Source organism: Pseudacidovorax sp. 1753 (genome assembly GCF_040544975.1).
Taxonomy (GTDB): Bacteria; Pseudomonadota; Gammaproteobacteria; order Burkholderiales; family Burkholderiaceae_C; genus Xenophilus.
In genome coordinates, this window is record NZ_JBEPKY010000005.1 from 109387 (window position 1) to 165596 (window position 56210).

Here is a 56210-nt window from a genome sequence, read left to right on the forward strand (position 1 = left end):
TGGCCGCCCGCGCCGCAGGCATCGCCTTCGAGGACCGGCTGCATCCGCTGACCGAGCTCGTCGCCGGCCGGCTGGTGCGTGGCCCGTCCGACATCGTGCTCTACAAGTCCGTCGGCTCGGCGCTGCAGGACGTGGTGGTGGCCGAGATGCTGTTCGAACGCGCCCGGGCCAGCGACCGGGGCGAGGCGCTGGCGCGGTCCATCGTGCCCGTGGCCAAGTGAGCCCTTCCCCTTCATTCCCTCGGAGTACCCCCATGCCCTCCTATGCCCGCAAAGACGCCCGCGCCTGGGCGCGCGAACACCTGACCGGCTGCTCGGCCGTCACCATTCCCAGCTACTCGGCCGACCTCCAGCGGCTGAACGAAGGCGGCATCCGCCATGACGTGGCCCTGGCGCGCGAGCTGGGCTACCGCTACACCCTGCTGTGCAGCGAGGTGGCCATCACGCCGGAGGAGAACGCCCAGTTCACCGCCTGGGCCCGCGACACCGTGGGCCAGGACATGGGCCTGTTCTTCCATGCCGCCTTCGGCACGCTGGCGGAGAACATCGAGGCCGTACAGCTGGCGCAGAAGGCCGGCGCCGACATCGTGCTGCTGTCGTACCCGCCGCAGTTCTGGCCCACGACCGAGCAGGAGATCTACGACTACACCCGCGCCTTCTGCGAGGCGACCGACCTGGCGGTGATGCTCTTCCCCATTCCGCTGTGGGGTTTCGAGCGGGTGCACCCTGCCGGCATGTCGGTGGCCCTGGTGCGCCGGCTGCTCGACGACTGCCCCAACATCGTGGCGATCAAGTCCGAGCAGGGCTTTCCGCTCATCGCCGGGCTGTGCGAGATGTACCGCCACTTCCGCGACGAGGTGGTGATCAGCTGCCCCATCGAGGGCGACGCCATTCCCATGATGAGCCTGATGCAGCTGCAGTTCTCGGGCACCAGCAACACGCAGTGGATGAGCCACTACTACCCGCGCGCCTTCGATCTGGCCCGTCGCGGCGAATGGGACGCCGCCATGGAGGCCTACTGGCGCGTGGGGCCGGCGCGAAACGCCAACGGCGCCGCGGCCCAGTCCTACGCCGGCGGCACCGGCGTGCTCAACCGCACGATGTGGAAGTACCAGGACTGGCTGGCCGGCTTCAACGGTGGGCCGCTGCGCGGGCCCGCCATGCGGGTGCCCGACCGGCTGATGAAGATGCTGCGCCAGGGCCTGGTGGCCTCGGGCCTGCCGGTCACGGCCGATGCCGACAGCGCCTTCATGACGGGGCGCCATCCATGCTGAGCGCATCACCCGTCGCATCGCTGCTCCAGGACGCCAGCCTCCTGCGAAGTGCGGCCTTCGTCGATGGCCGATGGATCGACGAGACGCCCCATGGCCGCTCGGCCGTGCACAACCCCGCCGACGACACGCTGCTCGCCGAGCTGCCGCGGCTGCGCGAGGCCGAGACCGAGGCCGCGATCGAGGCCGCCCAGCGCGCCTTCCTGCGCTGGCGAGCGACCACGGCCCGCGAACGGGCCGACGTGCTGCGGCGCTGGTACGACGGCATGGTGACGCACCGTGAAGACCTCGCGACGCTGATCACGCTCGAAGGCGGCAAGCCGCTGGCCGAGGCGCGCACCGAGGTGGACTATGCGGCCTCCTTCCTGCGCTGGTTCTCCGAAGAGGCGACCCGCGTGGCCGGCGAGGTGCTGGCCGGGCCGCGCACCACGGCGCGCATCGTCACGCTGCGCGAGCCCATCGGTGTGTGCGCGGCGATCACGCCCTGGAACTTCCCCGCGGCCATGATCACCCGCAAGGCCGGACCGGGGCTGGCGGCCGGCTGCACCATGGTGGTCAAGCCCGCGAGCCAGACGCCGCTGACCGCGCTGGCGCTGGCCGAACTGGGCCGGCGCGCCGGCGTGCCCGATGGCGTCTTCAACGTGCTCACCGGCCACGACACGCGCGCCATCGGCGGCGTGCTGTGCACCCATCCGCTGGTACGCAAGATCACCTTCACCGGCTCCACCGAGGTGGGCCGGCTGTTGCTGGCGCAGGCCGCCGGCACCGTCAAGAAATGCTCGATGGAGCTGGGCGGCAACGCGCCCTTCCTGGTCTTCGACGACGCGGACATCGATGCAGCCGTGGAAGGCGCCGTGGCCGCCAAGTTCCGCAACACCGGACAGGCCTGCATCAGTGCCAACCGCCTGCTGGTGCAGTCGGGCGTGCACGATGCCTTCGTGGAGCGCCTGGTGCGGCGCGTGGCGCAGCTGCGCGTGGGCCATGGGCTGGAAGCCGGCTCGCAGCTCGGTCCGCTGATCGACGATGCGGCCGTGGCCAAGGTCGAGGCCCACATCGCCGATGCCTGCGCGCACGGCGCCCGCGTGGCCCACGGCGGCGGGCGGCATGCGCTGGGCGGTCGCTTCTTCCAGCCCACGGTGCTGGTCGGCGCCACGCCGGCGATGGCCGTGGCGCGGGAGGAGACCTTCGGGCCGCTGGCGCCGGTGTTCCGATTCGACGCCGAGGCCGAGGCGCTGCAGATGGCCAATGCCACCGAGTTCGGTCTGGCGGCCTACCTCTACAGTCGCGACGCCGCGCGCCTCTGGCGCGTGTCGGCCGGACTGGAGTCGGGCATGGTGGGCATCAACTGCGGCCTCATCTCCAACGAGGTGGCGCCCTTCGGCGGCGTCAAGCAGAGCGGCCTGGGCCGCGAGGGCTCGCGCCATGGCATCGACGAATTCATGGAGATCAAGTACCTCTGCTGGGACGGGCTCGTGCCCGCGGGCGGCTGAGGGCACAGCCCCACCACGACAACGACCGACAACGACGGAGACATACCATGACAGCCCACCCTTCCCTGCTTCGCCGCTCGCTGCTGCTGCTGGGGCTCGGTGCCCTCGCCTGTGGGCCGGCGCTGGCCCAGTCGCAGGCCATCAAGATCGTCGTGCCCTTCCCGCCGGGCGGCGTGACCGACGTGGCCGCCCGCGCGCTGGCCGAGCGCATGTCACGTCTGCTGGGCGAGACGATGATCGTGGAGAACCGCCCCGGCGCCGGCTCGCGCATCGGCATCGACGCCGTGGCACGGGCGGCGCCGGACGGACGCACGCTGTTGTTCACCAACACCAGCTACAGCATCCTGCCCATCGTCGATCCGACGGCGCGCTACGACCCGACGCGGCTGCTGGCGCCCCTGGCCATGGCCGGCACCTACGGCCTGCCGGTGGTGGTGAGCAACAAGCTGCCGGTGATCGACCTGCAGGGCCTGATCGACTATGCCCGCAGCCATCCGGGCAAGCTCAGCTACGGCAGCGCCGGCCAGGGCAGCGGTACCCACTTCGGCGGCGAGTACTTCAAGCTCCTCACAGGAACGAACATGGTCCACGTGCCCTACAAGTCCACCGCGGCCGCGGCGGCCGACGTGGCAGCGGGCTTGCTGGACCTGACCTTCGATGCGGCCTCCAAGGCCTATGCGGACGCGGGCAAGGTGCGCATCATCGCGGTGACCGGTTCGCGCCGCGACCCGCGGCTGCCCAACGTGCCCACGGTGGCCGAGGCCGGGCTGCCCAAATTCACGCTCGACTCCTGGGTTGGCCTGCTGGCCCCGCAGGGCCTGCCGCAGCCACTGATGGAGAAGCTGCAGCGCGCCGCAGCGACGGCCCTGGCTGACCCGGGCCTGCGCCGGACACTGGAAGACCTGGGCCTCAATGCAGCCAGTGGCGAGCCGGGCCAACTGGGCCGCGCCATTGCGGAGGACATGACGCTCTACCGGCGCATCGTGGCCGAGGCCAACATCCGGATCGAATGAGCGATGCGCAGGCTGCCCGGGCCCGGTCCTGCGCGCCGCCGCGCTCGGGGGGCTGACCGCTCATTCGGCCGTGATGTGGTTGTCCTTGACCACCTTGGCCCAGGCGCGGGCGTCCTCGTCCAGGAACTTGCGGAAGGCCTCGGGGCCTTCGCCCACGGGCGTGAGGCCGTAGTCGAGCAGCTTGGCGCGGAAGGCCGGGTCGGCCATCACCTTCTGCGAGGTGGCCAGCAACGCCGCCTGCACGGCGTCGGGCGTGCCCTTGGGCACGAAGATGCCGTGCCAGGAGTCGCCGACGAAGCCGGGGTACAGCTCCGCGATGGCGGGCACGTCGGGCAGGCCTGCGATGCGCTGTGCGCTGGTCACGCCCAGGGCCCGTACCTTGCCGGCACGCACCTGCGGAATGGCGCCGGTGCTGGCGTCCAGCGCCACGTCGATGCGGCCGGCGATCACGTCGGGCACGAACTGGTCCTTGTAGGGCACATGGGTCATCTTCAGGCCGGCCTGGTTCAGCCACCGTGCCAGGGCGACGTGCGTGCCCTGGCCGATGCCCGCGCTGGCGTAGCTGAGCGCATCGGGCCGGGCCTTGGCCTCGCGCACCAGGTCCTGCAGCGTGCGGTACTTCGAATCCACCGAGGTCACGAGCACATAGGGCACCGACAGGATGCGCGTGACGGGCACGAAGTCCTCGGCCTTGTACGGCAGCTTCTTGTAGACGTAGGGGTTGATCGAGAAGGTGTTGTTGACCGTCCAGAGCAGCGTGTAGCCGTCGGCCGGCGCATTGGCCACGGCCTGCGCGCCGATGATCGTGCTGGCACCCGGCCGGTTCTCGACCACCACCGGCTGGCCCGTGAGGCGGGTGAAGCCCTCGCCCCAGAGGCGGGCGATCACATCGGGCGACACGCCCGGTGGAAAGGGCACCACCAGCTTGACGGCCTTGGCGGGATAGGCGGACTGGGCCAGCGCCATGCCGCCCGGCAGGCCGGCGACCAGGAGCGAAGCAACGGCCACGCTGCACAGATGGCGTCGCGAGAGAGAGGAGAAGCGCATGTCGTTTGTCTCGTGATGTTCAAGGAATGGGCACGCCGGCCGCTGGCGGGCCGGGCGTGGCCGCGGTGCGGCGACCGGGCGAGGAGGCGATCAGGCCTTCAGGTCGAGCCGGCGCACCAGCGGGGGAAAGTCGGTCATGTCCTGCCGGATCAGCGCCTCCAGGGGCGCGGGGCCGCCGCCGGCCAGCTCCCAGCCGTTGACCTGGGCGCGGGCCTTCATCTGGGTGTCGGCCAGGGCGGTGTCGAGGGCCTTCGACAGCCGGGCGATCACGGCAGCCGGCGTGCCCTGCGGCACGGCCAGGCCGATCCAGAACGAGGCATCGAAGCGCGGGAATCCCTCTTCGGTGAGCGTAGGCACCTCGGCCATGGAGCTCAGGCGCCGCAGGCCGGTCTGCGCCAGCGGCACGATGCTGCCGCCCTTGAGCGCGGGCTGGGCCGACGAGAAATCCAGCAGCGCCAGTTGCACCTCGCCCGCCATCAGGCCGGTGATGAGCGGGCCCGAGCCCTTGTAGGGCACATGCACAAGCTCGATGCCTGCCAGCGTCTTGAACTGCTCCAGGGCGATGTGGTTGGTGGCGCCGATGCCGGCACTGCCGTAGAAGAGCTTGCCCGGCTGGGCCTTGGCGGTGGCGACCAGCTCGCGCAGGCTGCGCCAGGGCGAACGCGCGGGCGTCGCCAGGATGCCCACCGCCCGCAGCGCCAAGCCTACCGGCATCAGGTCGCGTGTCGGCTGTACCGTGGCACCTTGCTGTACCAGCGGCGCGATGATGTGGTTGGAGCGCGAGGTGACCAGCACCGTGTAGCCGTCGGCCGGCGCCGCCGCGGCGGCGGCGGTACCGATCAGGCCTGCGGCACCGGGCCGGTTGTCGATCACCAGGGGCTGGCCCAGGCTGGCGCGCATGCTCTCGGCCAGGAAGCGCGCCACGATGTCCGAGGGGCCGCCGGGCGGCTGGGGCACCACGAGCTTGATGGAACGCTGCGGGTAGGCGCCCTCTTCCGCCGCGAAGGCGGACGTCGGAATGGCCAGCGGCAACGCGAGCGGCGCGATGCCGGCGAGGAAATGGCGGCGAGTGGATGCCATGGTCATGTCTCCTTGTGGTTCTGCGCTCAGCGGGCGGCGGTGATGCGTCCGCCCAGCGTCTCGGCCACCCAGTCGGCGATGTAGGCGCCGGCGTTGGCCGAGTTGTCGAAGCTGGAGTGCTGCGCGCCGCCTTCGCGGTCGGTGAAGATCTTCAGCTCGCGCTTCGGGCTGTTCACCAGTTGCTCGTAGGTGCGCTCGGCCCACTTGAGCGGGATCTGCGAATCCTTCTGCCCATGCGTGACCAGGAAGGGCACGCGGATCTTCTCGACCACGCCGTCCAGGTGCACCTGTTCGGCGATGCGCATGAAGTCGTCCATGTCCTTGGCGCCCCAGACCCAGCGCACATGCTCCCAGTAGTGCGGCACGGGAAAGCTGCCTTCCTTCTCCAGCCGGCGCTTCTGCACGTCGCGCCAGTCGTGGTTGGCCCCCCAGACCACGCCGCAGGCGAAGCGCGGCTCGAAGGCGACGGCGCGCGGGCAGTAGTAGCCACCCAGCGAGACGCCTTCGCAGCCGATGCGCTGCGGGTCGATGTCTTCGCGTGCCTCCAACCAGTCGACCACGCGGCTGGCCCAGTGCTCGGCGTCGAAGCGGGCCGTCATGCCATGCAGGCGCAGCGCCTCGCCGGTGCCGGGCTGGTCGAGCACCAGCGACGAAATGCCGCGCTGCGCCAGCCAGTGCGGCAGCCCGACGCGGTACTTCATCTCCTTGGTCGAATCCAGGCCGTTGAGCTGCAGCAGCAGCGGCGCGCGGCCCTGCACGCCCTGGGCGCGCACATAGAGGCCGGCCAGCACGCCGCCCTCGTAGGGAATCTCCACCCGCTCGCAGTTCTCGCCCGCCAGCGTGATGCCGCGCGCGAAGGTGTCGAGAAAGCGCCGGTACAGCGCCTCGCGGCCCGCTGCGCCGTGGCTCTGCATGCGCTCGGCCGTGATCAGGTAGGTGGCGGCACGGCCCAGCTTGTCGCCGGCCGAGATCAGCCGGCCGCGGGCCTCGTCCTCGGCCGCGAGTTCGCACAGCTGGTCGGCCATGCGCTCCCAGCTCTGCCGGAAGGCCAGCGACGCGGCCGCATCGGGCTGGTGCGCGGCCTCCTTGAGCGGCGCGCACATGGCCTCGATCTCGCCGATGCGGGCGCCCATCTCGATGGCCAGATCGACCGAGAGGTTCCAGACGTAGTTGGTGGGGAAGTACTTGAACATGCTTACTGTCTCCTTGCCCTTCGTCGGGCTGGTTGTCGGGGGCGGACGCGCGCCGCTCAGCTGCCGTCCGAGATCACGGTGCCGCCGTCCACCACCAGCGTCTGCCCGGTGATGAAGCCGCCGGCCGCCGAGGCCAGCATCACGGCGACGCCGGCCACCTCGTGCGGTTCGCCCACGCGGCGCAGCGGGGTGGCCGCCAGCCGGCGGGCCATGAAGGCCTCGTTGGCCATCAGGCCTTCGGCCAGCGGAGTACGGATCAGGCCCGGGGCGATGGCGTTGACGCACACGCCGCGCGGGCCCCACTCCACCGCCAGGTTGCGCGCCATCTGCGCCAGCGCTGCCTTGCTGAGGCCGTACAGGCCGATGGCGCCGTTGCCGCGCAGGGCGGCGATGCTGGCCATCAGGACCACGCGGCCGTGGCCGCGCTCGCCCATGGCCGGCACCAGCGCGGCGCACAGGGCATGGGCGCTGGCCAGGTTGACCTGGAACACGCGCGCCCAGTCTTCGGCCGGCGCCTCCAGCAGCGGCCCCGCCGGGCCCTGCATGCCGGCATTGCAGACCAGCAGGTCGATGCGCCCGAAGGCGGTGCGGGCCTGTTCGGCCAGCGCCTGCACCTGGGCGGGCACCGATAGATCGGCCACCACGGTCCGGACGGCGCCGCCGAGCGACGCGCAACGGGCCGCGATGTCGCGCAGCGCAGCGTCGTCGCGGTCCGACAGCACCAGGCTTGCTCCGTGCTGCGCATAGGCCAGGGCGATGGCCTGGCCGAGGCCGCCGGTGGCACCGGTGACCAGGGCCACCTGCCCCGCCAGCGAGAAGAGACCGGGGGCCCTGGTCGCCTCACTCAAGCTTCACCCCCACCTGGTGGATCACCTGGCCCCAGCGCGTGGTCTCGGTGCGGATCAGCTCGGCGAACTCGGCGCGGGAGCTGGGCGCCACGATCAGACCCAGGTCGGTGTAGCGCTGCACCACGTCAGGCGCAGTGACGGCCTTGACCAGTTCGTCGTGCAGCCGGTTGGCAATGGGCTCCGGCGTGCCGGCGCGCACCACCATCCCGGTCCAGCCCGGGATGTTGAGCGCGGGCATGCCCAGCTCCGCAATGGTGGGCACCTGCGGCAGCTGGGGCAGGCGCTTGTCGCTGCCCACCACGGCCAGGGCGCGGGCCTTGTTCTCGCGCACCAGCGGGATGGCACTGGGCGCCACGTCCAGCATGGCGTCGATGTGGCCGGCCATCAGGTCCTGCACCGCGGGCGCGCCGCCCTTATAGGCCACATGCGTGAGGTTGCCCTTGATCTGCCGGCGCAGCATCTCCATCCAGATGTGCGGCTGGCTGCCCATGCCGTAGGAGCCGTAGTTCAGGCCCTTGCCGCCGGCCTGCGCCGCCTTGACGAACTCCTGGAAGGTCTGGAACGGGCTCGACGCCGGCACCAGCAACAGCGTGGGCGAGACCAGCAGCCGCGTCAGCGGCATGAAGTCCTTGAGGGTGTCGTAGCTCAGCTTGGGATACAGGCCGGCGTTCATCGAGAACGGGCCGAGGTCGCCGTAGAACAGCGTGTGGCCGTCGGCCGGCTGCTGCTTGACGAAGTTGGCGCCGATCTGGCCACCGGCGCCGGGCCGGTTGTCGATGACCACCGGCTGGCCCAGGCTGGCCGAGAGCTTCTGCGCCAGCATGCGCGACAGCGCGTCGCCGAAGCCGCCGGCCGGATAGGGCACCACCCAGGTGATGGGGCGTGAGGGAAAGCCGGCCTGGGCACGGGCGGCGGTGCCCGCCAGGCCCAGTGGCGCGGCGGCCAGGGCGGCGGCGCGACGCAGCAGCGTGCGGCGGGTGGGATGGACGAAGGACGAGGCGGAATCGGTCATCGAAGAAGGTCTCCTGAATGGGTGAAGTCAAAAATCATCGGCCTCGCCGGCCGGTGCGAGCGCCCGGCACACCAGCGCACGCGCGTCGCCGTCGTCGCGCAGGCCCAGTGCGCGGGGAATGCGGTCGTCCAGTGGCGGATAGCGGCCGAACACGGCCTCCACGGCCGGCTGCGGCGCATGGCGTACCAGGGCCTGGCCGTCCACGCCGAACTCGGCCGACAGCGCCTGCACGATGTCGTCCATCGACAGGTGCAGCACGGGCAGCGGCCAGGCGCGTGCCGGGTCGTTATCGACCGGCATGGTGGCGGCATGCACCAGGTTCCAGGCGCAGCGTCGCGCCGACATCCACCAGGCCGTGGCCTGCGGCCCCACGGGCAGCGTGACGGGCTCGCCCGCGGCCAGCGCATGAAGCAGCTCGCTCATGAAGGCCGACACCAGGCCGGAAGGCGCGCGCGGCCGGGCCACGATGCCGGGCAGGCGCAGCGCGCGGCCATCGAGCCGGCCGCGGCGCGAGAAGTCCGCCAGCAGCACCTCGCAGCCCAGCTTGTGGGCGCCGTAGATCAGCGGCGGCCGCAGCGGCGTGTGCGGCGTCACCACCTCGGGCAGCGCGCTGCCGTAGACGGCGATGGTGCTGGCGTAGACGACGACCGGCGGCGCCGCGCCGGTGCCGGCCGCGGCCAGCGTGTCGAACAGGTCCAGCGTGGTGTCGAGGTTGACGCGGCGGCTCAGCGCCGGGTCGGCCTCGGCCGCCCCGCCGGGCACGGCCGCCAGATGGAAGCACACGTCGGGCGCGAGGGCGGCGATGCGCGCCAGCACCTCGTCGCTGCCCAGGTCGCCTTCCAGCCCGAGCACCCCGTCCGGCAGCATGCCCAGCCGCTGGTCTGCGGCGGCCAGGGTGCCGATGCGCTGGCCGCCTATCTGGCCCTGGCGGTGCAGCAGCGCGAGCACATGCGCGCCGATGAAGCCACCGGCGCCGGTCACGAGCACTCTCACGCTCAGTCCTCGAAGATCGCCACGGCCCGCGTCCAGCCCGCCGAGGCGCCGCGGATCTTGTGCGGGAAGCAGCAGATCGTGAAGCCATCGCCCGGCAGCGACTCCAGGTTGTGCAGCTTCTCCAGGTGGCAGTAGCCGATGTCGCGGCCGGCCTTGTGGCCTTCCCAGATCAACGCGGTGTCGCCGGTCTCGGCGATGCGCTGCGCGGTGTACGAGAAGGGCGCGTCCCAGCTCCAGGCGTCGGTGCCGGTCAGGCGCACGCCGCGCTCCAACAGGTACATGGTGGCCTCATAGCCCATGCCGCAGCCGGTGTTGACGTAGTCGGGCTGGCCATAGCGGCTGCCGGCGCGGGTGTTGACCACCACGATGTCCAGCGGCTGCAGCACGTGGCCGATGCGGGCGAGCTCCGCCTCCACCTCGGCCGCACTCACCACATGGCCGTCGGGCAGGTGGCGGAAGTCCAGCTTCACGCCGGGCCGGAAGCACCAGTCCAGCGGAATCTCGTCGATGGTCATCGACGGCCGCGCGCCGCCGGCCTTGGCGTCCTGCGTGGCATGGAAGTGCCAGGGCGCGTCCAGGTGCGTGCCGCTGTGGGTGGTCAGCGTCACCCATTCGGCGGCGGCGGCCTGGCCTTCGGGGTAGTCCTCGGCCCGCGTGCCGGGAATCAGCTGCAGGAACTCGGGCAGCGTGTCCTGGTGGGTCTGGTAGGTGATCTTCGGCGCCAGCGGCGGCGGGTCGGAGAGCACATCGTTTTCGAGATAGATCGACAGGTCGACGAAGCGGGGCATGCGGACGTGCTCCTTCAGGCGGTGGGCGGCAGGGCCTGCACCACGCGCTGGTCGATGGCGCCGAAGACCGGTGCGCCCTGCCATTGCGATTCCATGCGCACCCGTTCGCCGAAGTGCAGGAAGGGCGTTCGGCTGGCGCCGTGTTCGATCAGCTCCATGGCGCGCCGCTCGGCGATGCAGGCCGAGCCGCGCTGGCCGCCCGCGTTGGAGACGGTGCCCGAGCCCACGATGGTTCCCGCCGTCAGGCGGCGCGTGAAGGCCGCATGCGCGATCAGCTGGTCGAAGCCGAAGCTCATCTCGCCACCATTGGGATGGCCGAATCGCTCGTCGCCGCGCATCACCGTCAGGTCCAGGTGCACCCGGCCATCTCGCCAGGCCTCGCCGATCTCGTCGGGCGTGACGGCGACCGGCGCGAAGCTGGACGAAGGCTTGGCCTGGAAGAAGCCGAAGCCGGTGCGCATCTCGCGCGGGCCGAAGCCGCGCAGGCTCACGTCGTTGATCTGCACCAGCAGGCGCACGTGGCGCAGTGCCAGCGCGGCGGGACAGCCCAGCGGCACGTCGCCGACGATCACGCCGAACTCGCCCTCGAAGTCGATGCCGTGGGCCTCGTCGGGCAGCGGCAGGTCATCGTGCGGGCCCAGCAGGTCGTCGGAGCCGCCCTGGTACATCAGCGGGATGCGGTCCGAATCCGGCGCGGGCTCGATGTTGAAGGCCTTCTCCATCAGCCGGCCGTGGTTGAGGAAAGCCGAGCCATCGCACCACTGCGGCGCGCGCGGCAGCGGCGCGGCGGCCTGCGTCGGGTCGAAGGCGAAGGCCCCCTGCGCATCACCGGCGTTGAGCCTGGCGTACAGCGCCTGCAGCAGCGCCTCGGTCTGCGTCCAGCGTTCGATGGCATCGAGCATCGTGGGCGCGATGGCGTCGGCATCGACCGCCTGGCGAAGGTCGCGCGAGACGACGACGAGGCGGCCGTCCTTGCGGCCGTTCTTGAGGGTGGCGAGTTTCATGCGGGGAAGTCCTCGTTCCAGTGGATGGGGGCCTGTCCGGCCACCGGGGCGCGGAAGCTGGGCAGGGTGGTGCCACGCAGGCTTCCGAGGTAGACGGTCTGCAGATCGGGGCCGCCGAAGCTCAGGCTGGCCATCCACGGCGCCAGCGTGCCGTGGGCGGCGGCCATGATTTCGGGCGTGAGCGTGCGGGCCTCGTAGTGCGCATCGAGCGCCTGCGTGGCGGCGGGGTTGCTGTCGTCCAGCAGGGTGAGCAGCTCGCCGTCGGGCGTGATGGCGACCAGGCGGTCGGTCATGATCAGCGTGACCCACAGGTTGCCGAAGACATCGAAGGCGAAGCCGTCGGGAAAGCCGGGCAGCCGGGCCGGGCCGTACACCTCACGCTCGCCCAGCGTGCCGTCGGGCCGTACGCGCAGGCGCGAGATGCGGCGGGCGTTGCTCTCGACCACGTACATCCATTCGCCGGCGTCGTCCAGGCGGATCTCGTTCGTGCCCTCGAAGCCGTCGGCCACGATACGGGCCTGGCCCTGCGCGTCGAAGAGGGCGATGTAGCCGTCGGTGGCGCGGGCATTGATGGATTCGGTCCAGGGCTGCATGCGCGTGGTCACCGTGAGGTAGAGCCGGCCCTGCCGGTCGCGCAGCGGGAAGTTGGCCTTGCCCAGCGGCTGGCCGTCGATGCGGTCGAAGAGGCGGCGAACGCGGCCCTGGCGGTCCATCACCTCGACGGCGTCGGTGCCCCAGTTGGCGATCAGCAGGTCGCCGTTGGCCAGGAAGGTCATGCCGTTGGGCAGCGAGCCTTCGCTGCGCACATAGCGCTGGTCGAAGTCCACGGCCTCGTCGCTGGCCGGGGGCGCGGCAGGCACCACCAGCTGCTGGCTGCCATCGGGCGCGATGCGCATGGCGCCGCCGCGGGCATCGGCGGCCCAGACGGTGCCGTCGCGCTGGCACAGGATGCATTCGGGGCGCTGCAGGTCGCGGCCGACGTGGCGGATGGCGGCGCGGTCGACCTGCCAGCCGCGCAGGGGGTTGTCTCTTGTCATTGGCGGAATCTCGAAGCGGGCCGCAGTGTGGTCCGTCCGCGCCGCGAAGACCAACAGATTCGGCCGATGCGAGCCATCGGCCGGCGCGATGCCTGGGCGCGGCAGGCATGCGTGTCGCTTATCGCGCGCACCGCGGCGGCGCGTCCTTATGATCTGCGCCCCACCTGGAGACGACCTGCATGCGCTACCAACGCATCGACCTCAACCTGCTCGCCGCGCTCGACGCCCTGCTGGCCGAGCGCAACGTGACCCGTGCGGCCGAGCGCCTGCACATGACGCAGTCGGCCATGAGTGGCGTGCTGGCCCGCCTGCGGGACTACTTCGGCGACGCACTGCTCGTGCCCGTCGGGCGCACGCTGCAGCTCACGCCGCGGGCCGAGGCGCTGATCGCGCCGGTGCGCCAGATCATCCTGCAGGTGGATGCCACCTTGGGCGTGCAGCCCGAGTTCGAGCCGGCCACGGCGCGCCGGCATTTCACCGTGATCGCCTCGGACTATGTGGTGCAGGTGCTGATGGCGGAGGCGCTGCGGCGCATCGCGCAGATGGCGCCGGGCCTGAGCTTCGATGTGCGGCCCACCCATGCCGCCATGGCGCAGGACCTGGACCAGGGCCGCATCGACCTGCTGGTCACGCCGGCGCACCTGACGCTGGCCGACCATCCGCAGCAGCAGCTGTTCGAGGACACCTACCACGTCGTCGCCTGCGCACAGAACGCTGCGCTGGCGGGCGGCATCACGCCCGCGCAGTACGTGGAACTCGGCCATGTGGTCTACCAGGCCGACCTGGGCGCCAACCCCTGGTTCGAGCAGTGGTATGCCAACCAGCATGGCGCCAATCGGCGGGTGGAGGTGGTGGCGCATGGCTTCCTGCTGATGCCGCGCTTCATCGTGGGCACGAAGCGCATCGCCACCGTCCAGACCCGGTTGGCCCAGCAGTTCGTGCAGGCCATGCCGCTGCGGCTGCTCGCGCCGCCCATGCCCACGCCGCGGCTGACCGAGGTGCTGCAGTGGCACCGCCTGCGCGACGACGATCCCGGCGTGCGCTGGGTGCGAGAGGAGATCGCGGCCGTCGCGCAGCAGATGCCGCCGGTCGCCTGAACGCAGGCTGACGATCCACACCCGCGGGAGTGCGGTCGGCGCGGCGGATGACGTGGGCCGGCTGTTCGCCTACGCGGGCGGCGCGCCCGGGCCGACCCCGCAATATGCCTCGCGGCCCGACCCTCGCGGGATGACCCGAGGCTCCACCGATTCCCAAGAACCCATGGCCGCCGGCGGCTGGCAGTCGCTCAAGGCCGTGGCCCGCTACACGCTGGAGGAAGGCAATGTCGCGCAGATCACGCGCGCCCTGCTCCAGCAGAACAAGACCGACGGCTTCGCCTGCGTCAGCTGCGCCTGGGCCAAACCGGCCGAACCCCGGGTGGCCGAGTTCTGCGAGAACGGCGCCAAGGCCACGGCGTGGGAACTGACCGCGCGCCGCCTGTCGCCCGACTTCTTCGACGCCCATCCGGTGAGCGCGCTGCGCGGCTGGTCGGACCATGAGCTCGAAGCCGGTGGCCGGCTCACGGCGCCAATTCGTTACGACCGTGCGACCGACCGCTATGTCGAGGTGAGCTGGGACGAGGCCATCGCGGACATCGCGGCCCGCCTGCGCAGCCTGCGGGCCGAGGACCCGAAGTCCGCCGTCTTCTACGCGTCGGGCCGCGCCTCGCTGGAGACCAGCTACGCTTGGCAGCTGTTCGCACGGGTCTATGGCAACAACAACCTGCCCGACAGTTCGAACATGTGCCACGAGAGCACCTCGGTCGCGTTGCCGCAGAGCATCGGCGTGCCCATCGGCACGGTCCACCTGGAGGATTTCGCGCAGGCGGACTGCTTGCTCTTCGTGGGCCAGAACCCGGGCGTCAACAGCCCGCGCATGCTGCATCCGATCAAGGAGGCGCGCGACCGCGGGGTGCCGATCATCAGCTTCAACCCGCTGCGCGAATCGGGGCTGGTGCGCTTCATCGATCCGCAGTCGCCGGTGCAGATGCTCACGCCGGCCTCGACCACCGTTTCGACCCAGTACCTGCAGGTGAAGGTGGGCGGTGACCTGGCTGCCCTGACCGGCGTGGCCAAGGCGCTGCTGGCGGCCGCGGCGGCCGGCGGGCAGGGCCTGGACCGGGAATTCATCGCCGAGCACACGAGGGGTTTCGATGAGTTCGCGGCCTGGGTGACGCAGCAGTCGTGGGAAGACATCGAGCGCGAATCGGGCCTGGCTCGCGCGGCACTTGAGCGCGTGGCGGCCGTGGTGGGCGGCGCCAAGTCGGTGATCGCGGTCTACGGCATGGGCCTGACGCAGCACCGCCTGGGCGTGAAGAACGTGCAGATGCTGTGCAACCTGCTGCTGATGGGTGGCCACATCGGCCGGCCGGGCGCGGGCATCTGCCCGGTGCGCGGCCACTCCAACGTGCAGGGCCAGCGCACCGTGGGCATCACCGAGAAGCCCGAGCTGGCGCCGCTGGACCAGCTGGCCCGGCAGTACGCCTTCGAGCCGCCACGCGACAAGGGCCTGGACACGGTGGGCGCCTGCCAGGGGGTGCTGGACGGCAGCGTGCGCGCCATGCTCAGCCTGGGCGGAAACCTGCTGCGCTCGGTGCCCGACAACACTCGGCTGGAACCCGCTTGGTCGCGGCTGGCGCTGACCGTGCATGTGGCGACCAAGCTCAACCACACGCACCTGGTACCCGGCGAGGCCAGCTACCTGCTGCCCTGCATCGGCCGCATCGAGATCGACCGGCAGGCGGGCCGCGAGCAGCGCGTGTCGATGGAGGACTCGACTGGCTTCATCCATGCCTCCCAAGGCGTGGCCGAGCCGGCCGATGAGCGCCTGCGTTCGGAACTGGCCATCGTCAGCGCGCTGGCGCAGGCCGCCGTGGGCGATGTCGCCCAGGTGCCCTGGGCCGAGTGGCGCGAGGACTACGCCCGGGTGCGCGCCGCCATCGAGGCCACCTATCCGCAGATCTTCCATGGTTTCGAGAGCCGTTTCGTGCAGCCCGGCGGCTTTCCCAAGCCCAATGCGGCGCGTCAGAGGGAATGGAAAACGTCCACCGGCAAGGCCAACTTCATCGTGCCGGGCTCGCTGGTGGCCGACCCCGATGCACCGGGCCACCCGCCGCAGACGCTGCGCCTGATGACGATGCGCAGCGACGACCAGTTCAACACCACCATCTACAGCCTGGACGACCGCTTTCGCGATGTGAGCGGCACGCGCGATGTGCTCTTCATGAACGAGGCCGACATCGCCCGCCGCGGCCTGCAGCCCGGCCAGCGCATCGACGTGCGCACGGCCGCAGACGACGGCGTGGTGCGCGAGGTTCGCGGCCTGACCGTGCGCGCCTACGACATTCCCGAAGGCTGCGTGGCCGGCTACTACCCCGAATGCAACCCGCTGGTGCCGCTGTGGCACCACGCAGAAGGCAGCCATGTGCCGGCCTACAAGTCGGTGCCCATCCTTGTCCAACCCGAGAACGCCATCCCATGACCCCACCCTCCCCCGCTGCCGTCGCGCCCCTGGCCTACCGGCCCGAGTTCGAGCACACCGAGGACGACGAGCTGCAGACCGCACGCGAGCTGGGCGAAACCATGATCGCGATCGCGCAGAAGGTGCATCGCGACGAAGGTCACGCCTACCGGAGCGTGCACGCCAAGTCGCACGGGCTTCTTCGTGCCGAGGTCGAGGTGCTGTCGGGCCTGCCGCCCGGGTACGCCCAGGGCCTGTTCGCCACGCCGGCGCGCTATCCGGCCGTGATGCGCCTGTCCACGCCGCCGGGCGACCTGCTGAGCGACAAGGTGTCGACGCCCCGCGGCGTGGCGCTGAAGCTGGTGGGCGTGCCGGGCGAGCGCATGGAAGGCTCCGAGGGGGAGGTGACGCAGGACTTCGTCATGGTCAACGGGCCCGTGTTCCGCACGCCCAATGCGAAGAAATTCCTGGGCAACCTCAAGCTGCTGGCCGCCACCACCGACCGTGCGCCCAAGGCGAAGGAGCTGCTCTCGGCGGCCCTGCGCGGCGTGGAGAAGACGCTGGAGGCCGTGGGTGCAGAAAGCGGCGCGCTCAAGTCCATGGGTGCGCATCCGCTCACGCACCTGCTCGGCGAGACTTTCTTCACCCAGGTGCCGATGCTGTACGGCACATACATGGCCAAGCTGCGCCTGACGCCGGTGTCGCCGGAGCTGCGGGCGCTCAAGGACCAGGTGCTGGACATGGGCGACAGCCCCAACGCCATCCGGGATGCGGTGGTCGACCACTTCCGGACGCAGGGCGGCACATGGGCGCTGCAGGTGCAGCTGTGCACCGACCTCGACGCGATGCCCATCGAGGACGCGACGGTCGAGTGGCCGGAGGACCGTAGTCCCTACGTGACGGTGGCCCGCGTGACGGCCGGGCCGCAGAACGCCTGGAGCGAAGCGCGGGTCAAGGCCATCGACGACGGCATGGCCTTCTCGCCCTGGCACGGCCTGGCGGCGCACCGGCCACTCGGGTCGATCATGCGCGTACGTCGGATCGCGTATGCGACGGCGGCGGCTTATCGGGAGGCAGGCAATCGCACCTCGGTGGCGCAGCCGACGACGCTGGACGATCTGCCCGATTGAGGTGGCCGGCAGGCGGAAGACAGGTCGCGGCTTTGCCGCCTCTGCCGCCTTTGCACAACTTAACCCAGAGACCCCCGGGGCCGGGCCGCGGGTGCGCCAGAGTCGGGCATGGTCGCTCCTGTCCTTCCATGGCCTTGCCCCGATCCCGCTGGACCCCGCCCGTGCCGTGTGCTTGGCGGTGGATGGGCCGCCGTCTTGCTGGTCCTGCAGGGTTGTGCCGCACCGGCCGGCGCGCCTGCGCCGCCGCCTGCCCCCAGCGCCATGGCCGTGTCCGCCTCACCGAAGGCTTCCGCAGAGCCCCCCGAGCGTCCCGCGGCCTCTGCTGATCGTTGCAGCGTCGTTCTCTATGGCGACTCGATCCTGCATGGCGGTTATGGCGGCAACCAGCGGCTCGCGGAGCCGCCGGCGCGTACGCTCCAGCGGCTGCGACCACGCTACCGGGTGGAAGACCGCAGCGCCAATGGCGAGACCGCCACGGCCCGGGCCGGCCGCTTCGCCAGCGAGCCGAGGACGGCGCACTTCGTGGTGATCGCCCACGGCATCAACGATGTGGCGCAAGGGCTGCCCGTCCAGCCGCCGTTGCGGCAGATGGTGCGCCAGGCGCAGCAGGAGGGCCGGCAGGTGGTCCTGACGGGGCTCTCGCGGCCCGCGCTGGCGATGCCGGGCCGCTCGGCCGCGGATGCGGCCATCCGGCAGGTCGCCGCGGAAACGGGCGCGGCCTTTGCCGGCTGGGGCGACGTCACCCGCGGCCCGGACGAGATGGCGGATCCGCTGCATCCCGCCAAGCCTTATTCCGACCGCCTGGTGGCGCGCATCGCGCTCACGCTCGACGCGATGGCACCGGAATGCCGTTGAGGCCAGGCCTCAGCGCAGCGGCAGCCTGACCGTCACAAGCAGGCCGCCATCGACCGGCAGGCTGGCCGCGATGCTGCCGCCGTGCAGCACGACCACGCGGCGCACCAGGGACAGCCCGAGTCCCGCGCCGCGGAAGGGCTCGGCGTTCTCCAGGCGCACGAAGGGCTCGAAGATCGCCTCCAGGCTGGCCTGCGGTACGCCGCTGCCGTGGTCGCGCACGCGCAGGACGAATTCCTGCGAGCCGGGCGACAGCTCGGCCTGCACGTCGACCTGCGTGCCGACGGCGGTGAACTTCACCGCATTGCGGATGATGTTCTCGAAGGCGCGGTACAGCAGCTCGCCGTCCACCTCGGCCACGAAGGGCCCCTCGGCGTGCAGGCCGACGCCGCGGCCGGTGGCCTGGGCCTCCAGCGAGGCGTCCTCGACGATGGCCTGCAGCAGGTCCATGAGGTCCACCCGCTGGCGCGCGTCGGTGCCCGCGGCCGCCTCCAGCCGGTGCAGCGTGAGCAGTTCCTCGATCAGCACGTCCAGCCGTTCGCTGTCCTTCTGGATGCGGTCGATCATGCGTGGGACGCTGGCGCCGTCCTGGCGCATCAGACCGATGGCGGCCTGCATGCGGGACAGCGGCGAGCGCAGCTCGTGCGAGACATCGTGCAGCAGGCGCTGGCGCGATTCGGTGAGTTGCCGGAGCTGCACCACCATGCGGTCGAAGTCCCCGGCCACTTCGGCGATCTCGTCGGAGCGCCGGCCGAGCAAGGGCTTGAGCCGTACCTCCATGTTGCCGCGAGCGATCTCGCCCAGTGCCCACTGCAGCTGACGCAATGGGCGCAGGATGTACCAGGCCAGCCCGCCGCCGACCACCAGAAAGGCCAGCACACCTGAGACCATCGGGACCATCGGCACGCGCCCCAGCGTCAGCTCACCCGGGGGCGGCGAGGGAATCACACCCCCGGTCAGGCGGATATAGGCGAAGGCCCCGAGGATCGACAGCAGCATGCTGCAGCACAAGGCCAGGAAGACCTTGTAGAACAGCCGGGACCGGAGTACGCCTGCGGCCCGCATCATTCGTCCACCAGCAGCTGGTAGCCCTGGCCGCGCACGCTCAGGATCCACGGCGTGCCATCCCCGCGCAGGCCGAGCTTCTGCCGGATGCTGCTGATGTGCACGTCGATGCGCCGGTCGAAGCGCGTCAGCGGCTTGCCGAAGACCTGCAGCGAAATGTCCTCCTTGCCCACGAGCCGGCCCGCGCGGCGCGCCAGCGCCTCCAGCAGGCTGAACTCGGTGCCGGTGAGCACCAGTGGCGAACCCTTCCACTGCGCGCGCCGCGCGGCACGCCACAGCCGCAGGTGGCCGGCCTCGATCATCGGCGGTGCATCCGCGGTCCCGCCGGCCTCCCGGCTGCCGGCACGCCGCAGCACGGCCCGGATGCGGGCCGTCAGTTCGCTCGGCGTGCAGGGCTTGGGCACATAGTCGTCGGCGCCCATGTCCAGGCCGATGACGCGGTCCACGTTGTCGCCCTTGGCGGTGAGCATGAGCACGGGCACGTTGCTGCGCTCGCGGATGCGTCGCAGCGCATCGATGCCGGACAGCCGCGGCATCATGATGTCGAGCACCACGGCGGCATAGCGGCCGCTCGTGGCCTCCGCCACGCCGGTGGCCCCGTCGTGCACGGCATGCGCCGAGAAGCCTTCGCGCAGCATGTATTGGGACAGCAGCGAGGCCAGCACCTGGTCGTCGTCGATCAGCAGTACAGGGATCATGGGCCCGCGAGTATCGGTGCGGGCCGGCCGCCTGCCGCGGTGGCGGCGGCCGGCTTTGCCTACCTTAACACTCGCGTGCGTCCGCGGGCCGAAGCGCTCCCTAGCATCGGCACGACCACGGATTCACCATGTTCTGCGCTCCCATCCTTTCCCGCCCGCGCCTCGGCACGCTGCTGGCCACCGGCATGCTCGCCGGCTGCGGCGCGGTCGGCCCGGACTACACGCCGCCGCCCGCTCCCGCCCCCGTCCAATGGCATGCGCCCGTTCCGCACGATGGCAGCGTGGCTGCGCTCGACGCGTGGTGGCAGCGCTTCGACGATCCCGCGCTCGGCCTGCTGCTGCGGCAGGCGGAGCAGGACAGCCCGACGCTGGAGAGCGCGGCGGCGCGCATCGACGCGGCGCGCGCCACGCTCGCCTCGGCCCGCGCGGGCGGGCGGCCGTCGGTGACCGGGCAGTACGCCGCCACGCGCGCCGGCGAGAAAGGCAGCAGCGGTCAGGTCACACGCACGGCAAGCCTGGATGCGTCCTGGGAGCTGGACCTCTTCGGCAAAGTCCGGCGCAGCACGCAGGCTGCCCAGGCCCGCGTCCAGGCCAGGCAGGACGACTGGCACGACGCGCGGATCTCGCTCGCGGCCGAGGTGGCCGACACCTATGTGCAGTACCGCGGCTGCCTGCTCCTGGCCGATGCCTATGGCCAGGAGCTCGAATCGACCCGGCGGACGCTGCGGGCCACGGCCGCGCTCGTGCGCGCAGGGCTGGACTCGGCCGCGGACGAGGCGCTCGCCCGGGCGAGTGCCGCCTCGGCGGCCAGTTCGCTGCTGGGCCAGACGCAGGACTGCGAACTGCTGGTCAAGACGCTGACCCAGCTCACCGGCCTGGCCGAGCCGGCCCTGCGTGCGGCGCTGGCCCATCCGGCATCGCCATTGCCACGGCCGGCGGCCCTGGCGGTGCCGGCTCTGCCGGCGGACGTGCTGCGACAGCGGCCCGACGTCGCCGCGCTGGAGCGCGAGCTGGCGGCGGCCAGTGCGGAGATCGGTGTCGCGCAGGCCGCGCTGCTGCCCAGCGTGTCGCTCGGCGGCACCTTGAGCGGCACGCCGTCGCTCACCAGCTGGAGCTTCGGCCCGTCCCTGTCGCTGCCGCTGTTCGATGGCGGCAGTGGCCGCGCCGGGGTGGCCTCGGCCCGGGCCTCCTTCTCCGTCGCCAGCGCCGCGTGGCGCTCCGGCGTGCGGCAGGCGGTGGCCGATGTGGAGCAGGCCCTGGTGCGGCTCGACGGCACGCAGCGGCGCGAGGCGCAGGCCCGCGAATCTGCGCTGCAGTACCAGCGCTACTTCCTGGCCACCGAGGCCGAGTGGCGGGCCGGGACGCAGTCCCTGCTCACGCTGGAGGACGCCCGCCGCCAGTCCCTCGATGCCCAGGTCACGCTGGCCGCGTTGGAGCGCGACCACGTCCGGTACTGGATCGCCCTGTACAAGGCCATCGGTGGTGGCTGGCAGGACGACACGCCCGCAATCCGATCCGCCCCGCTGTCCCGACCATGATTCCACGCCGCCTGAACCCTGCCGCCGCCGTCGCGGCCGTCATCGTCCTGCTGGCCGCCACCGGCCTGGCACTCATCCACGCCAGGAGGGCCGATGGCGCCACCGAACGCTCGGAGCCGCCCGCCAGCGCGCTGACGGTGGAGGTGGTGAGCCCGGGCCGCGAGCGCTGGCCACGGAGGATCCAGGCCGACGGCAGCATGGCCGCCTGGCAGGAGATCATCGTCAGCCCCGAGACGGGCGGGCTTCGGATCGCCGAGCTGGCCGTCGAGGTGGGCGCCTCGGTGCGCAAGGGCCAGGTGCTGGCCCGGCTGGCCGACGAGTCGGTCAAGGCCGATGTGCGCAAGCAGGAGGCGCTGGTCGCGCAGGCGCAGGCCGCGCTGGACAAGGCGGTGGCCGACCTGCGGCGGGCGGCGTCGCTGGGCGTCGAGGGTGCCCTGGCGCCCCAGCGGCTGGACGAATACCGGTCGACCGAGGCGAGCGCCCGTGCGGCCCTGGCCTCGGCCCAGGCGGACCTCGGCAGCGCCCGGCTGCGGCTGGGCTACACGCGGATCACCGCGCCCGACGATGGCGTGGTCTCGTCCCGCGCCGGCGTCCTGGGCAACGTGGTGAGTTCGGGGGCGGAGCTGTTCCGCCTGATGCGCCAGGGCCGTGTGGAATGGCAGGCCGAGCTGGACGCGACCGCGCTGGCCCAGGTGCGGCCAGGCCAGCGGGCGGTGATCCTGCTGCCGGGCGGCGACCGCGTCGACGGCACGGTGCGCCTGCTCGCGCCCACGCTGGGCAGCGGCAGCGGACGGGGCACCGTGTACGTGAGCCTGCCCGCCCATGCGCAGGTGCGCCCGGGCGTGTTCGCCCGCGGATGGATCGAGTTGCCCGAGAGCACCGCGACCACGTTGCCGGAGTCGGCGCTGGTGCCGCGCGACGGCCGCACCTACGTGCTCATGCTGGGCGACGGCAGCAAGGTGTTCCGCCAGGCGGTCGCCGTGGGCCGCCGCCAGGATGACCGGGTGGAGATCCTGTCGGGCGTCGAGGCCGGCAGCCGCGTCGTGGCCCGCGGCGGCGCACTGATCCTGGATGGCGCGGTCGTGACCGTGTCCGGCTCGACGGAGGCCGCGCCGCGATGAATGTCTCCGCCTGGTCCATCCGAAACCCGGTCCCCGCCGTCCTGCTCTTCGTCCTGCTCACCGTGCTCGGGCTGCTGGCCTTCAGCCGGCTGCAGATCCAGGACTTCCCGGACATGGAGCTGCCTACCGTCACGGTGACGGCCAGCCTCGAGGGCGCGGCGCCGTCGCAGCTGGAGACCGACGTCGCCCGCAAGATCGAGGACAAGCTGGCCTCGCTGTCGCTGCTGGACCACATTACGACCACGCTGACCGAGGGCGTCGCCACGATCAGCGTGAGCTTCGACCTGGCCAAGAACGTGGAGGAGGCGCTGAGCGAGGTGCGCAACGCCGTCGACAGCGCCCGCGCCGACCTGCCGGCGGGCATGGCCTCGCCCACGGTGGCCAAGGTGACGGCGGCCTCCGGGGCGCTGCTCACCTTCACGGCCGAGGCGCCACACATGGACGAGCAGGACCTGTCCTGGTTCATCGACAACGACATCGCCAAGGTGCTGCTGTCGGTCAAGGGCGTGGCCTCGGTGTCGCGCCTCGGCGGGGTGGACCGCGAGGTGCTGGTCGAGCTTGATCCGGTGCGCATGGCCGGCCTCGGCGTGACCGCATCGACCGTGTCGGCGCAGATCGCCGCCGTGCAGCGCGAAAGCTCGGGCGGGCTGGGCGGTGTCGGCGGGCAACGTCAGTCGACCCACACCATCGCGACGGTGGGCACGGCCGCGGAACTCGCGGAGCTCAGCATTCCGTTGGCCGACGGCCGAAGGCTTCGGCTGGACGAGATCGCGCGGGTCAGCGACCACCATGCCGAACGCAGCACGCTGGCCTTCCGCGATGGCCGCCCGGCGATCGCCTTCCAGGTCAAACGCTCGAAAGGCTACTCGGACGTCGGCGTCGTGCACGACGTCAGACAGGCCATGGATGCCTTCTCGGCGGCGCATGCGCAGGTGTCGATCCGCGAGGCAAGCAATGCGGTGGCGGCGATCCAGGACAACTACGAGGGGTCGATGCAACTGCTGGTCGAGGGTGCGCTGCTGGCCGTCGTGGTGGTGTGGGCCTTCCTGCGCGACCGGCGCGCGACGCTGATTTCCGCCACCGCGCTGCCGCTGTCGATCCTGCCCACCTTCGGGGCCATGTACCTGCTGGGCTACTCGCTCAACACCGTCACGCTGCTGTCGCTGTCGCTGGTCATCGGCATCCTGGTGGACGACGCCATCGTCGAGGTGGAGAACATCGAGCGCCACCTGCGCATGGGCAAGACGCCCTACCAGGCGGCCATGGAGGCGGCCGACGAGATCGGCCTGGCGGTGATCGCCACCACCTTCACGCTGGTGGCCGTCTTCCTGCCCACGGCCTTCATGGGTGGCATTCCGGGGCTGATCTTCCGGCAGTTCGGCGTCACGGCGTCAGTGGCGGTGCTGGCCTCGCTGCTGGTGGCGCGGTTGCTCACGCCGATGATGGCAGCCTACATGCTCAGGCCGGTGGCGGGCGGCACGGCCAGCCACGTCGCCGACGGCCGTCTGATGCGGCGCTACCTCGGCTGGGCGTCCGCAGCGCTGGCGCACAGGAAGGCGACCCTGCTGGCAGCGGCCCTCTTCTTCGCGGCCGCACTGGCGCTGGCGCTGTGGCTGCCCACCGGCTTCATGCCGGCGCAGGACCGGTCGCAGACGCAGGTCTCGCTGACGCTGCCGCCCGGCAGTTCGCTGGACGACACCCGCCAGGCAGCGCTGCGGGCGTCGACCCTGATCCGGGAGGTCCCGGGTGTGTCCGGCGTGTTCACCTCCGTGGGCACGGCCGCCAGCACCGGTGGCATGGGAAGCAGCGCGGTGGCGGATGTCGCCAGCGCCACACTGACCGTGACCCTGGCCGATCGCGGCGAACGTGCGCTCAAGCAGTCCGAGCTGGAGACGCTGCTGCGCACGAAGCTGCAGGCACTGGCCGGCGCACGCGTCTCCATCGGTTCGGGCGGCAACGGGGAAAGCATGCAGATCACGCTGGCAAGCGACGATCCGATAGCGCTGTCGAAGGCTGCGGACCGCCTCGAAGGCCAGCTGCGCACGTTGCACGGAATCGGCAACATCACCTCCTCGGCGGCGCTGGAGCGGCCGGAGATCCAGGTCCGGCCCGATGCGGCCCGCGCCGCAGCCTACGGTGTCAGCACCGAAGCGATTGCGGAGGCGGTGCGGCTGTCCACCTACGGGGACTACGCCACCGCGCTGCCCAAGCTGAACCTGCCGCAGCGGCAGGTCTCGATCCGGGTGCGCATGGACAGCGCCTTGCGGGACGACCTGGACGCCATGTCACGCCTGCGCGTGAGCGGCCGCGATGGGCCGGTGACCGTGGGTACCGTGGCCGACCTGTCCATCGGGGGCGGACCGGCGCAGATCGACCGGATCGATCGCTCGCGCAATGTCACGCTCACCGTGGAGCTGGCTGGCCGCGCCATCGGCGATGTGCAACACGAGGCGATGCAGCTTTCCGCGCTGCGCGAACTGCCGGCGGGCGTTCGGCAGGTGCAGTCGGGCGAGCTGCAACGCATGGGCGAGCTCTTCCAGAGCTTCGGCACCGCGATGGCCATCGGCATCTTCTGCGTCTGGGCGGTGCTGGTGCTGCTGTTCCATGATTTCCTGCAGCCGGTCACCATCCTGTCGGCCCTGCCGCTGGCCCTGGCCGGGGCCGTGGTCGCGCTGTGGGCGGCGGGACAGGCTTTCTCGATGCCGGCGGTCATCGGCGTGCTGATGCTGATGGGCGTGGTCACCAAGAACTCGATCCTGCTGGTGGAGTACGCGGTGGTCGCGCGGCGCACGCCCGGGACGCGCCGGCGCGATGCGGTGCTGGACGCCTGCCGCAAGCGGGCCCGCCCCATCGTCATGACCACCATCGCAATGGGCGCCGGCATGCTGCCCAATGCCCTGGGCGTGGGGGCCGAGCCGAGCTTCCGCCAACCGATGGCCATCGTGGTCATCGGCGGGCTGCTGACATCCACCGTGCTGAGCCTGCTGGTGGTGCCGGTGGTGTTCACCTGCGTGGACGATCTGCTCCAGTGGCTGCTGCGGCGGCTGCGCCGGCCGGCCTGAACGGACGCTGCCCCGGTGTACGCGCGATGCTTCTTCGGCCCAGCCCGAAGCATCGCGCGGCAGGCGGCGCCTACGCTCGGGCCACTTCTTCAATGCAAGCGCCCATGACCCTCACCTGCTTCATCCGCTACGAGATCGACCCTTTCCAGAAGGAGGCTTTCCGCCTCTATGCCCAGGCCTGGGGCCGCATCATTCCCCGCTGCGGCGGCCACCTGCTGGGCTACTTCCTGCCGCACGAGGGCTCCAATGTAGAGGCCTGGGGCCTTGTCGCCTTCGACAGCCTGGCCGCCTACGAGGCCTACCGTGCCCGCCTGCGCGACGATGCCGAGGGCCGCGCCAACTTTGCCCATGCCCAGCGCGAGCGCTTCATCCTGCGGGAGGAGCGGCGCTTCCTGGAGGTCGTGCCCGAGGCCTGGCTGCGGCCGGCCGAGCTGCCGCCGCCTGCCGCGGGAGCGGCGGCGTGATCGCCGTCCTCTTCGAGGTCGAGCCGCAGGACGGCCGCACGGACCAGTACCTGCGGATCGCCGCAGGGCTGGCGGAGGAACTGCGCGGCATCGACGGATTCATTGCCGTGGAGCGCTTCCAGAGCCTGTCGGTGCCCGGCAAGCTGCTGTCGCTGAGCTTCTGGCGGGACGAGGACGCCGTGCGGCAATGGCGAAGCCGGCCTGCCCACCGCGGCGCGCAGCAGGCCGGGCGAGGCGGCCTGTTCCGCGGCTACCGGCTGCGCGTGGCCCAGGTGCTGCGGGATTACGGACTCGACGAACGTGCCGAGGCGCCGGCGGACTCCCGCGAGGCGCACCACGTGCACCCCATGCACCACGCGCACGACGCCGTGCGCTGAGAAGATCGCAGGATGACCTCCCCCACCGACGAACCCCGCATCGCCCGGGTCGCGGCCCAGATCGCGGAGCCCGCCCGCGCCCGTATGCTGACCTACCTGATGGGCGGCGACCTGGCCAGCGCCGGCGAACTGGCGCGCACGGCCGGCGTGGCCGCCTCCACTGCCAGCGGCCACCTGGCCCGGCTGGAGGCCGAAGGCCTGGTGACGGCCGAGGTGCGCGGCCGTCACCGTTACTTCCGGCTCGCGGGCGAGGACATCCTGCGCGTGCTAGAGGCGCTGGCGCTGGTGGCCGAGCGCGAAGGCCACGCGCGGGCCTGGTCCAGCCCGGCGCGGCTGCGCCTGCGCTGTGCGCGCAGCTGCTACGGCCATCTGGCCGGACGCCTGGGCGTGCAGATGCTGGACGCGATGCTGCGGCAGGGCTGGCTGCGCAGCGTGCCCGGCGGCTACGGCCTGACTGCGGCGGGCCGTGAGGCGCTGGTGGCCATGGGCGTGAAGCTGGATGGGCTGGAGGCGAAGCCGGCCGACGCCGCCATCGCCAAGCCATGCCTGGATTGGTCGGAACGCCGCGATCATCTGGCGGGCCCGTTGGCCAATGCGCTGCTGCGCCATTGCCTGGACGCCGGCTGGTTGCGCCGACGCGACGGCGAGCGCTCGCTCGCGGTCACACCGCCCGGCCTGCAGGCCCTGGGTCGCTGGATGACGGTGCCGGCCTGCTGAGCGGTGCGCGGCGGCGGCTCAGAGCCCATCCAGCACGGCCAGCTGCTGCGATGGCAAAACGAGATCGACGCTGGCCAGGTTCTGGCGCAGGTGCGCGACGGACGACGTGCCCGGGATCAACAGGATGTTGGGCGAGCGCTGGCGCAGCCAGGCCAGGGCCGTCTGCATCGGCGTGGCGTCCAGCTGACGGGCCACCGCGTCCAACTTTCCGGACTGCAGCGGCGTGAAGCCGCCGAGTGGAAAGAAGGGCGTGTAGCCGATACCCAAGCGGGCCAGTTCATCCACCAGCGCGTCGTCCTGGCGATGGACGAGGTTGTAGTGGTTCTGCACGCACACGATGGGCACCATCGCTCGGGCGGCGCGCACCTGGGCAGGCGTGGCGTTGCTCAGCCCCAGGTGGCGGATCAGACCGCGCTGTCGCAGCTCAGCGAGGGTAGCGAGTGCGGGCTCGATGTCGCCGTCGGCCGGGCCTTCCACCGAGAACATGAGGCGCAGGTTGACCACCTCCAGAACGTCGAGGCCGAGGTTCCTGAGATTGTCGTGGACGGCCGCAGTCAGGGCTTCGGGCGAACTGGCGACCTCCCACTCGCCCTTGGGGCCGCGACACGCGCCGACCTTGGTCACCAGCGTCAGACCGTCCCGGTAGGGATGCAGGGCCTCGCGGATCAGCTGGTTGGTCACGTGGGGACCGTAGAAATCGCTGGTGTCGATGTGGTCGACGCCGGCCTCGACGGCTTCGCGCAGCACGGCCAGGGCGCTGTCCCGATCGCGCGGGGGGCCGAAGACGCCGGGACCCGCGAGCTGCATGGCGCCGTAGCCCATGCGGTGGATGGTGCGGTCGCCAAGGCGGAAGGTGCCGGCGCGTGCAAGGTCGGTCATGGAGGTGTCCTGGTCACAAGGGATGAGGCACTGTAGGGACGCGAGCCGCGCTTGATAATCCCGCCCAATCTGCACAGGCTGTGCGCCTTTCCGAACAATGGCCCCTCTCGAAGATCTGTCGGCCTTTGCGGCCATTGCCCGGGCGGGCGGCTTTCGTGGTGCATCGCGCGCGACGGGCGCCAGCGCTTCGCAGCTCAGCGAGGCGCTGCGCCGGCTGGAGTCGCGCCTGGGCATGCGCCTGCTCAACCGCACGACGCGCACCGTCGCGCCCACCGAGGCCGGTGCCCGTCTGCTGGAGCGTCTGGGGCCCGCCCTCGCGGAGGTGGAAGCCGCGCTGGACGCGGTCAACCTGTTCCGCGAGCGGCCGGCCGGTCCGCTGCGGCTGAATGTTCCGGCCAGTGCTTCGCGTCTGGTGCTGCCGCACATCGTGCCGTCTTTCCTGCAGGCCTTTCCGGACATCGAACTGGAGGTGGTCGTCGAGGAGCGCTTCGTGGACCTGGTGGCGGAGGGCTACGACGCCGGTATCCGCTACGAGGAGCGTCTGGCGCTGGACATGGTGGCGGTGCCCATCGGGCCGCGCCGCCAGCGCATGGCCACCGCGGCATCCCCCGCCTATATCGCACGCGCGGGACTGCCCTTGCATCCGCGCGATCTTCTGGCGCATGCCTGCCTGCGCGGCCGCTTCGCGGGACGGGCGATGCCGGACTGGGAGTTCGAGCGCGACGGCGAGCAGGTGCGCATCCAGCCCCGGGGGCCGTTGACCGTGGCGCTGGGCGCCGGCGCAGACCTGGCGGTGCACGCCGCAGTGGCCGGCCTGGGTATCGTCTACCTCTTCGAGGACTGGCTGCAACCGTACCTGGATCGCGGTGAACTCGTGCCGGTGCTCGAGCCTTGGTGGCCCGCATTTTCCGGCCCCTTCCTCTACTACCCGGGGCGCCGGCTCATGCCCGCGCCGCTGCGGGCCTTCGTCGATTTCGTGACCGGTCTTCAGGTCGGCAATCGCTGAGGCGCGCGCATGCGGGTATGGCTCAGGCGATGTCCTGCGCCGGCACGGGGGCGCTCATGCCGACCGCCATGCGGTTCCAGGTGTTGATCTGGGCGATGGCCCAGCTGAGCTCAACGATCTCCTGCTCGCTGAGATGCGCACGCAGGTGGTCGAAGACCTCGTCATGGCCTGCGTGGCCATCGGGCAGGCGCGTCAGGGCTTCGGCCCAGGCGAGCGCGGCGCGCTCCCGTTCGGTGTAGAGGCGCGCGTCGCGCCAGGTGGCCAGGCTGTTGATTCGCTGCCAGGGCTCGCCCAGCTTGCGCAGGTCGCGCACATGCATGTCGAGGCAGAAGGCGCAACCGTTGATCTGCGAGACCCGGGTCTTGATCAACTCGATGAGCACCGGGCCGAGGGAGGACTCGGCCAGCGTGGCGCCAGCGGCGATCATGGCCTGGTAGGGCCTGGGCGCGATGCGCATCCAGGAGAGTCGGGGTTGGTCGTGCAGGGTCATGGCGGTCATCTCGAAGAGGGGTGGAACACACCCTCAAGACGAGCGGGACCCGGCCCCTGTGACAGCGGCCAGCGGCCGGCCCAGTGCGGCGGCGATGCGGGCCAGCTTGTCGGGATTGCGCTGGGTATGGACGACCTGGATGCGCTGACCGTCGGTCTGGAAGGTCTGGGCCGATTCGAGCGCCTCGTCGATGAAGCGCAGCACGCTCCACTGGCCGCTCAGCACCATCACCTCGTAACGCGCGCGTGCGCCATGGCGCCGGTGCACGGCCCAGTAGAGCTGGGCGATGCGGCGCGACCCCACGAGCGGAATGCCAAAGCTCGGCACCTTGCCGCCGCCGTCGCTGACCAGTTGCGCATCTTCGGCCAGCAAGGCCTGCAGGTCGGCGAACTGACCGCTGGCGGCCGCGTCGGCGAAGCCGCGCAGCAGGCGCAACTGGTGCTCGGGCGGCACATGATGGCGGGGCCGTGCGTCCTGCAACTGGCTGCGGGCCCGGTGCACGATCTGCCGGCAGGCGGCCTCGCTCTTGCCCAGGGTGCGGGCGACCTCGTCGTAGCCCGCATCGAAGACCTCGCGCAGCAGGAAGGCCGCACGGGCCTCCGGGGCCAGGCGTTCGAGCACCGCGAGGAAGGCCACCGACAGGTCGTCGGCCCGCTCCAGCAGGGCCTCGGGCGAGGGGGCGCCTTCGTCGGCCATCAGAGGCTCGGGCAGCCAGGTGCCGACATAGTGCTCGCGCTGGTGCTGGGCACTGCGCAGCCGGTCGATGGCCAGGCGCGTGGTGATGGTGACCAGCCAGGCCTCTGCGCTTTCGAGCGCATCGTGCGGGCTGGACTGCCAGCGCAGCCAGGCGTCCTGCACCACGTCCTCCGCCTCGGCGGGCGAGCCGAGCATGCGGTAGGCGATGCCATGCAGCCGGGGCCGCAGGCGCAGGAACAGGTCGGTCGTGTCGCTCATGACCGGCAGACGGATGGGACGGGCCGTTTGTGACAGGTCGTGGCGAGGGCGCTGCCGAACGGATGCGCTCAGCGCCGGGGAAGCACGTCGCGATGCGTGAGGACCACGTCCTCGAAGGCGGCGGCCAACGTGTCGCATTCGGCGTCGCCGAAGGGCAGCGAGAGCGCAATCATCCCGCGGCGGGCCATGAAGATGCCGCGTTCGAGCAGGGCGAAGAAGACCAGGTCCTTGGCACGGCCGTCGGTGCCCGCCAGGTCGGCCGGCGAGCGCACCGGCCGGGCCGTGGCATGCAGCGTCATCAGGGAGCCAAGACCGGTGAACTGCATGTCGACGGCCTGGTCCGCCAGCGTGGCGTTCAGGCGGTCGCGCAGCGCGTCGCCGCGGCGGTTGAGCGCATCGAGCGCCGCGGCCGTCAGTACCTGCGTCAGTCCTGCCAGGCCGGCTGCCATGGTCAGCACGTTGTTGTTGAAGGTGCCGGCATGGGCCAGGGCATCGGGCCGGTGCGGGTCGAAGCGGGCCATGATTTCGGCCCGTCCGCCGAAGACGCCGAAGGACAGGCCGCCACCCAGGTACTTGCCGGCCGTGGTCAGGTCGGGCGCGATGCCCAGCAGCGCCTGGCGTCCGCCGAAGGACAGGCGCGAAGTCATGACCTCGTCGAAGATGAGCTGCACGCCGTGTGCAGTAGCCAGCGTGCGCAGGCCGCGCAGGAAGGCCGGGTCACCCGGGATCGTGCCGCCGGCGCCGAGCATCGGTTCGACCAGGATGGCGGCCACGTCGGGGCCATGGGCGGCGAGCAACGCCTCTACGCTGCCCAGGTCGTTGTAACGCGCGAAGACAAAGTCGTGCGGCACGTTCATGGGCGAGGGGCCGCCGCCGAAGGTGAGGACGCCGCCGTGGTAGGCACCCTCGAACACCACGACCTTGCCGCGGCCGGTGTGGGCCTTGGCCGCAGCCAGCGCCAGCAGGTTGGCCTCGGTGCCCGAGTTGGCGAAGCGCAGCAGCGCCATGCCGGGGAACCGCCGTTGGATCTCGCGGGCCAGCGCGGCCTCGCGCGCCGTGTGGGACGAGAGGTTCAGGCCCGCCGACAGGGCTTCGGAGATGGCCGCACGGATGTGCGGGTTGGAGTGGCCATAGAGGGCAGCGGTGAACTCCCCCAGAGCGTCGAGGTAGGCATGGCCGTCCTCGTCCCATAGGCGGCAACCCTCGCCACGGCTCATCGCGAGCGGGAAAGGTGGGTGAAAGAGCACGCTTCGGGTGTTGCCGCCGGGCATGGCCGTCGCCGCTTCGTCGAGCAGGCGGGCGCTGGTTGGATTGCGCGCCGCATAACGCGCAATGGCGGCTTCGAGGGCGTGGGAAAGGGCGTCGTTCATGGCTGGCACGAAGGGGTGATGCGGCAAGCCGGCCATCTTAGGCCGCAGGAGGCGCCTGCTCGCAAAGTCGACGGCCCACGTGGCGGGGTCGGATGGCTCCTCAGCCGGCGGCCTGGTCGTCCTGCTGCCGGGATGGCTCCTGCGCGCCCTCCTCCCGCTTGATGAAGCTGATCTTTCCGTTGGGTTCGAGCACGGCCCAGGCCACGTCGCCCATCGATGCGATGCCCGCCAGGCGCATCTCGGATTCGATCTCCGAGCGCGTCAGCCTGTCGCGGCGCAGGCTGTGTTCCAGCAGGCGGCCGTGCTGGATCAGCACGCGGGGCTCGCCCTCCAGCAGGCGCTCTGCCTTGGGCGACAGGTAGGAGGCCCAGCTCAGCACCACGCCCCAGAAGGCAAAGGTGCTGATCGCCAGCGTGGCGCCGGTCAGGCTGAAGTCGTTCTGCGTGATGCCCTGCTGGATCAGGTCGCCCACCACGACCACGACGATGAATTCGAAGGGGGTCATCTGCCCCAGTTCGCGCTTGCCGAGGACCCGCACCAGCAGGTACACGACCGCGAACATGGCGGTGGCGCGCAGGACGACTTCCATCAGGGCAGCACACGCAGTCGGCGCGGCGCACGCACCAGAAGGTGGTCGCCATCGCGCAATTCGAGCTCGCCTTCGAGGACGCCATGCAGGCGAGGGTTGACCTGCGCCGAGATCTTGATGCGCATCTCCTTGCCGGCGCGAAGCGGACCGAAGTCGAAGGTGTAGGCCTCGCCGTCCGCGCCTTCGGACTCGGGCTGAGGGACCATCGCGTTGACGGTGATCTCCCTCCAAAGACTGACCGGTACGGCCAGGGTGAGTTTGGCAATGTCCTCGCCGGCCTTGACGTGCAACCGCGTCTCGAAGAAGTCACCCGTGCGGATCACCACGGGCATCTCGACATCGAGGGTGTGCGATCGCGTGTCGCTGCGGTACGTGTCACGGTCCATTCCCGCATGGCCGAGCAGGCCGGAGATGCCCAGCAGCAGCACCCCGCCCAGTACCAGCAAGGACAAGGGGCTGGCATGCCGAACCAGCCCTTTGTGCGGCAATGTGTGGGCTCGGACGATGCCGTCGGGTGCCCGGGTCATGGGTAGCGGGTTGTTTTCCTGGGACATGGATGCGGGTGGTTGCCGCGTGTGATCGTCCTGGGTTGGGGAGGTCTGTCCGTCAGCGGGTGTTGACGGGCCGTGCCAGCCATTGGTGGGGAGTTGGGCGAGCCGTACAAAAAATAAGTTAACGGCAACAAAACTATCTGAACAACCCAGCATTCAATCCAGGAGACACTACGCCCGTTAACTTATTTTCTGTGGCGGCTCCCCTCTCATGATCGACACGGCCCTTCCCCCCGTCTCCATGGACTTCCAACATGCCTTCGAGGCATGGGCTGCCGACCAGCAGGGTGCCGGCGTTCTTCGCAAGGCAGGGGCCCACGAGGTCTACCGCGCGATGTGGGAGAGCTTTGCTACCTGGTGCATTGGCCAGTCCCCCGCCGTCCGGCTGGACGTCATCGACCCGCGCGACCTGCATGCCTTCCAGGCGGCGCGTTATGGACGCAAGGCGTCGGACCAGTCCCTCTCGCCCCGCTACGCGCTGCGGCTGATGCGGCTGATCGAACGGGTGCTTTCGCACCATGCCAGCCGCACCGGCCGCCGCCCCAATCGCGCCCCTGCAGACTGGGTGCGTGCGAATCCCCAGGTGCGCTATGCCGAATCGCAGCAGGCCGACCCGCCACCCGAGGTGCTCACGCCCCAGGAGGCGGGGCAATTGCTGACCCATCTGTCGGCCGCCCGGCCCCGCCCGGGCCAGGATCCCACTGCCCTCGCCAGCCTGCCCTGGCAGGATGTGCGCAACCGCGCCTCCGTTGCGCTCCAGTTGGGCGCCGGGCTGGCGCCCAGCGACGTGCGCGCCCTCACGCTGGCGTCACCCGTGATGAACGGCGTGGGACCGAAGGCACGGACCTGGAAGCTGCGCGTGCCCGCCAATGGCACGATCCGGGCACGCGAGACGCCGGTCGCGCCCTGGGCAGCCGAGTTGCTTCACCATTGGCTGGAAGTGCGGGCGGCCTCGCGCATCGCTGGCGAGTTCCTGTTCCCCTCCACCCGCACCGGCAAGCCGTGGCTGGCCGATTCGCAGTACCAGTGCGCACGCAAGGTGCTCGAAGCCGCCGGCGTGGCAGGACGCGGCGGCGCCAGCGGCTCGTTCCGGCTGCGGCACACCTTCGCGCTGCGGCAGTTGCGCCGCGGCACCCGGCCCGAGATGGTGGCGCGATGGATGGGGGTGGAGCCGGGGGAAATGAAGCGATACGACCGCGTGCTGCCGGGCCCCGAAGTCGTGGTGTGACGCGCAGGCGCGCGCCCCAGCGTCAGGGCATCCATGACGTCGATGCCACGGGTCGAAGCCGATCGCAGAGCGCACCGCCAGCGCATCATGACGGCGCCCTGCCTTGGGGGACGGGCACCGCAGCTCCCCGCGTATGACGACAGCCTGGCCGGGCGATGACCGACAGCGCAGAGGACCTGTCGGCGGCAGCCTCGTCGGCGTGTACCTCCTGCGCCGTCGACGCGTGCCCGCCGGGCCGCGGTCTCCGGCGCCTCACGCGAAAGGCTTCCATGGCACGCATCACCGGCGTCCTCTTCCTCCTGCTCGGCCTGGCGCTGGCTGCGGCCGGCGTCTGGCTGCTCACCCTGGGCGGCAGCGCCTATTACCTGATCGCCGGCGCGGTGCTGGCCATGACGGGCATCCTGCTGATGCGGCGGTCCGCATCGGCACTGTGGCTGTACGCCGCCCTGCTGCTTGGCTCGGCCGCCTGGGCCTTGTGGGAGGTGGGCCTGGATTGGTGGCCATTGGCCGCGCGGCTGGACGTGCTCTTCGTCCTCGGCTTCTGGCTGGTGCTGCCCTGGATGCGCCGGGCGCTGCCGCGCGACATCGCGCGCCCCCGGCCGCTGGAGCGCGGGCTGCGGCCGAAGGTCGTGGCGCCGCCCGCGAGTCCGGCGGTCGGTCGCGGCCGGGCGGCATTGGGCCTGGTACTGGTGGCTTCGGCTGCGCTGGCGGTGACCTCCTGGTTCCGTACTCCGCATGAGGTCGACGGCGAGCTGCAGGCCGCAGCTGCCGCGGCGGCGCAGCCGCCCTCCCCTGCCGTCCCGCCCGGCGAATGGCATGCCTACGGCCGGACGGGCGAAGGCCAGCGCTACTCGCCGCTGTCGCAGATCACGCCGGCCAACGTGGACCAGCTGAAGCTGGCGTGGGAGTTCAACACCGGCGACCTGCGCGGCCGGCCCGGCGATCCGGAAGAAACCACCTTCGAGGTCACGCCGCTGAAGATCGGCAACCGGCTCTTCCTGTGCACGCCGCACCAGTCCGTCATCGCCCTCGACGCGACCAGCGGCAAGCAGCTGTGGCGCTTCGATCCGCAGATCGCGGGCGATCTCGCGCTGCAGCACCTGACCTGCCGGGGCCTTTCGTACCACGCCGCGTCCGTGGCCGCGAGTGCCGCGGAGACAGCGGCACAACCCGCAACGGAGGCTGCCACCGCACCCGCACCCGCGCCCGCACGACCCGGCGCCGGCACCGCGGCCAACCCGACCCCGATGAGCGCCCCCACCGGCGAAGACTCGAAGCAGGAGGACAGCCATCCCGCGACCCAGCCCCTTCCGGTGGCCGCGCGCCAGGGACCCACGGCGCCCAGCTGCCCCGCCAAGCTCTTCATGCCCACCGCCGACGGTCGTGTGATCGCGCTCAACCCGGAGAACGGCGCCGTGTGCGCCGACTTCGGCCGCGGCGCCGGGCAGATCGACCTCTGGCGCCACATGCCCAACGTGCGGCCGGGTGCGTACTACTCGACCTCGCCCGTGGTGGTGACCGAGCGGCTCATCATCGTGGGCGGCACGGTGCTGGACAACGCGTCCACCAAGGAGCAATCGGGCGTCATCCGCGCCTTCGACATGCAGACCGGCGACCTGGTCTGGAACTGGGACTCGGGCAACCCGGACGACACCGCGCCCCTGCCCCCGGGCCGCACCTACACGCCCAACTCGCCCAACAGCTGGTCGATCTCGTCCGTGGACGAGGCCCTGGGCATGGTGTATGTCCCCATGGGCAACCAGCCGCCCGACCAGTGGGGCGGTAGGCGCAGCGAGGCGGTGGAGCGCTACTCGTCCTCGGTGGTCGCCCTCGACCTGGCGACCGGCCGCGTGCGCTGGCACTTCCAGACCGTGCACCACGACCTGTGGGACTACGACGTGCCCTCGCAGCCCACGCTGATCGACCTGGACATCGGCGGCCAGCGCGTGCCGGCGCTGGTGCAGCCGACCAAGCAGGGCGAGCTCTTCGTGCTCGACCGGCGCACTGGCCAGCCGCTGCTGCCCGTGACCGAACGGCCCGCGCCACAGGGCGCGGCCGAAGGCGACCACACCGCGCCGACGCAGCCCAAGTCCGCCCTCTCCTTCGAGCCGCCGCCGCTGGCCGAGCGTGACATGTGGGGCGCAACGATGTTCGACCAGCTCGCCTGCCGCATCGCCTTCCATCGCCTGCGCTACGAAGGCCGCTTCACGGCGCCGTCGGAGCAGGGATCGATCATCTACCCGGGCAACTTCGGCGTCTTCAACTGGGGCGGGGTCGCGGTCGATCCCCAGCACGGCTGGGCCTTCACCACACCGACGTACCTGGCCTTCGTGTCGCGGCTGGTGCGCCGGCCCGACGACACCACGCTGATGGTCCAGGACGGCGGGCCGCCCAAGGGCTCCCTGCCCGCGTTGAACGAGAACTTCGGTGCGCCCTTCGCGGCCTCCATGAAGCCCTTCATGTCGCCCGTCGGCCTGCCCTGCCAGGCGCCGCCCTGGGGCTATGTGGCGGGTGTGGACCTGCGCTCGGGCCAGGTGGCCTGGAAGCACCGCAACGGAACGGTGCGCGACCTGTCGCCCCTGCCCCTGCCCTTCCGCATGGGCGTGCCCGGCATCGGCGGGCCGATGATGACGGCGGGGGGCGTGGCGTTCTACTCCGGCGCGCTGGACAACTATGTGCGGGCCTACGACGTGCGCACCGGCCGCCAGCTGTGGGAAGACCGCCTGCCTGCAGGCGGCCAGGCCACGCCGATGAGTTACACCGGCGAGGACGGCCGCCAGTACGTACTCGTGGCCGCCGGCGGCCATGGCTCGACGGGCACCAAGCCGGGCGATGCCGTGCGCGCGTATGCGCTGCCCGCCGCCACGGGGTCGCCGTAAGTCAAAGGGGTCGGCGATCCGGCCCCGGGGTCCCACGCGGGGGCGTGAATCGTCTGACTGAGAGGGCGGGCCTGCAGCCTAGTCTGGCCAGAGGCCGGCGCATTTTGGCGCCGCCTTCTTTTGGAAAAGGACCGTCATGAACCGCCAACAAGCCACCTGCCTGCACGCCCTGGGCTTCGCCGCCACGCTCGCCCTTGGCCCTGCACTGCTGCACAGCGCCGCCGCCCAGCCGGCGCAGACCTCGCCCACCGCACCCGCGGCGCCCCAGCCGCCCGCGCAGCGGGCCACCGCCCAGAAGACGCCCGGGGTCGCCGTGGCGGACCAACGCATGATGCGGGACCTCGCCCAGGCCAACCTGGCCGAGATCGAGACCGGCCGCCTGGCGCAGGAGAAGGCCGGCAGCGAGGACGTGAAGCGCTTCGGCAGCCAGATGGTGGAAGACCATCAGAAGGCGCTTTCCGAGCTGCAGGAACTCGCCCGCGGCAAGAACGTGGATCTGCCGACGGAGCCCGACGCCAAGCACAAGCTCGTGGCCACGGGCCTCAAGGCGCTGAGCGGCGAGGCTTTCGACAAGCAGTACATCCGCATGGTGGGCGTGACCGACCATCGCCAGACGGTCGAGAAGCTGCAGCGGGTGCAGCGCGAGACCGGCGACAACGACCTGCGTGCCTATGCCGCCAAGACCCTGCCGGTGGTGCAGAAGCACCTTCAGCATGCCGAGGGCCTGCACGGCGCTCAGGCGCGCAAGTGATCGGTGGCATCGCCCGACGCGTGCATTGACGGGGCCTGCGCACGGTCCCGGTGTCTCCTCAGGCGTCGGGGAGATGCGGCCTGCAGCGCCTGCCGCTGCGGCTCGGGCATGCCGGCGCTGCAATGGTGCAGGAGCCGCTTGATGGCCTTGTAGACGCCGCCTCGGCTCAGCCCGACGACACGGCTGTCGCGCACGTCGAAGATCAAGGGAAGTTCCGCGTTCCCCTCGTCGCACGGATCGGCCGTGCGGCCCATCGTGCGCAGCAGCGACTGCAACTGCGCGACCAGGGCGGCCGGCACCTCCAGCATCGCATCCTGTTGCGCCGCCCTGCGCCTGCCGCGACGCTCTCCTTGCACACGCAGTCGCCATGGTGCGTCAGCAGCGCCGGTGGCTGTGGGCGGAACGAGATCCGCACAGCGGGCGCGGGCCAGCGCGCCGGGTTGGACATCCGTTTCCTGCAACCATGCCGCCACGCGCCGGGCGCGCACCAGGCCCGGCGTCGCCGGAACCATGAGGGAGGATTGCTGGACATCCAGCGCCATGGGCTGGGCCGCGCTTGTCGTGCAAGCGTCGGACGCCCTGCTCCCGACCTCTCCCCGCAGCCCTGCCGATGGATCGTGCGTGAGATAGCCGCAGTCGTGCAGAAAGCGGAACAGCGCCCGCAGCACGGCGATGCAACGCTGCAGCGCTGCGGCGCGCAAAGGACCTTCGAACGGCCGCCAGAGGGGCGACCAGCGCTCGTGATGGCGCGGACCGCACCATTCCGCCGGCGGTGAACGGGCGAACGCAACGAATGCGGCACAGTCTTCCTCGTCCAGCGAGGACAGCGCTTTTCCTCGTGCCAGCACTGCCCACAGCAGCAGGCGCTCGGCTTCCTTGCGGTAGGCCCGCCGCGTCTCTTCGGCGGGCGCCCCAGCTTCGCCACCGCCCGTACGACGGCCACGGCGCTGAAGCCAGACGGCCACCGCCTCCAGATCATCGGGCGCAGAGATGCGGCAGGCGGCCGGCGGTGCCCGAAAGTGCCCGGTCCTGCCGCGCAGCGCCTCGGGCACCACGAACTTCTCGAGCGGGCGCACCGCAGTCGCAGGGGGCACCACGGGCTGCAAGGCCGCGCGACCCAGGCGAGAGATCGGCGCGAAGGCGTGGGGCCCCAACGCCAGACCCGTCTCCTGTTGATGGACGCGCAGCCACTCGACGATGCGCGCCGCCTTGGTGGGACCGACGGCCGGCACGGTCGTCCACCATCGCATGCCGACGGCCTGGATGCGGTCCGCCACGCTGCGCAACGTGGGCATGCCCGCCGCCGCGACGCGCTGCGCCAGGGCGGGCGCGAGCCAATCCTCTACAGGGTCGTCGGCCCTGGGGGCGCGGGAGGCCAGCCCCTCCAGCCACGAGAGCGCTTCCAACTGACGATCCACCAGCCGCCGGCGCTTGGACTGCTGACGACGGCCCTCCGTCTCGGCACCCCAGGCTTCCTCGAAGGCGGCGAGCTGGTCCTCCAGCGAGAAGTCTTCGAGACCGCGCTCCAGCGCGAACTCCTCCAGGCTCGGACGGGCTCGGGTGGCGTCGGGGAGCCCGCTTGCGTCCATGAGCACCAGGCGGGCGGTGCCCGGACGCGCATGGCGGCGCGCCGCCGCCGCCAGCTCGTCCCGGTAGGTGTTGATGACACGGCGGATCAACCGCTCGTCCACGCGGTCGTCCTCGCCCTGCATGTAGCGCGACCATGCCTGCCGCGTGTCGATGCCCTGGATGACGGCCCGCATGAAGGCGAAGTGGCCGCGATGCAGCGCACGCTGCTTGGCAGCGGGTGCGGAGACGAGGGCGGTCTTGGAGGCGCGAGCGGGCGTCATGGGTGGGAAGGTAGCGGCTTGAGGGCGGCATGGGATCGACGTCGTGGGGCGCACGGGCCGTCCTGCACGTGGCTCAGCGTCTTCCGGTTGTAGAACCGGAAGACGGAACCTTGTCGGCGCTTGAAGTTTATTACCAATACATCGTTTTTTTGAGGTTTAGCCTGAACTTCTTCTTTGAAGACCTTCTGACTCCTGGGCAACTATTTGATCGACAAGGACTTTTCGCATTGAGCAAGGGCATTCGAACGATGTCCCGCCAAGCCAACCCTGGGAGCGGTGAACCATCGGTGGGCGGCATTGGTGGCACGCTGCGCGTGCGAGCACGCCTCCTTGAGGCGGCAGAGCTACGGGGTCCGCGGGCGGAGATTGGCGCGGATGGCCGTGCCGTCCCTTAGGGCCTTGGACTGGCCCAAATGGATGGAGCGGTCCTGCCCCGGCGTATCCACGTTCCGCTAGGGCGAAGTCAGTGCGGCCCGCCTCGGAGGTCACTGGAAGGCATACCTTCCCTTCCCTTCCCTTCCCTTCCCTGCCGATCAACAGAATTTCAAGATTCCCGCCTTCCAAGTTGAGACCCACCCCGGCTGGGAGCTGGGGCGTGTACTCAATCAGAGGAAAGCGTACCTATGCGGCGCATGCCCGAGAGCAAGCGAAACCAGGCAGGCTCGAACCCTGCCTTCAGACGCTTTAGACGGCGCTGAGAGGGACGTCGACGTCGCACACCAGGCGCCCAAATGGATGCTCACGTTCGTGGGCCGATAGGCGGGCGCGCCTCCACAGTGCCCAGCGCCCCACCTTCGAGGGGCAAGTTCCGCCACCGAATGTTTGGGGGGCCGATGAACTCGGCCAGTCGGTGTAGCAACGGGGCGGCGCAAGAGTGAGCGTCTGGCAATGATTCTGATCTAGGGCGTGTGAGATGCCAGCGCCGTCCGAACGCACGGCCAAGTCTGCCCCCTGGATGGGGGATGGTGATACGAAATACCAGACCTGTGCACATGCATCGGCAAAGCACTGCGCCATCGCCAGCGAGGACGATTCCGGGGATCGGGGGGACGCGAGGCGGGGGGGGGTGGATGAACGCCCTCCTCCTACTGGTCATGGCCCCGGCGCCATGACGCGAGACGGTGGCGTTGAACGGTTCAACACCACCGCGCGCGGTCAGTCTGCCCCAAGTTGTGCGTTCAACCAGTCGATCAGCGCCGCTTCACGCGCCGGCGTTAGAACACCCGGGTCGAAGCGCAGCGTCATTCGGCCGGTCGCATCCGCAGCCAACACAGCGCCCTGCCCTGCCCTACCTAAGCGTCTTTCAGCCGGGGCTGTTGAACGGTTCAACACCTTGTCGCCCTGGCCAAGCAGGGCGTCGAGCACCTGCTTGGCATTCAACGCCACCTTGCTGGCCTTCAGCTCCTTCGCGCGCGCGACGAGGCCTTCGGGGTCCCGCTGCAGCACTTCGCTGAGCGGCTGGGCCCAGCGGAACTGCACGTCTAGGGGTGAAGGAAATGCCTCGACCACGGCATCGGGCAAGCGCGCCAAGGCAAGGCTCTTGGAGATCAGCGACAAGTCGACGCCCACTGCCTCGGCCAGCTTGCGCTGGGACGGGTACAGGCCGTTGTCGAGCGCCCGCCTGTACATCATGCCCTGCTCCCAGGCGCTGAGGTTCTTGCGGGCGCGGTTCTCGCGCTCCATGGCCTCGAACAGGCCTTTGTCGTCGATGTCCGCAATGATGGCCTGAACGGGGATGCCCAGTTCCAGACAGGCGCGATGCCGACGGTGGCCGAACACGAGCTCATAGTCGGCCGCCGGATCGGTGCCTTCAGCCAGCGCACGGACACAGACAGGCTGCACGTTCGCCCCGCTCGAAGCGATGTCCGTCTTCAACTCCTCGAAGGCCTTGTCGGCCAGCGCGTTGGCATGCCGGTTCGCCCACCGGGAAGCGCGGATCCGCCGGGGATCCAAAGCCTTCATCGGCACCGCACCCTCAAACGCGCGCAACTTGAGCTTCAGCTCTTCCGCCTCTTTCACGGCCGCCGACTGTGATGCCATGAACACCGCCATGGACCCCGGCGCGGTCTTGGGACGCGCCTCCGCGTTGGGTGCGCTGGAGGCTACCGGTGCCCCCATGGGGCTGACCGGCAATTCCCGGGGCTGGGCATCAACGGCCGGGGTAGCGGGCGCCGCAGGCGGCATGCGGAAGGGCGGCAGCTGGATCAGGCTGGCCTTTGCTGCAAGCTTCTTGCTCATCGACGACCCTCCTTAGGCGAGTTGACCGGGGGTGTTGAACCGTTCAACACCCCCACCTGTCCGTTCCACACGGCGCGGACCGACCCTTCGATCTGCCCGACGAAGCTGTCATAGGCGTCCCGTGCACGTTTGAAGGTGCGGGCGCTCCCGTCGTAGCGGGAGACGTCGTACACCGTGCCGAATTCAGCACTGGCCACCCCGGTGACGGCAGTCTTGGGAATCTCCACTGGGAGCACCTTTTCCGCGTAAGTCTGGCCGATCCACTGGCGGATGACCGTACTGGCGGCGTCGGCCGAATCGACCCGGGCCAGCAGCACATGGATGAAATCGAAATGCTTGTCCAGACCGCGCTTGGTGAGCAGTTCCCCGGTCAGGTCGGAGAAAAGGCTCCAGAACTGCGAGGCGGACGCAAAGTCGAGGGCATTTGGCGGCAACGGCATGATGATGCCGTTGGAGGCCATGAACGCATTGATGGTCGTGTACGACAGGGCAGGGGGGGTGTCGATCACGATCACGTCGTAGTCGCCACGCACGTCATCGATGCCGAGGTCTAGCACCCGCCAGAACTCGAAACCGGGCTCCTGCGTCTGCCGGGCAGGGAGCGCGAACTCTGCGCCGAACAACACGGGCGCGGCGGCGACCAGGTCGATGCCATCCCAATAGGTGGAGCGGATCGCGTACCGGATCGAGGTCTCCGTTCCCATGGCCAGAGGCAGGATGGTGTCCTGTTCCTCGACCTCCGTGTCTGGGAGGATGCCGAACAGCGTGGTCAGCGAACCTTGAGGATCGGTGTCGATGACCAGCACGCGATGCCCCAGCAGCGACAGGCCTTGCGCCAGCGTGACGGCGGTCGTCGTCTTGGATACGCCGCCCTTGAAGTTGCCGATGGAAATGGTCACCGCCTCAGCACCTTCGGGCCGCAGGCGGTCCTTGCGGTACTCGCGAACCCACTGGCGCGCTTCGGCCAGCGTGAATTCCCGTCGGCTGCCCGAAGCGTTGAGCCGCCCCGCAGGCAGGTCGCCTTTGCCGAGCCGGTGCGAGATCGAGCCTTTTTCCATCTCCAGCAGGCTGGCCAGCTGGGAGAGGCTGAACATGGGGGCTTCTTTGCGTGCAGTGGGTGCCAACATGGCGGAGCGGATCTGCTCCATCATGGCAACGGCGCGTTCGGCCTGCGCGGCAATGTCCGAGAGACTGATGGGCCGGGGGGCTGGAAGAGGGGAAGATGCCATATGAAACTCCTGATGGCTCGAGTTTACCGAGGCGCTTGACGGAATTCCGTGAATTGGCCAGAAAAACGTCAAGGCTCCCGCATCTGTTGCGTGATTCGGTTTCTGTAGTTTGGATCGCCTTTAGGAAAGACTCTAAGTCCTTCAATCTCTTTAATACCTTTAGAGCCGAGAAAACCCAATGGTGACAAGCACTTGGCGCCGAAGACATGCAGGGATTCAGGACGATATGGCGACGGATCGGGAGCTGAGAGCCAGGGAGACGGGAGAAGACGGAGACTTTTCGGTAGTGAGGGTGCGTGTTTTCATGAGTTCGTGAGGTCGCAGCGAGACGGTCTGAGGTGAGTGTTTTCAGGAAAGAAGGGCGGGCCGCCGCTCCGTGGGCCTCCATCGAGGTGTCTTGCGCTGCTTTGTGGTGCGCTGCGGAAGAGAGAAGGGCACTCCGGGGCCGAAATCGGGGCGGTGCGCCGTTTCCAGATGGCGGCGCCCACGCTTCTTCGGCCGGCGATCCCGAAAACTCTCCGCCTTCGTCTGTTTCAGCGGGGCGCGGTCCTGGTTTCACGTGAGAGTTTTCAGGAACAGGATCGGAACGCTTTCAGGTGAAAGGCCGGATCACCTCTCGCGTACATTACCGTCCATGGCTCGAACCCTTCGGTCTCCCGACACCCTGCGCACCCGTGCTTCCGCGGGCGGCGGCGGTCCGGCCGTCTCCGACGACGTGCAGCTGCTGCGCAAGGCCGTCAACACGCTGGCCATCGTCCCCAAGTCGACGCGGATCACCACGCTCGGGCGCAAGAGCTACAACGTGCTGCTGTACCTGGCGCAGGAGCAGGGCATGGAGAAGGACGTCTTCCGGACCCCGCTCGACTCGGTGGTCCGCGGCCTGGATTTCGACAGCAACGACCATGCGCTGATCAAGAAGCACCTGAGGGCGATGGTGTCCACCACCGTGGAGTGGCAGTCGCCCACGAGCGGGGAGGGCGCGGCCTGGAATGTCAGTGGCCTGCTGGCCCATGCGCGACTCAGCAAGGAGCGCGGCCAGGTCTGGGTCGAGTGGTCCTACGCGGTCAACCTCAAGCAGGAACTGCTGGACCCGAGCGTGTTCGCGCGGCTTCGGCTGGAAGTGATCAGCCAGTTGCGCACCCATGCGGGCGTGGTGCTCTACGAGATCTGCACCCGCTACAAGGACATCGGCCGGACGGCGCGACAGCCCTGGCGCTGGTGGTACCCGGTGCTCAGCGGCAATCCCCACACCGAGAAGACCGACCGCCTCGAATACCGGATCTTCAAGCGCGACACCCTCAAGCCGGCCATCGCCGAAGTCAATGCGATCACCGATCTGGAGATCGAGCTGGTCGAGCACAAGCAGGGCCGATTCATCGACGAGATCCAGTTCCACATTGGCCGAAAGAAGCAGTCGGCGCTCACATTGGCCCGCGCGCCCGCGCCGGTCGACATGGTCGCTGTGAGCCGCGCCATCGCGCTGGGAGTGAGCGAGGAAGCCTTCGAGCAGATGGCGGCGGGTTGCGACGAGGCCGCGGTGCGCTCGGCCCTCGATGTGCTGGAGCGGCGGGTGAACACGGCCTATCCCGAACCGCTGCGGGATCCGGCCCGCTATCTCAAGGCGTTGCTGGCCCGGGGCGGCGACCAGGCCGATGCCGCGGCGCAGGCCACGGCGGCCCACCCAGCCGCAGCGGCGCTGGCGGCGCGCGAGCAACAGTCGCAGCGTCGCCAGCGCTGGCAGGCGGAATGGATTCGCCGCGCCAACGAGCGTTGCCTGTCCGCCATCGAGCAACTGTCCGAGGAAACCCAGCACGAGCTGGAAGGCCAGCTGATGCTCGCCCTGCAGGGCCGCGGCGCCCATCCGTCCATCATCAAGCGGCTGGGTTCCAGCGGCTGGCAGCATCCGATGGTGCGGCAGGAGATGCTGCGCTTCTTCGGCGATGCAACCTTCGGCCCCGGTTGGGACAAGCCCAGCGCTGAAGATCTGCTGGAGATCGCGACCGAGATGGGCGGCGACGAGGAGTGATGCCCGGCACGGCCTGGCAGGGCAGACGGGCGAGCGCCGACGTCAGCCGGCGCGGACCGCTGCGGCGTCCGGCGCGCGGGCCAGATCCTGGTTGCGGGCGAACTCCGCCGCCGTCCAGTCCACGAAGGCGCGGACCTTGGCACTCAGGTGGCGGTTGGGCGGATACACCACATGCACCGGCAGGGGAGGGCATTCCCAGTCCGGAAACAGCTCCACCAGTTCGCCCCGGGCCACGTAGGGCGCGGCGATGAACCGGACCATCTGGGCCACCCCGAAGCCAGCGAGCGCTGCCTCGGTGTAGGCATTGCTGTCGTTCACGGCGAGGCGGGCGGGGCCGGTCACCTCCAGCGTCTCGCCATCCTTGTGGAACTCCAGCGGATAGACCCGGCGCGAGTTGTGCGAGAAGAAGTTGATGACATGCTGCCGCCCGCGCTCCAGGTCGTGCGGCGTGCGGGGCACGCCGTAACGCTTCAGGTAGTCCGGCGAGGCGACCGTCATGAAGGGCAGGGTGCCGATGCGTCGCGCCACCAGCGACTGATCGCCGATCTCGCCGCCGCGGATCACCACGTCCACGTTGTCGCCGATCAGGTCGACCGGACGATCGCTGACGCCCAGGTCCACCTGGATGTCGGGGTACTGGTCGCAGAAACTTTGCAGCCGCGGGATGAGGACGAGCCGCGCCATGGCGGTGCCCACGTCCACGCGCAGCCGGCCTGAGGGCGCGGCGTTGCTGTTGGTCATGCTCGACTCCAGCTCGTCGAAGTCGCTGAGCAGGCGCGCGACGCGCTCGTAGTAGGCCGCCCCGTCGGGCGTGACAGTCACGCGCCGCGTGGTGCGGTTGAGCAGCTTGACGCGCAGCCGCGACTCCAGCGACTGGATCTGCTTGGTCACGGTGGCCTTGGGCAGGCCGAGCGAGTCGCCGGCGCGGGTGAAATTGCCCGCCTCCACGACACGCACGAACACCCGCATGGTCTGGATCTGGTCCATGGATCGATGTGCGAAAAGGGCTGACATCCCGCGCGCGCGGGATGCGGCAGGCTGGCAATTGCCAGGCCGCCTTGTGGCCCCGCATTCTGTGCGGCAACCAGCCCTCCATTGTTGCTGCGCGGGAAACAGAGTAGGGGCATCGGCACGGTCCGTGCAAGCGGCGGGCGTTCGTATAGTTCGATCCACGCCGCACCCCAAAGACTTCCCACGTCCGATCCGAAAGGCCTGCCATGAGCACGAATCCCCAAGCCCCAGCGTCCGCCGCCACTTCCCCGGCCGGCTGCGCCGTGGCGGAGGAGGACCTGCACATCGACCTGCCCGGCAGCGAGCCCGTGAAGGCCCGCATCTACGGAGAGCGTCTCAAGGGAGCGGCGGCCATGCCGCTGGTGCTGCATTTCCATGGCGGCACCTTCGTCTGCGGCGACCTGGACAACGGGCGCAACGTGGGCCGGCTGCTGGCCGCTGCGGGTGCGCGCGTCCTGTCGCTGGCCTATCCGCTGGCACCCGAGCATCCCTTTCCCAAGCCCATCGAGGTGGGCTTTGCGGCCCTCGAATGGCTCTACAAGCAGCGCGTCAAGCTGGCGGGCAAGGGCGCGCAGATCTATCTGGCGGGCGAGGAGGCCGGCGGCAACCTTGCCGCTGCGGTGGCGCTGGTGGCCCGCGATCGTGGCCACCCGCCGCTGGCGGGCCAGATCCTGCTCTCGCCCATGCTGGACCCTTGCGCCGGCACCGCGTCGCTGCGCGAGGCCTCCTGCGCCGATGCGGCCTGCAAATGGGCCACCGGCTGGCAGCAATACCTGCGCCGTCCGATGGATGCCACGCATCCCTACGCGGTCCCCGGATCGGCCCTGCGGCTGACCGACGTGGCGCCGACGCTGGTGCTGGTCGGCCCCGACGACCCGATGCGGGACGAGGCCCTGGCCTATGCCAAGCGGCTGCGCGCCGCCGGCATCGACGTGGTGGCGGAAGTGCTGCCCGCCACCTCCCAGTGGCCCGAGGCGCTGTACCAGCCCGATGACCCGGGATGTCCGGCCTGCGGTGTGGCCGCGCGTCAGAGGGTCACGGCCTTCTTCGAGGCCCGGCGCGCGGCGGCGGCCACGCCGCCCAGCTGATCGGCGTGCCGACGGCGCCGCTGTACGGCGCTGACCGATCACCCCCTTGCGACTGCGCTCGCGGCCTTGCCCGGCCGCGCGGGCCGTGCTGCGCCGGCTGAAGCCGCGCGCACGCCACCCCTTCTTCCACGCCCATGCCGCCTGCGCCACAAGCGCCGGGCTGGCCCCTGCATTCCTTCGATCCGAAAGAAAGACCTCCATGTCCCACCTCGACAAGACCCCCGCTGCCGCCACGCCACCCACCCGCCGCCGCGTGTGGCCCGCCATCACCAGCCTTACCGCCGTGCTCGCCATCGGTGCCGGTGTGCTGGGCGTTCCCGGCCTGCGTGCCGAGGCCAGCGACACGCCCGTGCCTGCGGCTCCCCCTGCCACGCCCGTGACCGTGGCCGCCGTCGAGTCGCGGCCCGTCAGCGCCTGGGACGAGTTCTCCGGCCGCCTGGAAGCCGTCGAGCGCGTCGAGGTCCGCTCGCGCGTGGCCGGCGCCGTGCAGGCCATCCACTTCCGCGAAGGCGCGCTGGTCAAGCAGGGCGAACTGCTGCTGACCATCGACCCGGCGCCCTACCAGGCCGAGGTGCAGCGCGCCGAGGCGCAGGTGGCCTCGGCCCAGGCCCGCGCCGCCTACACCCGCAGCGAGCAGGAGCGCGCCCGCCGGCTGTACGGCGAGCAGGCCATCGCCCAGCGCGAACTGGATGAGCGCCTCAATGCCGGCCAGGAAGCCGAAGCCAACCTGCGCGCCGCCCAGGCCGCGCTGCAAAGTGCCAGGCTGAATCTGTCGTACACGCAGGTGCGCGCGCCGGTGGCCGGCCGCATCGGCCGGGCCGAGGTGACCGTGGGCAATCTCGTGCCCGCCGGCCCAGGTGCGCCGGTGCTGACCACGCTGGTGTCGGTGAGCCCCATCTACGCCAGCTTCGATGCCGACGAGCAGGTGGTGGCCCGCGCCTTGAAGGCACTGCCCGGCGGTGCCAGTGCACGGGCCCAGCTCGCCAGCATCCCGGTGCAGATGGGCACCGCCGCCACCGAGGGCACGCCCTACGAAGGTCGCCTGCAATTGATCGATAACCAGGTCGATGCCCGCAGCGGCACCGTGCGGGTGCGCGCCCGCTTCGACAACACCGATGGTGCGCTCATCCCCGGCCAGTTCGCCCGCATCCGCATGGGCCAGGCCGGCGAGAGCCGCGCGCTGCTGGTCAGCGAGCGGGCCATCGGCACCGACCAGAACAAGAAGTTCGTGCTGGTGGTGGGCGAGGGCAACAAGACCGAATACCGCGAGATCACGCTCGGCGCGCCCGTGCAGGGCCTGCGTGTGGTCAGCACCGGCCTCAAGGCCGGTGAGCGTGTCGTGGTCAATGGCACGCAGCATGTGCGGCCCGGCATGGTCGTGGCGCCCACCGAGGTGCCGATGACGGCCGCCAGTTCGGCGGCGGCCGAGCGCGTCGCCTCGCGCAGCTAAAGGCACCCCACCGCTGACGCATCGCGCTGCACGCGGCGCTCTCCCTTTCTTTCCGCTTCCAAGTCGCCACCGTGCGCAGCCTTCGTGCTGCGCGCGGGGGATCGCTTCACCCCGCCACCAGGAGTTGGCGCCATGAATCTCTCCAAGTTCTTCATCGACCGGCCGATCTTTGCCGGCGTGCTGTCGCTGCTGATGCTGATCGCCGGGCTGATCGCGCTGCGCGGCCTGCCGATCTCCGAGTACCCCGAAGTGGCACCACCGCAGATCGTGGTGCGCGCGCAGTACCCCGGCGCCAATCCCAAGGTGATCGCCGAGACGGTGGCCACGCCGCTCGAAGAGCAGATCAACGGCGTCGAAGGCATGCTCTACATGAGCAGCCAGGCCACCACCGACGGCGTGATGACGCTGACGGTGACCTTCCGCTTGGGCACCGACCCCGACAAGGCCCAGCAGCTGGTGCAGAACCGCGTGGCCCAGGCCGAGCCGCGGTTGCCGGAAGAGGTGCGCCGCCTGGGCCTGGCCACCGTCAAGAGCTCGCCGGACATCACGATGGTGGTGCACCTGGTGTCGCCCAACAAGCGCTACGACATCGACTACCTGCGCAACTACGCGGTGCTCAACGTCAAGGACCGCCTGGCCCGCATCGAAGGCGTGGGCCAGGTGCAGATCTGGGGCGGCGGCGAGTACGCGATGCGCGTCTGGCTCGATCCGCAGAAGATGGCCCAGCGTGGCCTCGCTGCTGGCGACGTGGTGGCCGCCATCCGTGGGCAGAACATCCAGGCCGCGGCCGGCGTGGTCGGGGCCTCGCCGGGCCTCTCGGGCGTGGACCTGCAGCTGTCGGTCAACGCGCGCGGCCGCCTGGCCAATGAAGAGGAGTTCGGCGACATCATCGTCAAGGGCGGCGCCGCCGGTGAGCCTTCGACGCAGGTGGTGCGTCTGCGCGATGTGGCCCGCATCCAGCTGGGTGCGGCCGACTACTCGCTGCGCTCGCTGCTGGACAACGACCCGGCAGTGGGCATCGGCGTCTTCCAGGCGCCCGGCTCCAATGCGCTGCAGATCTCCGAGCAGGTGCGCCGCACCATGGCCGAGATCCAGAAGGCCATGCCCGAGGGCGTGGAATACCGCATCGCCTACGACCCCACGCAGTTCGTGCGCGCGTCCATCGAATCGGTGATCCACACGCTGCTGGAGGCCGTGGCCCTGGTGGTGTTGGTCGTCATCCTGTTCCTGCAGACCTGGCGCGCGTCCATCATCCCGCTGCTGGCCGTGCCGGTGTCGGTGGTGGGCACCTTCGCCGTGCTGCACCTGCTGGGCTTCTCCATCAATGCGCTGTCGCTGTTCGGCCTGGTGCTGGCCATCGGCATCGTGGTGGACGACGCCATCGTGGTGGTGGAGAACGTGGAGCGCAACATCGAGGCCGGCCTGACGCCGCGCGAGGCCACGTACAGAGCCATGCGCGAGGTGTCGGGGCCCATCATCGCCATCGCGCTGGTGCTGGTGGCGGTGTTCGTGCCGCTGGCCTTCATCTCGGGCCTGACGGGCCAGTTCTACCGGCAGTTCGCCGTCACCATCGCCATCTCGACGGTGATCTCGGCCTTCAACTCGCTCACGCTGTCGCCGGCCCTGGCGGCCCTGCTGCTCAAGGGCCACGACGCGCCGCGCGATGCGCTCACGCGCGGCATGGACCGGCTGCTGGGTGGCTTCTTCCGCGGGTTCAACCGGCTGTTCCACCGCGGCAGCGAAGGCTATGGCCGCGGTGTGCGCGGCGTGATCTCGCGCAAGACGCTGATGCTGGGCATCTACGTCGCGCTGGTCGCGCTGACCTTCGGTCTCTTCAAGGCCGTGCCCGGCGGCTTCGTGCCCACGCAGGACAAGCAGTACCTGATCGGCTTCGCCCAGCTGCCCGATGGCGCCACGCTGGACCGCACCGACGACGTGATCCGCCGCATGGGCGACATCATGAAGAAGAACCCCAACGTGGAAGGCACGCTGGCCTTCCCGGGCCTGTCGATCAACGGCTTCACCAACAGCTCCAACGCGGGCATCGTGTTCGCCATGCTCAAGCCCTTCGACCAGCGCAAGGCGCCGGAGCAGAGCGGCGCTGCCGTGGCCGGCCAGCTCAACCACGCCTTCGCGGGCATCCAGGACGCGTTCATCGTGATGTTCCCGCCGCCGCCCGTGGCCGGCCTGGGCACCACCGGTGGCTTCAAGCTGCAGCTGGAAGACCGTGCCTCGCTCGGCTACGAGGCCATGGACAAGGCGGTGCAGGCCTTCATGGCCAAGGCGCGCCAGACGCCCGAGCTGGCCGGCATGTTCACCAGCTGGCAGGTCAACGTGCCGCAGCTCTTCGCCGACGTGGACCGCACCAAGGCGCGGCAACTGGGCGTGCCGCTGACCGACATCTTCGACACGCTGCAGATCTACCTGGGCAGCCTGTATGCGAATGACTTCAACAAGTTCGGCCGCACCTACAGCGTGCGCGTGCAGGCGGACGCGCCCTACCGCGCGCGGGCCGAGGACATCGGCGCGCTCAAGGTGCGCTCGTCCTCGGGCGAGATGATCCCGCTGTCTGCCCTGATGAAGGTCGACGCGAGCTTCGGGCCCGAGCGCGCCATGCGCTACAACGGCTATCTCACGGCCGACGTCAACGGCGGCGCCGCACCCGGCTATTCGTCTGGCCAGGCGCAGGCCGCCATCGCGCGCATCGCTGCAGAGACGCTGCCGGCGGGCATCGACTTCGAATGGACCGACCTGACCTACCAGGAGATCCTGGCCGGCAACTCGGCGATCCTCGTCTTCCCGCTGGCGATCCTGCTGGTCTTCCTGGTGCTGGCCGCGCAGTACGAAAGCCTGACGCTGCCGCTGGCCATCATCCTGATCGTGCCCATGGGGCTGCTGGCGGCGATGACCGGCGTGTGGCTCTCGGCGGGGGACAACAACGTCTTCACGCAGATCGGCTTGATCGTGCTGGTGGGCCTGTCCGCCAAGAACGCGATCCTGATCGTGGAGTTCGCGCGGGAGCTGGAGTTTGCGGGTCGAACGCCGGTGCAGGCCGCCATCGAGGCCAGCAGGCTGCGGCTGCGGCCCATCCTGATGACCTCGCTGGCCTTCATCATGGGCGTGCTGCCGCTGGTGCTGTCCTCCGGCGCGGGTGCCGAGATGCGCCATGCCATGGGCGTGGCCGTGTTCGCCGGGATGATCGGCGTGACGGCCTTCGGTCTCTTCCTCACGCCCGTCTTCTACGTGGCGCTGCGCCGCCTGGCCGGCAACCGGCCGCTGCGGCAGCACGGCCAGGTGCCGGCCCAGGCTGACGACTTCGTCTCGGCCGAGCATCCCGCCACGCCGGGCCATCACGGCAGCGGCGGTGGTGGCCTCGCGGCTCTGCCCGCGGCACCGCGCGGCGCTCACGAATGACGCCCAGGCATTCCTTGTTCACGAGGACAACGACCATGACAAACACGCAATCGACCACGAGGGGGCCGTCGTCGACGGACGCGACCATGACCCGTACAGCGCAAGTGCGCAGCGCCTTCGATCACCACCAACCGTTCACGCTGAGCCTGTCGAAGCGCCGCACCCTCGTTCCGCTGCTGGCCGCCCTGGTGCTCGCTGGCTGCGCCACCGCACCGGCGCAGCTGCCTGCCGTCGCCACGCCCGCCCGTTTCAAGGAAGCGCTGCCCGTCACTCGGACCACGACCGAAGGCCGCTGGACCGAGGCCGCCGCCGCCGAGGCCCAGCCCCGCGGCGAATGGTGGAAGGCCTTCCAGGACCCGGTGCTCGATGCGCTTGTGGCGCAGGCGGCCGAGGCCAATACCAGCCTGCAGCAGGCAGCGGCCCGTGTGCGGCAGGCGAGGGCGCTGTTGCGCAATGCCGAGGCCGACCGTTCGCCGCAGCTTGGCCTGGGAGGCGGCGCCACGCGGCAGCGCGGGCTGGATCGCAACCAGTCCACCCAGCCTTCCACGCTGCTCAACGCCGGCCTCAGTGCCTCGTGGGAGTTGGATCTGTTCGGCCGCCTGTCGCGCCTGCAGGACGCCGCTGCACTCGACGCCCAGGCGCGCGAGGCCATTCTGCAGAGCACACGCCTGATGGTGCAGGCCGAGGTCGCGCAGACCTACCTGGCCCTGCGCGCCGCCGACGAAGAGCGCGCCCTGGTGCGCGACGGCGTGGCCGCCTACCGCGACACGCTGCGCCTGACGCAGCGCCGCGAGCAGGCCGGCGACGTGGCCGCGCTGGATGTGGCGCGAATGCAGGCCGAGGTCTCGGCCAACGAGTCCGAGGCCCTGGCCCTGGATCGCCGCCGTGCCGAACTGGAGCACGCACTGGCCGTGCTGGTCGGCCGTGCGCCGGCGGATTTCGGCATCGGCGTCGATCGCTGGCAGACCGCACTACCCGTCGTGCCGGCGGGCGTGCCCTCCATCGTGCTGCTGCGCCGGCCTGACGTGGCCGCGGCCCAGGCGTCGGTGCTGGCCGCGCAGGCCCGCGTGGGTGCGGCGCAGGCGGCGTACTTCCCGGACGTCGCGCTCACGGCCGGCGGTGGCTTTGCCTCGCCGGAGCTGGGCGACCTGTTCAAGTGGTCGGCGCGTTCCTGGGGCGTGGGCGCGTTGCTGTCGCTGCCGCTGCTCGATGGCGGCCGCCGTGCCGCGGGTGTGGAGCAGGCGAGCGGCGCGCTCGACGAGGCGGTGGCGGCCTATCGCGCGCAATCGCTCGATGCCTTCCGCGAGGTGGAGGACCAGCTCTCCGGCCTGCGTCTGCTGCAGCAGCAGGCCGCTGCGCAGGCCACGGCGGTGGAGGCCGCGGCGCGGGCCCTGCAGCTGTCGGACACCCGCTACCGCAATGGCTACATCAGCCAGCTCGATGTGCTCGATGCGCGCCGCAGCGCGCTGCGCAACCGGCGGCAGGCGCTGCAGGTGCGCTCTGCGCAGTACCAGGCCACCGTGGCGCTGGTGCGGGCGCTGGGCGGCGGATGGGGCGCCTCGCAGGCGGACGTGCAGTCCTCGAAGGTGGCAGCCCCGACAGACATCGCGGTTGCGGCGCCGGTGAAGAAGGACGGTTCGTAGGTCCTGAGTCGCGCCCGCGCCGGGTCACTGCGCCGCTGTCGGCGGAGCGTCGTCGCTCAACGTCCGGTCTCGGGCGCGGTCTCGGCTTCCAGCTGCGTCAGCCAGCGCAGCGCCTCGGTCCGCGAGCTGCCGCACATCTCGGCCGAGGGTGCCAGGCCGCCGCAGCAGGCCGGCCGCTCGGGCTGGCCGAAGATGCGGCACCGGTTGTCGTCGGCGAGCTGGATGCAGCGCACGCCCGCGGGCTTGCCGTGCGGCATGCCGGGAATGGGGCTGGAGATGGAGGGCGCGGTGCAGCAGGCACCGCAGTCGGGGCGGCAATCCATGGCGGGCACTGTAGTGGACGCCGTGAGCCCCGGGGCGGCGCAGGGCGGCCCGTCCCGCATCGGGCGCGTCACAGGCCGACGGAGAGCTTGCGTGCCGCATCCTCCAGGCCGCCCAGGATGCGGTCGGCCAGCTCGGCCGGAAAGCCCGCCGGCAGTTCGCCGTGGACGGCCGCCACCACACCCGGCGTGAGCGTCGCGGCCGCCTCGATCAGCGCCTCCACGCCCCGGCCATCCGCTGCGCGCACGCCATGGCGCTGGCCGAGCGCGACCCAGTGCCGCGGCAGGATCTCCCGCAGCTTCCAGTGCGCATTGCGGCCACGCACCGCCATGGCCATGCGCGCCTTGTGCGCCGAGATGGCGCCCGGCCCTTCGCCGAGCACGGGCCAGGCCGACAGCACGTCGTACAGCGGCGTGAGCTGGTAGCGACCGCCGGGCCGCAGAAACAGGCTGAAGTTCTTGGCATGGCCGTCGGTGGCACCCAGCATCCAGAACAGCAGCTGGGCCAGGAAGAAGGTGCGGCGGTCGTCCTCGCGCGTCAGCGAGCCATCGAGCACACCCATGATCCGGTCGATGCCGGGCCCGCCGTCCACCTCGTACTTGGCGTCGGGCGGCGTGCCGGTCGCCTGGCAGAAGTCCTCCTGCGGCAGACGCAGCAGTTGCTGCCGCCCGTCGGGGGCGCTCCACCAGCGCCGGTCGAAGCGCGCCACAGCCAGCACCCGCATCTCCTCGAACTGCAGCGGCTGGCAGTCGGCCACCGGCAGGCCGAAGGCACGCAGGATGCGCGCGCACAGCCATTCGTTTTCCACCGAGTGGCGCATGTCGATCTTCATGCCGCCCACGAGCCCGAGCGGCAGCTTGAGGATGTGCGTGGTGGGCGTGCTGCCCTGCGGCAGGCACCAGAGGCCGTCCTGCAGCAGCAGGGCGGTCTTCTCCTGCGCGCCGGCGATGGAGATGCGCAGGTCCTCGTCGTCGACGGCAAGCCCCAGGGGCGCGGTGGCCGTGGCGCTGCGCAGGATGGCGGCGACGCGTGCCTCGCTGAGCGGCTCGGCCTGGATCGCGAAGGAGCCCGGCGAGGCCTGGCCTTCAGGCAGGATCTCCAAGGCTCCCACACAGTCCCGGCCGATGCGCGCCAGTAGGTCGAAGGCGTCGGTGCTGCCCGTGCCGTGGCGTCGCGCCATGCGCTCGCGGATGTCCCTGCTGTCGGGCAGCAGATTCTCGAAATAGGCGCGCACCTTGGGGCCGTGGTGCGGCGCGTTGCCGGGCGTGAAGGGCAGGGACAACGACAGCGGCCGGCCCTCCGGCGACCGTGTCCAGTCGGCGTCGTATTGCAGCGTGTCGGGCGCGTGGGGCGCCAGGCTCCAGGTGCCGACGAAGGCGCCGTTCATCCAGAGGCCCAGGGCCCGGCGGTGGGAGCGGCGGCCCATGACTACCAGACGGGCGATTCGCCCTCGGCCGCGCGAAGGGGCGCTTCAGGCTCGGACGGCATGAGCACCATGTCCGCACCCAGGATGTGCAGCACCGACAGCAGCCGCGCCGCGCCCATGCTCTCGGCATTGCGCTCCAGCGCCGAGTAGGTCTGCTGGGTCACGCCCAGCCGCTGCGCCATCTGGGCCTGCGTCAGCCCGCCCTGCTTGCGAAGCGCACGCAGCAGGCCAGGCAACTGGTCGGCGGTTCGGACAGTGAAGGCGGACATACAGGCTATGGTCTGTTACTCAGATTAACGCATTTGAATGCGTAAAACAAGTTTACAGCGTTTGTGCTGTTCGACGACGGGGCGTGACCGTCCGCTGCGTCGTCCCGATGTTCCCAGGGGCTTCCAGCCGGGCCGCCGTGCGTTCGCGCAGGTTCTCGAACATGTCCACGATGCGCTGCAGGCCGTCCTCGCCGATCAGCCAGGGTATGCCGCTGCCGGGCTTGCGCCGAAGCAGCGTGAGCACGGCGCTC

The 56210-nt window shown here is 70.4% G+C and carries 48 protein-coding genes (2 of these 48 only partly in view); 23 read left to right on the top strand and 25 right to left on the bottom strand.

The window, feature by feature from the left end; all coding sequences use genetic code 11:
• The 4 genes in view from ABIC63_RS07695 to ABIC63_RS07710 are tightly spaced (at most 47 nt apart) and all read left to right on the top strand, a layout consistent with a single transcriptional unit that may run on beyond the window.
• Window positions 1-221 carry the 3' portion of an ornithine cyclodeaminase family protein gene (locus ABIC63_RS07695; RefSeq protein ID WP_354319286.1) on the top strand. 796 nt of this gene lie to the left of the window's left edge, so only the last 221 of its 1017 coding nucleotides appear in the window; its start codon lies off the left edge, out of view; its stop codon occupies window positions 219-221.
• Window positions 222-253: 32 nt separating this feature from the next.
• A complete protein-coding gene (locus ABIC63_RS07700; protein ID WP_354319287.1) occupies window positions 254-1273 on the top strand; it encodes a dihydrodipicolinate synthase family protein in 1020 nt (339 codons plus the stop codon).
• Window positions 1267-2760, top strand: coding sequence for an NAD-dependent succinate-semialdehyde dehydrogenase (locus ABIC63_RS07705; RefSeq protein WP_354319288.1), 1494 nt, complete (start codon window positions 1267-1269; stop codon window positions 2758-2760). The genes ABIC63_RS07700 and ABIC63_RS07705 overlap by 7 nt, the downstream gene beginning before the upstream one ends.
• Before the next feature lie 47 nt (window positions 2761-2807).
• The gene (locus ABIC63_RS07710; RefSeq protein WP_354319289.1) at window positions 2808-3773 is read left to right on the top strand and encodes a tripartite tricarboxylate transporter substrate-binding protein; all 966 of its coding nucleotides are present in this window, start codon (window positions 2808-2810) and stop codon (window positions 3771-3773) included.
• 60 nt (window positions 3774-3833) lie between these two features.
• On the opposite strand, the gene ABIC63_RS07715 is transcribed toward ABIC63_RS07710, so the two are convergent.
• The 9 genes from ABIC63_RS07715 to ABIC63_RS07755 all read right to left on the bottom strand — a co-directional run bounded on the left by ABIC63_RS07715 (window position 3834) and on the right by ABIC63_RS07755 (window position 12775).
• Window positions 3834-4820, bottom strand: a complete 987-nt coding sequence (locus ABIC63_RS07715; RefSeq protein ID WP_354319290.1) for a Bug family tripartite tricarboxylate transporter substrate binding protein — start codon at window positions 4818-4820, stop codon at window positions 3834-3836.
• 90 nt (window positions 4821-4910) lie between these two features.
• Window positions 4911-5900: a Bug family tripartite tricarboxylate transporter substrate binding protein gene (locus ABIC63_RS07720; protein ID WP_354319291.1), complete on the bottom strand. Its 990-nt coding sequence runs from the start codon at window positions 5898-5900 to the stop codon at window positions 4911-4913.
• A gap of 26 nt (window positions 5901-5926) precedes the next feature.
• Window positions 5927-7093: an alpha/beta hydrolase family protein gene (locus ABIC63_RS07725; protein ID WP_354319292.1), complete on the bottom strand. Its 1167-nt coding sequence runs from the start codon at window positions 7091-7093 to the stop codon at window positions 5927-5929.
• Between the two features lie 56 nt (window positions 7094-7149).
• Window positions 7150-7941: an SDR family NAD(P)-dependent oxidoreductase gene (locus ABIC63_RS07730; RefSeq protein ID WP_294371947.1), complete on the bottom strand. Its 792-nt coding sequence runs from the start codon at window positions 7939-7941 to the stop codon at window positions 7150-7152.
• On the bottom strand, window positions 7934-8953 hold the full coding sequence (locus tag ABIC63_RS07735) for a Bug family tripartite tricarboxylate transporter substrate binding protein (RefSeq protein WP_354319293.1): 1020 nt from the start codon (window positions 8951-8953) through the stop codon (window positions 7934-7936). The genes ABIC63_RS07730 and ABIC63_RS07735 overlap by 8 nt, the downstream gene beginning before the upstream one ends.
• A gap of 27 nt (window positions 8954-8980) precedes the next feature.
• Window positions 8981-9946: an NAD-dependent epimerase/dehydratase family protein gene (locus ABIC63_RS07740; protein WP_354319294.1), complete on the bottom strand. Its 966-nt coding sequence runs from the start codon at window positions 9944-9946 to the stop codon at window positions 8981-8983.
• A 2-nt stretch (window positions 9947-9948) separates the two neighbouring features.
• Window positions 9949-10734 carry a cyclase family protein gene (locus ABIC63_RS07745; RefSeq protein ID WP_294371929.1) on the bottom strand — a complete coding sequence of 262 codons (786 nt, stop codon included), beginning with the start codon at window positions 10732-10734 and terminating at the stop codon, window positions 9949-9951.
• A gap of 14 nt (window positions 10735-10748) precedes the next feature.
• Window positions 10749-11738 (bottom strand): fumarylacetoacetate hydrolase family protein, encoded by a 990-nt coding sequence (locus tag ABIC63_RS07750; protein ID WP_354319295.1) that lies wholly within the window; start codon window positions 11736-11738, stop codon window positions 10749-10751.
• The gene (locus ABIC63_RS07755) at window positions 11735-12775 is read right to left on the bottom strand and encodes an SMP-30/gluconolactonase/LRE family protein (protein WP_354319296.1); all 1041 of its coding nucleotides are present in this window, start codon (window positions 12773-12775) and stop codon (window positions 11735-11737) included. Before ABIC63_RS07755 ends, ABIC63_RS07750 begins: the two co-directional genes overlap by 4 nt.
• Window positions 12776-12954: 179 nt before the next feature.
• Here ABIC63_RS07755 and ABIC63_RS07760 point away from each other — a divergent pair, with 179 nt between their 5' ends.
• The 4 genes from ABIC63_RS07760 to ABIC63_RS07775 all read left to right on the top strand — a co-directional run bounded on the left by ABIC63_RS07760 (window position 12955) and on the right by ABIC63_RS07775 (window position 18258).
• Complete coding sequence (locus ABIC63_RS07760) at window positions 12955-13872, top strand: LysR family transcriptional regulator (protein ID WP_354319297.1); 918 nt, start codon at window positions 12955-12957, stop codon at window positions 13870-13872.
• A gap of 130 nt (window positions 13873-14002) precedes the next feature.
• Entirely contained in the window at window positions 14003-16294 is a 2292-nt protein-coding gene (locus tag ABIC63_RS07765; RefSeq protein WP_354319298.1) for an FdhF/YdeP family oxidoreductase, read from the top strand.
• A complete protein-coding gene (locus ABIC63_RS07770) occupies window positions 16291-17403 on the top strand; it encodes a catalase family protein (RefSeq protein WP_354319299.1) in 1113 nt (370 codons plus the stop codon). Before ABIC63_RS07765 ends, ABIC63_RS07770 begins: the two co-directional genes overlap by 4 nt.
• A 261-nt stretch (window positions 17404-17664) precedes the next feature.
• Window positions 17665-18258 (top strand): SGNH/GDSL hydrolase family protein, encoded by a 594-nt coding sequence (locus ABIC63_RS07775; protein ID WP_354319300.1) that lies wholly within the window; start codon window positions 17665-17667, stop codon window positions 18256-18258.
• A gap of 9 nt (window positions 18259-18267) precedes the next feature.
• On the opposite strand, the gene ABIC63_RS07780 is transcribed toward ABIC63_RS07775, so the two are convergent.
• A complete protein-coding gene (locus tag ABIC63_RS07780) occupies window positions 18268-19323 on the bottom strand; it encodes a HAMP domain-containing sensor histidine kinase (RefSeq protein WP_354319301.1) in 1056 nt (351 codons plus the stop codon).
• Entirely contained in the window at window positions 19320-20018 is a 699-nt protein-coding gene (locus tag ABIC63_RS07785; protein ID WP_354319302.1) for a response regulator, read from the bottom strand. The genes ABIC63_RS07780 and ABIC63_RS07785 overlap by 4 nt, the downstream gene beginning before the upstream one ends.
• A gap of 128 nt (window positions 20019-20146) precedes the next feature.
• On the opposite strand from ABIC63_RS07785, the gene ABIC63_RS07790 reads away from it, so the two are divergent.
• The 6 genes from ABIC63_RS07790 to ABIC63_RS07815 all read left to right on the top strand — a co-directional run bounded on the left by ABIC63_RS07790 (window position 20147) and on the right by ABIC63_RS07815 (window position 27297).
• Window positions 20147-21556 carry an efflux transporter outer membrane subunit gene (locus ABIC63_RS07790; protein WP_354319303.1) on the top strand — a complete coding sequence of 470 codons (1410 nt, stop codon included), beginning with the start codon at window positions 20147-20149 and terminating at the stop codon, window positions 21554-21556.
• Window positions 21553-22677, top strand: coding sequence for an efflux RND transporter periplasmic adaptor subunit (locus tag ABIC63_RS07795; RefSeq protein WP_354319304.1), 1125 nt, complete (start codon window positions 21553-21555; stop codon window positions 22675-22677). Before ABIC63_RS07790 ends, ABIC63_RS07795 begins: the two co-directional genes overlap by 4 nt.
• On the top strand, window positions 22674-25739 hold the full coding sequence (locus ABIC63_RS07800; protein WP_354319305.1) for an efflux RND transporter permease subunit: 3066 nt from the start codon (window positions 22674-22676) through the stop codon (window positions 25737-25739). Before ABIC63_RS07795 ends, ABIC63_RS07800 begins: the two co-directional genes overlap by 4 nt.
• Before the next feature lie 104 nt (window positions 25740-25843).
• Window positions 25844-26203 carry an NIPSNAP family protein gene (locus ABIC63_RS07805; RefSeq protein ID WP_294371889.1) on the top strand — a complete coding sequence of 120 codons (360 nt, stop codon included), beginning with the start codon at window positions 25844-25846 and terminating at the stop codon, window positions 26201-26203.
• Window positions 26200-26580 carry an antibiotic biosynthesis monooxygenase family protein gene (locus tag ABIC63_RS07810; RefSeq protein ID WP_354319306.1) on the top strand — a complete coding sequence of 127 codons (381 nt, stop codon included), beginning with the start codon at window positions 26200-26202 and terminating at the stop codon, window positions 26578-26580. The genes ABIC63_RS07805 and ABIC63_RS07810 overlap by 4 nt, the downstream gene beginning before the upstream one ends.
• A gap of 12 nt (window positions 26581-26592) precedes the next feature.
• Window positions 26593-27297, top strand: coding sequence for an ArsR/SmtB family transcription factor (locus ABIC63_RS07815; RefSeq protein ID WP_354319307.1), 705 nt, complete (start codon window positions 26593-26595; stop codon window positions 27295-27297).
• An 18-nt stretch (window positions 27298-27315) separates the two neighbouring features.
• On the opposite strand, the gene ABIC63_RS07820 is transcribed toward ABIC63_RS07815, so the two are convergent.
• The gene (locus tag ABIC63_RS07820; protein ID WP_354319308.1) at window positions 27316-28176 is read right to left on the bottom strand and encodes an aldo/keto reductase family oxidoreductase; all 861 of its coding nucleotides are present in this window, start codon (window positions 28174-28176) and stop codon (window positions 27316-27318) included.
• A 97-nt stretch (window positions 28177-28273) separates the two neighbouring features.
• Here ABIC63_RS07820 and ABIC63_RS07825 point away from each other — a divergent pair, with 97 nt between their 5' ends.
• Complete coding sequence (locus tag ABIC63_RS07825) at window positions 28274-29182, top strand: LysR family transcriptional regulator (RefSeq protein WP_354319309.1); 909 nt, start codon at window positions 28274-28276, stop codon at window positions 29180-29182.
• A gap of 22 nt (window positions 29183-29204) precedes the next feature.
• Here the strand turns inward: ABIC63_RS07825 and ABIC63_RS07830 are convergent, their stop codons facing one another.
• The 5 genes from ABIC63_RS07830 to ABIC63_RS07850 all read right to left on the bottom strand — a co-directional run bounded on the left by ABIC63_RS07830 (window position 29205) and on the right by ABIC63_RS07850 (window position 33139).
• On the bottom strand, window positions 29205-29672 hold the full coding sequence (locus ABIC63_RS07830; protein ID WP_294371876.1) for a carboxymuconolactone decarboxylase family protein: 468 nt from the start codon (window positions 29670-29672) through the stop codon (window positions 29205-29207).
• A 33-nt stretch (window positions 29673-29705) separates the two neighbouring features.
• Entirely contained in the window at window positions 29706-30626 is a 921-nt protein-coding gene (locus tag ABIC63_RS07835) for an RNA polymerase sigma-70 factor (protein WP_294371873.1), read from the bottom strand.
• A gap of 68 nt (window positions 30627-30694) precedes the next feature.
• Entirely contained in the window at window positions 30695-31996 is a 1302-nt protein-coding gene (locus tag ABIC63_RS07840; protein WP_354319310.1) for an aspartate aminotransferase family protein, read from the bottom strand.
• Between the two features lie 100 nt (window positions 31997-32096).
• Complete coding sequence (locus ABIC63_RS07845; RefSeq protein ID WP_354319311.1) at window positions 32097-32585, bottom strand: DUF421 domain-containing protein; 489 nt, start codon at window positions 32583-32585, stop codon at window positions 32097-32099.
• Window positions 32585-33139: a hypothetical protein gene (locus ABIC63_RS07850; RefSeq protein ID WP_354319312.1), complete on the bottom strand. Its 555-nt coding sequence runs from the start codon at window positions 33137-33139 to the stop codon at window positions 32585-32587. Before ABIC63_RS07850 ends, ABIC63_RS07845 begins: the two co-directional genes overlap by 1 nt.
• Window positions 33140-33377: 238 nt before the next feature.
• Between ABIC63_RS07850 and ABIC63_RS07855 the strand changes: the two genes are divergently transcribed.
• The 3 genes from ABIC63_RS07855 to ABIC63_RS07865 all read left to right on the top strand — a co-directional run bounded on the left by ABIC63_RS07855 (window position 33378) and on the right by ABIC63_RS07865 (window position 37994).
• Complete coding sequence (locus ABIC63_RS07855) at window positions 33378-34364, top strand: tyrosine-type recombinase/integrase (protein WP_354319313.1); 987 nt, start codon at window positions 33378-33380, stop codon at window positions 34362-34364.
• Window positions 34365-34633: 269 nt separating this feature from the next.
• Window positions 34634-37243 (top strand): membrane-bound PQQ-dependent dehydrogenase, glucose/quinate/shikimate family, encoded by a 2610-nt coding sequence (locus ABIC63_RS07860; RefSeq protein ID WP_354319314.1) that lies wholly within the window; start codon window positions 34634-34636, stop codon window positions 37241-37243.
• Window positions 37244-37379: 136 nt separating this feature from the next.
• Window positions 37380-37994 carry a DUF4142 domain-containing protein gene (locus ABIC63_RS07865; RefSeq protein WP_354319316.1) on the top strand — a complete coding sequence of 205 codons (615 nt, stop codon included), beginning with the start codon at window positions 37380-37382 and terminating at the stop codon, window positions 37992-37994.
• Here ABIC63_RS07865 and ABIC63_RS07870 read toward each other — a convergent pair.
• The 3 genes from ABIC63_RS07870 to ABIC63_RS07880 form a co-directional block, all read right to left on the bottom strand.
• Window positions 37979-39844: a phage integrase family protein gene (locus ABIC63_RS07870; RefSeq protein ID WP_354319317.1), complete on the bottom strand. Its 1866-nt coding sequence runs from the start codon at window positions 39842-39844 to the stop codon at window positions 37979-37981. The genes ABIC63_RS07865 and ABIC63_RS07870 overlap by 16 nt on opposite strands.
• Window positions 39845-40999: 1155 nt before the next feature.
• Entirely contained in the window at window positions 41000-42082 is a 1083-nt protein-coding gene (locus ABIC63_RS07875) for a ParB/RepB/Spo0J family partition protein (protein WP_354319318.1), read from the bottom strand.
• Window positions 42079-43311, bottom strand: a complete 1233-nt coding sequence (locus ABIC63_RS07880; protein ID WP_294378735.1) for an AAA family ATPase — start codon at window positions 43309-43311, stop codon at window positions 42079-42081. Before ABIC63_RS07880 ends, ABIC63_RS07875 begins: the two co-directional genes overlap by 4 nt.
• 634 nt (window positions 43312-43945) lie before the next feature.
• Here ABIC63_RS07880 and ABIC63_RS07885 point away from each other — a divergent pair.
• Window positions 43946-45337 (top strand): replication initiation protein, encoded by a 1392-nt coding sequence (locus tag ABIC63_RS07885; protein ID WP_294378738.1) that lies wholly within the window; start codon window positions 43946-43948, stop codon window positions 45335-45337.
• Between the two features lie 42 nt (window positions 45338-45379).
• On the opposite strand, the gene ABIC63_RS07890 is transcribed toward ABIC63_RS07885, so the two are convergent.
• On the bottom strand, window positions 45380-46324 hold the full coding sequence (locus ABIC63_RS07890) for a LysR family transcriptional regulator (RefSeq protein ID WP_294378741.1): 945 nt from the start codon (window positions 46322-46324) through the stop codon (window positions 45380-45382).
• 230 nt (window positions 46325-46554) lie between these two features.
• On the opposite strand from ABIC63_RS07890, the gene ABIC63_RS07895 reads away from it, so the two are divergent.
• The 4 genes from ABIC63_RS07895 (at window position 46555) to ABIC63_RS07910 (ending at window position 53943) form a co-directional block, all read left to right on the top strand.
• Window positions 46555-47436, top strand: coding sequence for an alpha/beta hydrolase (locus ABIC63_RS07895; protein WP_294378744.1), 882 nt, complete (start codon window positions 46555-46557; stop codon window positions 47434-47436).
• Between the two features lie 199 nt (window positions 47437-47635).
• A complete protein-coding gene (locus tag ABIC63_RS07900; RefSeq protein WP_294378749.1) occupies window positions 47636-48886 on the top strand; it encodes an efflux RND transporter periplasmic adaptor subunit in 1251 nt (416 codons plus the stop codon).
• A 132-nt stretch (window positions 48887-49018) separates the two neighbouring features.
• Window positions 49019-52300, top strand: coding sequence for an efflux RND transporter permease subunit (locus ABIC63_RS07905; RefSeq protein ID WP_354319320.1), 3282 nt, complete (start codon window positions 49019-49021; stop codon window positions 52298-52300).
• Between the two features lie 86 nt (window positions 52301-52386).
• Window positions 52387-53943: an efflux transporter outer membrane subunit gene (locus ABIC63_RS07910; protein WP_354319321.1), complete on the top strand. Its 1557-nt coding sequence runs from the start codon at window positions 52387-52389 to the stop codon at window positions 53941-53943.
• 56 nt (window positions 53944-53999) lie between these two features.
• Here the strand turns inward: ABIC63_RS07910 and ABIC63_RS07915 are convergent, their stop codons facing one another.
• The 4 genes from ABIC63_RS07915 to ABIC63_RS07930 all read right to left on the bottom strand — a co-directional run.
• On the bottom strand, window positions 54000-54266 hold the full coding sequence (locus ABIC63_RS07915; protein ID WP_017759195.1) for a YkgJ family cysteine cluster protein: 267 nt from the start codon (window positions 54264-54266) through the stop codon (window positions 54000-54002).
• Between the two features lie 68 nt (window positions 54267-54334).
• Window positions 54335-55690: a type II toxin-antitoxin system HipA family toxin gene (locus ABIC63_RS07920; RefSeq protein ID WP_354319322.1), complete on the bottom strand. Its 1356-nt coding sequence runs from the start codon at window positions 55688-55690 to the stop codon at window positions 54335-54337.
• Between the two features lie 2 nt (window positions 55691-55692).
• Complete coding sequence (locus tag ABIC63_RS07925) at window positions 55693-55959, bottom strand: helix-turn-helix transcriptional regulator (protein WP_354319323.1); 267 nt, start codon at window positions 55957-55959, stop codon at window positions 55693-55695.
• 52 nt (window positions 55960-56011) lie between these two features.
• Window positions 56012-56210, bottom strand: partial view of a LysR family transcriptional regulator gene (locus ABIC63_RS07930; protein ID WP_354319325.1) — the end only. It continues 791 nt past the right edge of the window; the window shows 199 of its 990 coding nt (coding positions 792-990); the start codon falls outside the window, past its right edge — the gene reads right to left on this strand; its stop codon occupies window positions 56012-56014.

Bases quoted from the DNA above. Each gene is read 5' to 3' on its own strand.
- ABIC63_RS07765 (WP_354319298.1), top strand. From the start codon at position 14,003: ATGACCCGAGGCTCCACCGATTCCCAAGAACCCATGGCCGCCGGCGGC.
- ABIC63_RS07865 (WP_354319316.1), top strand. From the start codon at position 37,380: ATGAACCGCCAACAAGCCACCTGCCTGCACGCCCTGGGCTTCGCCGCC.
- ABIC63_RS07900 (WP_294378749.1), top strand. From the start codon at position 47,636: ATGTCCCACCTCGACAAGACCCCCGCTGCCGCCACGCCACCCACCCGC.
- ABIC63_RS07885 (WP_294378738.1), top strand. From the start codon at position 43,946: ATGGCTCGAACCCTTCGGTCTCCCGACACCCTGCGCACCCGTGCTTCC.
- ABIC63_RS07845 (WP_354319311.1), bottom strand. From the start codon at position 32,585: ATGGAAGTCGTCCTGCGCGCCACCGCCATGTTCGCGGTCGTGTACCTG.
- ABIC63_RS07870 (WP_354319317.1), bottom strand. From the start codon at position 39,844: ATGACGCCCGCTCGCGCCTCCAAGACCGCCCTCGTCTCCGCACCCGCT.
- ABIC63_RS07800 (WP_354319305.1), top strand. From the start codon at position 22,674: ATGAATGTCTCCGCCTGGTCCATCCGAAACCCGGTCCCCGCCGTCCTG.
- ABIC63_RS07855 (WP_354319313.1), top strand. From the start codon at position 33,378: ATGGACTTCCAACATGCCTTCGAGGCATGGGCTGCCGACCAGCAGGGT.
- ABIC63_RS07820 (WP_354319308.1), bottom strand. From the start codon at position 28,176: ATGACCGACCTTGCACGCGCCGGCACCTTCCGCCTTGGCGACCGCACC.
- ABIC63_RS07825 (WP_354319309.1), top strand. From the start codon at position 28,274: ATGGCCCCTCTCGAAGATCTGTCGGCCTTTGCGGCCATTGCCCGGGCG.
- ABIC63_RS07840 (WP_354319310.1), bottom strand. From the start codon at position 31,996: ATGAACGACGCCCTTTCCCACGCCCTCGAAGCCGCCATTGCGCGTTAT.
- ABIC63_RS07875 (WP_354319318.1), bottom strand. From the start codon at position 42,082: ATGAGCAAGAAGCTTGCAGCAAAGGCCAGCCTGATCCAGCTGCCGCCC.
- ABIC63_RS07725 (WP_354319292.1), bottom strand. From the start codon at position 7,093: ATGTTCAAGTACTTCCCCACCAACTACGTCTGGAACCTCTCGGTCGAT.
- ABIC63_RS07775 (WP_354319300.1), top strand. From the start codon at position 17,665: ATGGCCGTGTCCGCCTCACCGAAGGCTTCCGCAGAGCCCCCCGAGCGT.
- ABIC63_RS07880 (WP_294378735.1), bottom strand. From the start codon at position 43,311: ATGGCATCTTCCCCTCTTCCAGCCCCCCGGCCCATCAGTCTCTCGGAC.
- ABIC63_RS07705 (WP_354319288.1), top strand. From the start codon at position 1,267: ATGCTGAGCGCATCACCCGTCGCATCGCTGCTCCAGGACGCCAGCCTC.
- ABIC63_RS07715 (WP_354319290.1), bottom strand. From the start codon at position 4,820: ATGCGCTTCTCCTCTCTCTCGCGACGCCATCTGTGCAGCGTGGCCGTT.
- ABIC63_RS07920 (WP_354319322.1), bottom strand. From the start codon at position 55,690: ATGGGCCGCCGCTCCCACCGCCGGGCCCTGGGCCTCTGGATGAACGGC.
- ABIC63_RS07770 (WP_354319299.1), top strand. From the start codon at position 16,291: ATGACCCCACCCTCCCCCGCTGCCGTCGCGCCCCTGGCCTACCGGCCC.
- ABIC63_RS07905 (WP_354319320.1), top strand. From the start codon at position 49,019: ATGAATCTCTCCAAGTTCTTCATCGACCGGCCGATCTTTGCCGGCGTG.
- ABIC63_RS07805 (WP_294371889.1), top strand. From the start codon at position 25,844: ATGACCCTCACCTGCTTCATCCGCTACGAGATCGACCCTTTCCAGAAG.
- ABIC63_RS07760 (WP_354319297.1), top strand. From the start codon at position 12,955: ATGCGCTACCAACGCATCGACCTCAACCTGCTCGCCGCGCTCGACGCC.
- ABIC63_RS07850 (WP_354319312.1), bottom strand. From the start codon at position 33,139: ATGTCCCAGGAAAACAACCCGCTACCCATGACCCGGGCACCCGACGGC.
- ABIC63_RS07735 (WP_354319293.1), bottom strand. From the start codon at position 8,953: ATGACCGATTCCGCCTCGTCCTTCGTCCATCCCACCCGCCGCACGCTG.
- ABIC63_RS07890 (WP_294378741.1), bottom strand. From the start codon at position 46,324: ATGGACCAGATCCAGACCATGCGGGTGTTCGTGCGTGTCGTGGAGGCG.
- ABIC63_RS07835 (WP_294371873.1), bottom strand. From the start codon at position 30,626: ATGAGCGACACGACCGACCTGTTCCTGCGCCTGCGGCCCCGGCTGCAT.
- ABIC63_RS07700 (WP_354319287.1), top strand. From the start codon at position 254: ATGCCCTCCTATGCCCGCAAAGACGCCCGCGCCTGGGCGCGCGAACAC.
- ABIC63_RS07910 (WP_354319321.1), top strand. From the start codon at position 52,387: ATGACCCGTACAGCGCAAGTGCGCAGCGCCTTCGATCACCACCAACCG.
- ABIC63_RS07795 (WP_354319304.1), top strand. From the start codon at position 21,553: ATGATTCCACGCCGCCTGAACCCTGCCGCCGCCGTCGCGGCCGTCATC.
- ABIC63_RS07925 (WP_354319323.1), bottom strand. From the start codon at position 55,959: ATGTCCGCCTTCACTGTCCGAACCGCCGACCAGTTGCCTGGCCTGCTG.
- ABIC63_RS07790 (WP_354319303.1), top strand. From the start codon at position 20,147: ATGTTCTGCGCTCCCATCCTTTCCCGCCCGCGCCTCGGCACGCTGCTG.
- ABIC63_RS07830 (WP_294371876.1), bottom strand. From the start codon at position 29,672: ATGACCCTGCACGACCAACCCCGACTCTCCTGGATGCGCATCGCGCCC.
- ABIC63_RS07860 (WP_354319314.1), top strand. From the start codon at position 34,634: ATGGCACGCATCACCGGCGTCCTCTTCCTCCTGCTCGGCCTGGCGCTG.
- ABIC63_RS07780 (WP_354319301.1), bottom strand. From the start codon at position 19,323: ATGATGCGGGCCGCAGGCGTACTCCGGTCCCGGCTGTTCTACAAGGTC.
- ABIC63_RS07720 (WP_354319291.1), bottom strand. From the start codon at position 5,900: ATGGCATCCACTCGCCGCCATTTCCTCGCCGGCATCGCGCCGCTCGCG.
- ABIC63_RS07710 (WP_354319289.1), top strand. From the start codon at position 2,808: ATGACAGCCCACCCTTCCCTGCTTCGCCGCTCGCTGCTGCTGCTGGGG.
- ABIC63_RS07755 (WP_354319296.1), bottom strand. From the start codon at position 12,775: ATGACAAGAGACAACCCCCTGCGCGGCTGGCAGGTCGACCGCGCCGCC.
- ABIC63_RS07815 (WP_354319307.1), top strand. From the start codon at position 26,593: ATGACCTCCCCCACCGACGAACCCCGCATCGCCCGGGTCGCGGCCCAG.
- ABIC63_RS07745 (WP_294371929.1), bottom strand. From the start codon at position 10,734: ATGCCCCGCTTCGTCGACCTGTCGATCTATCTCGAAAACGATGTGCTC.
- ABIC63_RS07750 (WP_354319295.1), bottom strand. From the start codon at position 11,738: ATGAAACTCGCCACCCTCAAGAACGGCCGCAAGGACGGCCGCCTCGTC.
- ABIC63_RS07895 (WP_294378744.1), top strand. From the start codon at position 46,555: ATGAGCACGAATCCCCAAGCCCCAGCGTCCGCCGCCACTTCCCCGGCC.
- ABIC63_RS07915 (WP_017759195.1), bottom strand. From the start codon at position 54,266: ATGGATTGCCGCCCCGACTGCGGTGCCTGCTGCACCGCGCCCTCCATC.
- ABIC63_RS07785 (WP_354319302.1), bottom strand. From the start codon at position 20,018: ATGATCCCTGTACTGCTGATCGACGACGACCAGGTGCTGGCCTCGCTG.